The 57,671-nt window shown below is 68.0% G+C and carries 42 protein-coding genes and 1 riboswitch (1 of these 43 running past the window's edge); of the genes, 24 read left to right on the top strand and 18 right to left on the bottom strand.

Annotation, left to right across the window (positions count from 1 at the left end):
* Window positions 1-352, top strand: partial view of a DMT family transporter gene (locus LJE69_RS12875; RefSeq protein ID WP_296925643.1) — the final stretch only. Its footprint begins 527 nt before the window's first position; the window shows 352 of its 879 coding nt (coding positions 528-879); its start codon lies off the left edge, out of view; the stop codon is at window positions 350-352.
* Between the two features lie 228 nt (window positions 353-580).
* Complete coding sequence (locus LJE69_RS12870) at window positions 581-1,426, top strand: class I SAM-dependent methyltransferase (protein WP_296925640.1); 846 nt, start codon at window positions 581-583, stop codon at window positions 1,424-1,426.
* A gap of 659 nt (window positions 1,427-2,085) precedes the next feature.
* On the opposite strand, the gene dnaJ is transcribed toward LJE69_RS12870, so the two are convergent.
* From dnaJ to hrcA, 4 genes are all read right to left on the bottom strand, one after another.
* Entirely contained in the window at window positions 2,086-3,216 is a 1,131-nt protein-coding gene (gene dnaJ, locus LJE69_RS12865; RefSeq protein ID WP_296925638.1) for a molecular chaperone DnaJ, read from the bottom strand.
* Between the two features lie 357 nt (window positions 3,217-3,573).
* Window positions 3,574-5,556 carry a molecular chaperone DnaK gene (gene dnaK / locus LJE69_RS12860; RefSeq protein ID WP_296925670.1) on the bottom strand — a complete coding sequence of 661 codons (1,983 nt, stop codon included), beginning with the start codon at window positions 5,554-5,556 and terminating at the stop codon, window positions 3,574-3,576.
* A 210-nt stretch (window positions 5,557-5,766) separates the two neighbouring features.
* Complete coding sequence (grpE, locus tag LJE69_RS12855; RefSeq protein WP_296925637.1) at window positions 5,767-6,426, bottom strand: nucleotide exchange factor GrpE; 660 nt, start codon at window positions 6,424-6,426, stop codon at window positions 5,767-5,769.
* Between the two features lie 384 nt (window positions 6,427-6,810).
* Window positions 6,811-7,896: a heat-inducible transcriptional repressor HrcA gene (hrcA, locus tag LJE69_RS12850; protein ID WP_296925635.1), complete on the bottom strand. Its 1,086-nt coding sequence runs from the start codon at window positions 7,894-7,896 to the stop codon at window positions 6,811-6,813.
* A gap of 401 nt (window positions 7,897-8,297) precedes the next feature.
* On the opposite strand from hrcA, the gene LJE69_RS12845 reads away from it, so the two are divergent.
* From LJE69_RS12845 to LJE69_RS12835, 3 genes are all read left to right on the top strand, one after another.
* On the top strand, window positions 8,298-9,227 hold the full coding sequence (locus tag LJE69_RS12845) for an NAD(+) kinase (RefSeq protein WP_296925633.1): 930 nt from the start codon (window positions 8,298-8,300) through the stop codon (window positions 9,225-9,227).
* A 15-nt stretch (window positions 9,228-9,242) separates the two neighbouring features.
* Window positions 9,243-10,910, top strand: coding sequence for a DNA repair protein RecN (gene recN / locus LJE69_RS12840; protein WP_296925631.1), 1,668 nt, complete (start codon window positions 9,243-9,245; stop codon window positions 10,908-10,910).
* A gap of 148 nt (window positions 10,911-11,058) precedes the next feature.
* Window positions 11,059-11,793, top strand: coding sequence for an SIMPL domain-containing protein (locus tag LJE69_RS12835; RefSeq protein ID WP_296925630.1), 735 nt, complete (start codon window positions 11,059-11,061; stop codon window positions 11,791-11,793).
* Here LJE69_RS12835 and LJE69_RS12830 read toward each other — a convergent pair.
* Window positions 11,790-12,671 carry a LysR family transcriptional regulator gene (locus LJE69_RS12830; RefSeq protein WP_296925628.1) on the bottom strand — a complete coding sequence of 294 codons (882 nt, stop codon included), beginning with the start codon at window positions 12,669-12,671 and terminating at the stop codon, window positions 11,790-11,792. The genes LJE69_RS12835 and LJE69_RS12830 overlap by 4 nt on opposite strands.
* A gap of 284 nt (window positions 12,672-12,955) precedes the next feature.
* On the opposite strand from LJE69_RS12830, the gene LJE69_RS12825 reads away from it, so the two are divergent.
* Window positions 12,956-13,318, top strand: a complete 363-nt coding sequence (locus LJE69_RS12825) for a TusE/DsrC/DsvC family sulfur relay protein (protein WP_296925626.1) — start codon at window positions 12,956-12,958, stop codon at window positions 13,316-13,318.
* Between the two features lie 115 nt (window positions 13,319-13,433).
* On the opposite strand, the gene LJE69_RS12820 is transcribed toward LJE69_RS12825, so the two are convergent.
* The 4 genes from LJE69_RS12820 to LJE69_RS12805 form a co-directional block, all read right to left on the bottom strand.
* On the bottom strand, window positions 13,434-13,748 hold the full coding sequence (locus LJE69_RS12820) for an antibiotic biosynthesis monooxygenase (protein WP_296925624.1): 315 nt from the start codon (window positions 13,746-13,748) through the stop codon (window positions 13,434-13,436).
* A 611-nt stretch (window positions 13,749-14,359) separates the two neighbouring features.
* The gene (locus LJE69_RS12815) at window positions 14,360-16,531 is read right to left on the bottom strand and encodes a malate synthase G (RefSeq protein WP_296925621.1); all 2,172 of its coding nucleotides are present in this window, start codon (window positions 16,529-16,531) and stop codon (window positions 14,360-14,362) included.
* Between the two features lie 333 nt (window positions 16,532-16,864).
* Window positions 16,865-17,791 carry a TIGR00730 family Rossman fold protein gene (locus tag LJE69_RS12810; protein ID WP_296925620.1) on the bottom strand — a complete coding sequence of 309 codons (927 nt, stop codon included), beginning with the start codon at window positions 17,789-17,791 and terminating at the stop codon, window positions 16,865-16,867.
* A 181-nt stretch (window positions 17,792-17,972) separates the two neighbouring features.
* Window positions 17,973-18,680 carry a hypothetical protein gene (locus tag LJE69_RS12805; RefSeq protein ID WP_296925617.1) on the bottom strand — a complete coding sequence of 236 codons (708 nt, stop codon included), beginning with the start codon at window positions 18,678-18,680 and terminating at the stop codon, window positions 17,973-17,975.
* Window positions 18,681-19,068: 388 nt separating this feature from the next.
* Window positions 19,069-19,164, top strand: a riboswitch (TPP riboswitch).
* Between the two features lie 137 nt (window positions 19,165-19,301).
* Between LJE69_RS12805 and thiC the strand changes: the two genes are divergently transcribed.
* The 4 genes from thiC to LJE69_RS12785 all read left to right on the top strand — a co-directional run bounded on the left by thiC (window position 19,302) and on the right by LJE69_RS12785 (window position 23,801).
* A complete protein-coding gene (thiC, locus tag LJE69_RS12800; protein ID WP_296925615.1) occupies window positions 19,302-21,218 on the top strand; it encodes a phosphomethylpyrimidine synthase ThiC in 1,917 nt (638 codons plus the stop codon).
* Between the two features lie 252 nt (window positions 21,219-21,470).
* Window positions 21,471-21,617: a hypothetical protein gene (locus LJE69_RS12795; protein WP_296925613.1), complete on the top strand. Its 147-nt coding sequence runs from the start codon at window positions 21,471-21,473 to the stop codon at window positions 21,615-21,617.
* 926 nt (window positions 21,618-22,543) lie between these two features.
* Window positions 22,544-22,915, top strand: coding sequence for an Mth938-like domain-containing protein (locus tag LJE69_RS12790; RefSeq protein ID WP_296925611.1), 372 nt, complete (start codon window positions 22,544-22,546; stop codon window positions 22,913-22,915).
* A gap of 175 nt (window positions 22,916-23,090) precedes the next feature.
* Window positions 23,091-23,801, top strand: coding sequence for a hypothetical protein (locus tag LJE69_RS12785; RefSeq protein ID WP_296925609.1), 711 nt, complete (start codon window positions 23,091-23,093; stop codon window positions 23,799-23,801).
* Between the two features lie 340 nt (window positions 23,802-24,141).
* On the opposite strand, the gene LJE69_RS12780 is transcribed toward LJE69_RS12785, so the two are convergent.
* A complete protein-coding gene (locus LJE69_RS12780; RefSeq protein WP_296925607.1) occupies window positions 24,142-25,956 on the bottom strand; it encodes an RNB domain-containing ribonuclease in 1,815 nt (604 codons plus the stop codon).
* A 336-nt stretch (window positions 25,957-26,292) separates the two neighbouring features.
* On the opposite strand from LJE69_RS12780, the gene LJE69_RS12775 reads away from it, so the two are divergent.
* From LJE69_RS12775 to LJE69_RS12760, 4 genes are all read left to right on the top strand, one after another.
* Window positions 26,293-27,354 carry a folate-binding protein gene (locus LJE69_RS12775; RefSeq protein WP_296925605.1) on the top strand — a complete coding sequence of 354 codons (1,062 nt, stop codon included), beginning with the start codon at window positions 26,293-26,295 and terminating at the stop codon, window positions 27,352-27,354.
* Window positions 27,355-27,377: 23 nt separating this feature from the next.
* On the top strand, window positions 27,378-28,244 hold the full coding sequence (murI, locus tag LJE69_RS12770; RefSeq protein WP_296925602.1) for a glutamate racemase: 867 nt from the start codon (window positions 27,378-27,380) through the stop codon (window positions 28,242-28,244).
* 167 nt (window positions 28,245-28,411) lie between these two features.
* Window positions 28,412-28,999, top strand: coding sequence for a Uma2 family endonuclease (locus LJE69_RS12765; RefSeq protein WP_296925600.1), 588 nt, complete (start codon window positions 28,412-28,414; stop codon window positions 28,997-28,999).
* 343 nt (window positions 29,000-29,342) lie between these two features.
* Window positions 29,343-29,786, top strand: a complete 444-nt coding sequence (locus LJE69_RS12760; protein WP_296925598.1) for a DUF29 domain-containing protein — start codon at window positions 29,343-29,345, stop codon at window positions 29,784-29,786.
* 152 nt (window positions 29,787-29,938) lie between these two features.
* On the opposite strand, the gene lysS is transcribed toward LJE69_RS12760, so the two are convergent.
* A complete protein-coding gene (lysS, locus tag LJE69_RS12755; protein ID WP_296925596.1) occupies window positions 29,939-31,477 on the bottom strand; it encodes a lysine--tRNA ligase in 1,539 nt (512 codons plus the stop codon).
* 229 nt (window positions 31,478-31,706) lie between these two features.
* Window positions 31,707-32,805, bottom strand: a protein-coding gene (prfB, locus tag LJE69_RS12750) for a peptide chain release factor 2 (protein ID WP_296925594.1) whose coding sequence is annotated in 2 segments (ribosomal slippage) — window positions 31,707-32,729 and window positions 32,731-32,805 — 1,098 coding nt in all. Because the reading frame shifts where the segments join, the coding sequence is not laid out codon by codon here.
* Window positions 32,806-32,987: 182 nt separating this feature from the next.
* Between prfB and LJE69_RS12745 the strand changes: the two genes are divergently transcribed.
* The 9 genes from LJE69_RS12745 to LJE69_RS12705 all read left to right on the top strand — a co-directional run bounded on the left by LJE69_RS12745 (window position 32,988) and on the right by LJE69_RS12705 (window position 43,392).
* Window positions 32,988-33,674, top strand: coding sequence for a transposase (locus LJE69_RS12745; RefSeq protein WP_367114676.1), 687 nt, complete (start codon window positions 32,988-32,990; stop codon window positions 33,672-33,674).
* Window positions 33,675-33,877: 203 nt separating this feature from the next.
* The gene (locus tag LJE69_RS12740) at window positions 33,878-34,189 is read left to right on the top strand and encodes a polyhydroxyalkanoic acid system family protein (protein WP_296925590.1); all 312 of its coding nucleotides are present in this window, start codon (window positions 33,878-33,880) and stop codon (window positions 34,187-34,189) included.
* 437 nt (window positions 34,190-34,626) lie between these two features.
* A complete protein-coding gene (locus LJE69_RS12735) occupies window positions 34,627-36,441 on the top strand; it encodes a hypothetical protein (protein ID WP_296925588.1) in 1,815 nt (604 codons plus the stop codon).
* Between the two features lie 307 nt (window positions 36,442-36,748).
* The gene (locus LJE69_RS12730) at window positions 36,749-37,723 is read left to right on the top strand and encodes a serine hydrolase (protein ID WP_296925586.1); all 975 of its coding nucleotides are present in this window, start codon (window positions 36,749-36,751) and stop codon (window positions 37,721-37,723) included.
* A gap of 321 nt (window positions 37,724-38,044) precedes the next feature.
* Complete coding sequence (locus LJE69_RS12725) at window positions 38,045-39,847, top strand: radical SAM protein (protein WP_296925571.1); 1,803 nt, start codon at window positions 38,045-38,047, stop codon at window positions 39,845-39,847.
* Window positions 39,848-40,381: 534 nt separating this feature from the next.
* On the top strand, window positions 40,382-41,713 hold the full coding sequence (locus LJE69_RS12720) for an arylsulfotransferase family protein (protein ID WP_296925569.1): 1,332 nt from the start codon (window positions 40,382-40,384) through the stop codon (window positions 41,711-41,713).
* Window positions 41,695-41,967, top strand: coding sequence for a hypothetical protein (locus tag LJE69_RS12715; protein ID WP_296925567.1), 273 nt, complete (start codon window positions 41,695-41,697; stop codon window positions 41,965-41,967). Before LJE69_RS12720 ends, LJE69_RS12715 begins: the two co-directional genes overlap by 19 nt.
* On the top strand, window positions 41,964-42,341 hold the full coding sequence (locus LJE69_RS12710) for a hypothetical protein (protein ID WP_296925565.1): 378 nt from the start codon (window positions 41,964-41,966) through the stop codon (window positions 42,339-42,341). The genes LJE69_RS12715 and LJE69_RS12710 overlap by 4 nt, the downstream gene beginning before the upstream one ends.
* Window positions 42,328-43,392, top strand: coding sequence for a sulfotransferase (locus tag LJE69_RS12705; protein ID WP_296925563.1), 1,065 nt, complete (start codon window positions 42,328-42,330; stop codon window positions 43,390-43,392). Before LJE69_RS12710 ends, LJE69_RS12705 begins: the two co-directional genes overlap by 14 nt.
* Before the next feature lie 220 nt (window positions 43,393-43,612).
* On the opposite strand, the gene LJE69_RS12700 is transcribed toward LJE69_RS12705, so the two are convergent.
* The 4 genes from LJE69_RS12700 to LJE69_RS12685 all read right to left on the bottom strand — a co-directional run bounded on the left by LJE69_RS12700 (window position 43,613) and on the right by LJE69_RS12685 (window position 50,913).
* On the bottom strand, window positions 43,613-44,893 hold the full coding sequence (locus LJE69_RS12700; protein ID WP_296925561.1) for a hypothetical protein: 1,281 nt from the start codon (window positions 44,891-44,893) through the stop codon (window positions 43,613-43,615).
* A 241-nt stretch (window positions 44,894-45,134) separates the two neighbouring features.
* Window positions 45,135-46,322 carry a methionine adenosyltransferase gene (gene metK, locus LJE69_RS12695; protein ID WP_296925558.1) on the bottom strand — a complete coding sequence of 396 codons (1,188 nt, stop codon included), beginning with the start codon at window positions 46,320-46,322 and terminating at the stop codon, window positions 45,135-45,137.
* Between the two features lie 317 nt (window positions 46,323-46,639).
* A complete protein-coding gene (locus tag LJE69_RS12690; protein ID WP_296925556.1) occupies window positions 46,640-49,795 on the bottom strand; it encodes an HAD-IC family P-type ATPase in 3,156 nt (1,051 codons plus the stop codon).
* Window positions 49,796-49,953: 158 nt separating this feature from the next.
* Window positions 49,954-50,913, bottom strand: coding sequence for a zinc metallopeptidase (locus tag LJE69_RS12685; protein WP_296925554.1), 960 nt, complete (start codon window positions 50,911-50,913; stop codon window positions 49,954-49,956).
* 136 nt (window positions 50,914-51,049) lie between these two features.
* Here LJE69_RS12685 and LJE69_RS12680 point away from each other — a divergent pair, with 136 nt between their 5' ends.
* Complete coding sequence (locus LJE69_RS12680; RefSeq protein WP_296925552.1) at window positions 51,050-51,403, top strand: pentapeptide repeat-containing protein; 354 nt, start codon at window positions 51,050-51,052, stop codon at window positions 51,401-51,403.
* 80 nt (window positions 51,404-51,483) lie between these two features.
* On the opposite strand, the gene LJE69_RS12675 is transcribed toward LJE69_RS12680, so the two are convergent.
* Both LJE69_RS12675 and LJE69_RS12670 read right to left on the bottom strand, forming a co-directional pair.
* Complete coding sequence (locus tag LJE69_RS12675; protein WP_296925550.1) at window positions 51,484-54,540, bottom strand: CHAT domain-containing protein; 3,057 nt, start codon at window positions 54,538-54,540, stop codon at window positions 51,484-51,486.
* Between the two features lie 16 nt (window positions 54,541-54,556).
* The coding region (locus LJE69_RS12670) for a hypothetical protein (RefSeq protein WP_296925548.1) at window positions 54,557-57,671 on the bottom strand (3,115 nt) is incomplete at its 5' end.

The raw sequence follows: 57,671 nt of genomic DNA, 5'->3' as shown, positions 1-57,671 counted from the left end.
GCTCAAGAACCTCGCGACCTGCGCGCTGGTGCCACCGCTGGCGGGTGCCGCGGCGCTGGGGCTCGGGTCGACCTTTGCCGCGCCCTGGTGGGCCATGGTCGCCGCGGTCGGCATCGGCATGATTTGGATGAGCGCGATGACGGCGGCCACCCAGTTCGGCATCAGCAGGCTGCCGCTGCAACGCTCATCGGTGCTGCTGCTGTTCGAGCTGATCGTCGGCGCCGTCTCCGCGGCGCTGCTGGCGGGCGAGGCGCTGAGCCTGGCAGAGCTTGCCGGCGGCGCTTGCATCGTATTGGCGGGATTGGCGGTGGTGTGGTTGCGGTCTTCAACCGAACCGCACCGTGCGCGCTGATCCATGCCGATGCCACGGCCGCGCTGAGTCCACGCGGCTCGAAATCTCCACCGTCACGACCCCCACAAGCCTCACTCCCAGATCAACCCAGCCGAAGGCTCAATCCACCACAAGACCCGGACAAGCCCCGAAGACCACCGACGAACCGGCCACCCCGGGGACGCCGAGTTTCACTGGGCACCACGGACCCCGGATAATGCCCCGAGACCGGCAGCCAGGCGAAGAGCGATGTCCGAACACTACATCCACGGCTTCAGCGATGCGGAACGCCTGCGCCTGATCGAGCAAGCGGAAATGCTCGCGAACCCCGTCTTTGGCGGGCTCGATTTTTCGGACGATCACAACCTCCTGGAGGTCGGCTGCGCCGTCGGCGCCGAGCTCCACCTGATCGCGCGGCGCGCCCCACACCTGGCGCTGACGGGCCTCGACCTCAGCGCCGTCCACCTGCGAGCCGGCCGGGCGTGGCTCGCCGAGCGCGAGTGCATCCGCCTGGTGCAGGGCGACGCCCGCGCCCTGCCCTTTCCCGACGACAGCTTCGACGTCGGCATGACCATCTGGCTGTTGGAGCATGTGGGCGACGCCGCGGCCGTGGTGCGGGAGCTGCTGCGCGTGGTCAAGCCGACGGGCCGGGTCATCCTGACCGAAGTGGACAACAGCACCTTCGGCTTCGATCCGCCGCAACCGGCCATCACTGCCTGGTGGGATGCCTTCAACCGCTGCCAGGCCGAGGTCGGCGGCGGCGATCCCTTCGTCGGGCATACGCTCAGGGGCATTGCAGCATCCCTGGGCGCCGAGGTGCTGGCGGAAGAGCCCCGACTCGTCATCACTAGCAGCGATGCCACGCGCAACCGGGCGGACCAGCTTCGGTACCTGCGCGAGCTGCTGGCGTCCGGCGCCGAGCGCATGTTGGCGCACGGCTATGCGACCGCGCACATGGCGCAGGCGATGGCGGCAGCCTTCGACGCCGTGCAGGCAGAACCCGGCGTGGCCTTCCGGTACGGCGCGGTCAGGTTGCTTTGCCGGAGGCCGCGGCAGCGGCCGGAGAGCGATGCGGCCCCGCGATCAGCGGGTTGAGCTGCCTGGTGTCGGAGTTATCACGCGGCATCCAGGCTTGATGGCTCTGTCGTCTGCCAGGCACGCGGCCAGCTATCGCACCGACGCGGGCGGCAGAACCGCCAACGCCGAACGCTGAGGCGGAGAGATTGGGCAGGAATCCGTCATTGGTCGGGCTAAGGCGCGAAGCCCGGCGCGGCGCTCGACCTCACGGCCTGATGGTCGGGTCCCCTTTGGCGGCCCGACCTACGCAGGCTTGCTAGAGATCGGGAGAGGCGCCGTGATCGGCTTGTGGGCCCACGATGCGGAGCGGCGGAGTTGCCCGCGCCGGTACGGATGGTGACGGCCGCGGCGAGGGTGGAGTGGTCGGTGTCTGTTGGTATTGGTTGCTGGTTCTGAGCTGCGGTGTCGGGGTGGTGTTGTTGTGTTGGAGATGGGGGCGAGACGGCTCTTAGTCCCGGTGGGCCGGCAAGATGCCGGCGTTCCCAGTGGCCGGCAAGATGCCGGCGTTCCCAGTGGCCGGCAAGATGCCGGCGTTCCCAGCGGGCCGGCAGGATGCCGGCGTTCCCAGCGGGCCGGCAGGATGCCGGCGCTCCCAGCGGGCCGGCAGGATGCCGGCGGTCCGTTTCGGGCATAAGGCGCAGATGGAGCTGCGCCTTGGCAGATGGAGCTGCGCCTTGTCAGAGGCCCATTTTCTCGAAGAAGCTCTTGACGCCGTCGAGCCAGCCGGTGGCGTTGGGGCTGTGGTGCTTGCCGTCGGAGCTGAGGCTTGCGTCCAGCTCGCGTACCAGTTCCTTCTGGCGGTCGGTGAGGTTGACCGGGGTCTCGACGATGACGCGGCAGATGAGGTCGCCGACGGGGCCGCCGCGCACGGGCTTCACACCCTTGCCGCGCATGCGGAACATCTTGCCGGTCTGTGTGCCGGGCGGGACCTTGAGCATGACCTTGCCGGTGAGCGTGGGCACTTCCAGCTCGCCGCCCAAGGCCGCGGTGCCGAAGCTGATGGGCACCTCGCAGAAGAGGTGACTCTCCTCGCGGGTGAAGATGGGGTGCTCCTGCACCGTCACCTGCACGTAGAGGTCGCCGGGCGGGCCGCCGTGCTCGCCGACCTCGCCCTCACCGGCGAGGCGAATGCGATCGCCGGTGTCCACGCCGGCCGGCACCTTGACGTTGAGGGTCTTCTCCTCGCGCAGCCGGCCGCTGCCCCGGCAGTGCTTGCAGGGCTCCTCGATGACCGTGCCGGTGCCGCGGCAGGCCGGGCAGGTCTGCTGGATGGAGAAGAAGCCCTGCTGCATGCGCACCTGGCCGTGGCCGTGGCAGGTGGGGCATTCCTTGGGCTTGGTGCCGGGCTTGGCACCGCTGCCGCCGCAGTGGTGGCACTCGACGGTGGTGGGGATCTTGATGCTGACGTCCTTGCCGGCGACGGCCTCTTCCAAGGTCAGAGACAGCTCATAGCGCAGGTCGGTGCCGCGGTGAGTGCGCCGACCGCCGGCCCGGGCGCCGAAGATGTCGCCGAAGACGTCGCCGAAAATATCGGAGAAGGCGCCGGCACCGAAGCCTTCGGGACCGCCACCGAAGCCGCCCTGCCCGCTGACGCCGGCGTGGCCGAACTGGTCGTAGGCGGAGCGCTTGCGCGCGTCGGTGAGTACATCGTGGGCCTCTTTGGCCTCCTTGAACTTGGCGAGTGCGTCGGCGTCATCCGGGTTGCGGTCCGGATGGTATTTCATCGCCAACCGGCGGAAGGCCTTCTTGATGTCCTGCTCGCTGGCGTTGCGGCTCAGGCCAAGGACTTCGTAGTAATCGCGGGGCATCGGCGTGGTCTGGGGACTGGGTGATCTTGCGGGGGTGGGCGGCGTTCAGTAACGGCTCGGATGGGCGTGCAATCGGTCGAAATCGCGTCGAGCGCAATGGCTTCGCAGGCGCCGGACGGTGGATGCGCTTCGAGGCTGTGAAAATATTCGCTGCAGGTCGGGTTACGCTGCGCTAACCCGACCTGCGATCCGCTCGATTTCGGCATGGCGAGCAACACTTTCACGGTCTCTTCGCTTAGCCACCCTACAGCCCTGCGGCCACTAATCCAACCGCACACTTCCGGCGGGGCCTAAACGAAGCGGCGCGTGGATCGAAACCCACGCGCCTTTCATTACATCATGCGACGGCCGGGACGATTACTTCTTGTCGTCCTTCACCTCTTCGAACTCGGCGTCCACCACGTCGTCTGCCGCACCGGCGCCGCTGCCGGACTCGGCACCGGCACCCGCGCCGGCGCTGCCGGCAGCACCGGCACCGGCGCCCGCCTGGCCCTGCGCGTAGAGCCGCTCGGCCATCTTGCCGGAGGCGTCACCGAGCTCTTTGGTGAGGGACTCGATGCGGCCCTTGTCCTCGCCCTTCATGGCCTCTTCGAGGTCCTTGATGGTGGACTCGATGCGGTCCTTCTCGCCGGGCTCGAGCTTGTCGTCGCCGAGTTGCTCGATGGACTTGCGGGTGGCGTGGATCATGGTGTCCGCCTGATTGCGGGCCGCCACCAGCTCGTGGAACTTGCGGTCCTCCTCGGCGTGCGCCTCGGCATCCTTCACCATGCGATCGATCTCGTCGTCGGAGAGACCGGAGCTGGCCTTGATGACGATGGACTGCTCCTTGCCGGTGGCCTTGTCCTTGGCGGACACGTTGAGGATGCCGTTGGCATCGATGTCGAACTTGACCTCGATCTGCGGCACGCCGCGCGGTGCCGGCGGGATATCGGCGAGGTCGAAGCGCCCGAGGGACTTGTTGTCCATGGCGCGCTCACGCTCGCCCTGGAGGACGTGCACCGTCACCGCGGTCTGGTTGTCGTCGGCGGTGGAGAACACCTGCTGTGCGCTGGTGGGGATGGTGGTGTTCTTGTCGATGAGCTTGGTCATGACGCCGCCCAGGGTCTCGATGCCCAGCGACAGCGGGGTCACGTCCAGCAGCAACACGTCCTTGACCTCGCCGCCGAGCACGCCACCCTGGATGGCCGCGCCGATGGCCACGGCCTCGTCCGGGTTCACGTCCTTGCGCGGCGCCTTGCCGAAGAACTCCTCGACCTTCTGCTGCACCTTGGGCATGCGCGTCTGGCCGCCCACCAGGATGACCTCGTTGATCTCGCCGGCGCCGACGCCCGCGTCCTTGAGCGCGGTGCGGCAGGGCGCGATGGTGCGCTCGATGAGGTCTTCCACCAGCGACTCCAGCTTCGCCCGGGTGAGCTTTACGTTGAGGTGCTTGGGCCCGGTCTGGTCCGCGGTGATGTACGGCAGATTGATGTCGGTCTGCTGGCTCGCGGAGAGCTCGATCTTGGCCTTCTCGGCGGCCTCTTTCAGGCGCTGCAGCGCGAGCGGGTCGTTGCGCAGGTCGAAGCCCTGCTCCTTTTTGAAGATCTCTACCAGGTAGTCGATGATGCGCAGATCGAAGTCCTCACCACCGAGGAAGGTGTCGCCGTTGGTGGACAGCACCTCGAACTGGTGCTCGCCCTCGATCTCGGCGATCTCGATGATGGAGATGTCGAAGGTGCCGCCACCGAGGTCGTAGACGGCGATCTTCTGGTCGCCGCGCCTCTTGTCCATGCCATAGGCGAGCGCCGCGGCGGTCGGCTCGTTGATGATGCGCTTGACCTCTAGTCCGGCGATGCGGCCGGCGTCCTTGGTGGCCTGGCGCTGGGAGTCGTTGAAGTAGGCCGGCACGGTGATGACCGCCTCGGAGACGGTCTCGCCGAGGTAGTCCTCGGCGGTCTTCTTCATCTTCTGAAGCACCTTCGCCGAGACCTCCGGCGGGGCCATCTTCTTGCCGTTGACCTCCACCCAGGCGTCGCCGTTGTCGGCCTTGACGATGGTGTAGGGCACCATGTCCTTGTCCTTGGCCACGACGTGGTCTTCGTAGCGGCGGCCGATCAGGCGCTTGATGGCGAAGAGCGTGTTCTTCGGGTTGGTGACCGCCTGCCGCTTGGCTGACTGGCCCACGAGGACCTCGCCGTCGCCGGTATAGGCGACGATGCTGGGCGTGGTGCGATCACCCTCGGCGTTCTCGATGACCTTCGGCTTGTCACCCTCCATGACGGCGACGCAGGAGTTGGTGGTGCCGAGGTCGATGCCGATGATCTTTCCCATGGTCTTTCTCCGATCTGATTCGTTGTCAATCTGCGTTTGCCCCGGCGAAAGTCCAAGGGGCGACAGAAACTGCCGGGGAGGTTGGGCAAAACCTTGAAGTTCTCAAGCCTACTGCGGGCCGCGAGCCGGGCCGGTGCCGAGCGCCGCGAGCCGCATCAGCGCCGGCGTGCGTGTCGGTCTCCCGAGTGCGCCGGCGGCCCGCAAATGTCTCGAGAGGGTGCCTCCTCACCGAGGTCGGCCTCAGGCCTGTGCCGAGACCATCACTAGTGCCGGGCGCACCAAGCGGCCGTTCAACAGGTAGCCGCTCTGGATCACGTTGGTGACCGTGTTGGGCGGCAGGTCCGCGCACGGCTGCATGGACATGGCCTGGTGAAATTCCGGGTTGAAGGGCTGGCCCTCCGGATCGATGCGCTCGACGCCGAACTTGCCCATCACGTCGCCGAGCAGCTTGAGGGTCAGCTCGGTGCCCTCGCGCAGCTTCGCCACGTCGGCGTCCGGCTCCTGCGCCGCCGCATGGCCCAGCTCCAGGCTGTCGCGCACCTGCAACAGCTCTTTGATGAAACCCTCCAGCGCGAACTTGTGCGCGTTCTCCAACTCCTTCGCCTGGCGGCGGCTCATGTTCTCCATTTCCGCGCGAGTACGCAGAAGCTGATCATGCGCCTTGTCGGCCTTGGAGCGGGCGTCTTCCAGCAGCATGGTGAGATGGGTCGGGTCCGGCTCCAGCGTAGCGGCGGCCTCGCCCGGCGTGCCCTCGACGTCGCCCGCCTCGCTGGCGCCCGCCTGTTTGGCCGCCGGTGCAGCGGATGACTGCTGCCCCGGCTGGGCGTCCGCGCCCCGCTGTTCTGCGGCTGCGGCGGTCTCGATGTCGGTGTCTTGTCGGTGATCTGGCTCCTGATTCATGGTCGCGTCTCCAGGGACTGCCTCAGTGGGGACTCTCTCAGTAGGGACTAAATCAGTGAGGACTGACTCAGTTGGCCTAGCGCTCCACGGTAAACGCCGCGCATTCGGCGTTGGCCGTGCGGGGCGGGATGACCGCCGCTTTCACGCGCACAAGGGCTTGACAGCTCGGCATAGCGGGGGCGGCAAAGTAGCCCTCGCCCAAGCGTTCGTTCAAGGGCGCCTCTCGCCCCGATGCCGGCCGGGATGGCCTAGCGTCGGCGTCTTCCCCGGAGCGTTGGCTGATGTCCATGTTGGCCGGGCACTGCGCGAGCGCCCGGCGCCGGAACGAGGCGCACCACCCGTCACCGGTGCGCCGAGAAACCTTCTGTGTCAACGCTGGCCGCGCTAATGCTGGCGCAGCGCCGCGGCCAACAGCCTGGCGGTGACATCCACCACCGGGATGACCCGCCGGTAGTCCATCCGCGTCGGCCCGATGACGCCGAGCACGCCAAGAATCTGGTCCTCGACGCGGTAGGTGGTGGTCACCAGGCTGCAATCGTCCAGGAGCTCGAAGCCGGACTCCTGGCCGATGAAGATCTGCACGCCGTCGGCCTCGATGCAGCGGTCCAGCAGATCCAGAATCTGTCGCTTTTCGGTGAAGGCATGGAACAGCGACTTCAAGCGTTCCATGTTCGCCAACTCCTCGAATTCCATGAGGTTGGTCTGGCCGGCGATGAGCAGGTCGTCCTGGTGCTCGGCCCCCTCCACCACCCGCTGCGCCATCTGCATGGCGCGCATCATGATTTCGTCCATGCGCCGGTGCGTCTGCTTGAGGTCGTCCAGCAGGCGCCGGCGCACCTCGCGCATGTCGAGACCGGAAAACAGCCCGGTCAGGTAGTTGGACGCCTGTTGCAGGTGCGCCGCCGAGCACTCCTGATCGGTATGGATGATACGGTTGTGCACCTCGCCGTCGGCGGTCACCAGGATGGCCAGCACGCGGGTGTCGGAGAGCTTCAGGAACTCGATCTGATGGAACACCTCGCGCTCGTGGCGCGGCACCATCACGACGCCAGCCAGGTGCGTGACGCCGGAGAGCAGGCGCGAGGCGGACTCGATGAGCACCTTCGACTCGGCCCCCGGCGCGAAGCCCGAGCGCATCTCCTCCAGCAGCGAGTTGTCCATGGGCGACACGGTGAGCAGGCTGTCCACGAACAACCGGTAGCCGGACGCCGTCGGCACCCGCCCCGCGGAGGTGTGCGGCGAGGCCACCAGGCCCAGCTCTTCCAGGTCCGACATCACGTTGCGCACCGTCGCCGGACTCAGGTCGAGCCCCGCATCCCGGGCCAGGGTGCGCGAGCCCACGGGCTGGCCGTCGCGGATGTAGCGCTCGATGAGCGCCTTCAGGAAATGCAGCGCGCGCTCGCTGATCTGCCCGCCGCCGGGCAGCGAGACCTGGGTGTCGCCGGAGCGCGTGTGACTGCTGTTGGCCATCGGACTGCGTACATCATGCGTACATCAGAGGTTAGGTCTCGCGCCGGCCGGGCCGCGGCCTGGGTCATGGCCTAGGTTCATGGCCTGAGGCCATGGCTTGGGCGATAACCGGCCGGCATTGGGATTCGCGAGCGTGGGCGCAAGATTAGCACTCAGATGCGGCGAGTGCTAAGCAGCGCCAATCTAGGGCGCGGCACCGCCGCTGTCAACCGCCGGCGCAACTCCCGGCCGATACGGGCACTTCCCGCCGCCAGGTCGCGAGCCACCGGCCGACGGCCTGGCCCGGCCCGGCCTCGCTCAGCGGTTGTTGGCGCGGCTGCGGGCGCATGCTACCGTCGCGCAGCGTGGCGCCACAGACGTGATGATCAGTCTCTCATTCGGACGCCAGAGCGACAGCGCACATGAGTGAGTTCCGAGTCGCCGGCATCGTCGGCAAGCAGCACCAGGATCCGCAACTGGCCGGCACCGTCGCCCGGCTGACGGCGCACCTGCGCCAATGCGGCGTGGCGATCCGCTTCGACCCGCAGGCGGCCATGGCTATCACCGCCGGCGCCAGCGCCAGCGCCGGCGCCCACGCTGCGCCGGCCGCCGACGAGGTGGCCGCGGCGACCCTGGACCTCGCCGGGCTGGGCGCTGCCTGCGACCTGATCATCGTCGTCGGTGGCGACGGTACGCTGTTGCATACCGCCCGCGAGCTGGCGCCGGCGGACGTGCCACTGCTCGGCATCAACCTGGGCCGGCTCGGCTTCCTGGTGGACATCTCGCCGGACCACCTGGAGCAGCGGCTGGATCAGATCCTCGCCGGTGAGTACCGCGCCGATGCGCGGGCCATGCTGGAGGTGAGCAGCGACGGCGTCGAGGGCCGCGCCGTCAACGATGTCGTCGTGCACAAGTGGAACAGCGTCAGGATGATCGAGCTGGAGACCTACATCGACGGGCAGTTCGTCAACGCCCAGCGCTCGGACGGCGTCATCGTCTCCACGCCCACCGGCTCCACGGCCTACGCGCTGTCCGGCGGCGGGCCGCTCGTGCACCCGGCGCTGGACGCGCTGCTGATGGTGCCCATCTGCCCGCACACGCTCAGCAACCGCCCGCTGGTGGTCGGCGGCGACAGCCACGTCGAGCTTCGCATCCGCGACTACGAGCACGAGCTGGTGCGCCTCACCTGCGATGGCCAGACCAACCTGCCGCTGGCGGAGGGCCGCGCCATCCACATCCGCCGCAGCAAGCACCGGTTGAAGCTGCTGCACCCGCGCGGCTACGACCACTACAGCATCCTGCGCGCCAAGCTCGGCTGGGGCAGCCACGGGCGCCCGGGCCGGGTCTGCTGAGGCCGTATCAGCGCCATGCTCACCCACATCGCGATCCGCGACCTCGTCATCGTAAGCCATCTGGAGCTGGAGCTGACCGCCGGCATGACCGCACTCACGGGCGAGACCGGCGCCGGCAAGTCCATCCTGATCGACGCCCTTGGCCTCACCCTCGGCGAGAAGGCCGACCCGAGCATGATCCGCGGCGGCTGCGAGCGTGCCGAGGTGACCGCCGGCTTCGACCTCGGCCGATGCCCGGAGGCGCGGGACTGGCTCGCCGAGCAGGTGCTGGACGACGGCGACGAGTGCGTGATCCGCCGCGTGCTGGCGCGCGAGGGCCGCGCGCGGGCCTTTATCAACGGCCGCCCGGCGAGTGGCGCGCAGCTCAAGGCGCTGGGCGACCTGCTGGTGGACATCCACGGCCAGCACGCGCACCAGTCGCTGCTGCGCCCGGCGGCGCAGCGGGCGCTGCTCGATGCCTATGGCGGCCAGCAGCCGCAGGCCGCGCGGGTCGCCGAGCTGCACCGGCGCTGGCGGGAGCTGGATACCCGCTTCCGCGAGCTCACCGCCGCCCGCGAGCAGCGCGCCGAGCGTATGGACATGCTGCGCTTCCAGGTGCAGGAGCTCACCGAGCTGAACCTCGCCGACGGCGAGCTCGACGAACTGGACGTCGAGCAGCGCCGGCTCGCCAACCTCGGCAACCTCCAGGGCACCACCGCGGCCCTGCTGGAGCTGCTCTACGACGGCGAAGGCGCGCTGCGCGACCAGCTCGGCCACGCCGGCTCGGAGCTCGCCGGCCTCGCCGGCATCGATCCCCGGCTCACCGAGACCCGCGAGCTCGTCGACGGCGCCACGGTGCAGGTGGAAGAGGCCGCCAGCAACCTGCGGCAGTACCTCGATGACCTCGACATGGACCCGGGCCGGCTCGCCGAGGTCGAAGAGCGCCTCGCCCGCATCCACGACCTGGGGCGCAAGTATCGCATCCTGCCCGAGCAGCTCATGGACACGCTGGCCGAGCGCGCCGCGGAGCTGGCCGCGCTGGAGCAGGACGACCAGACCCTCGGCACCCTGGAGGCAGACCGCGCCGCGGCCTTCATGGCCCTGCTCGAGGCCGCGCGAGCGCTGAGCGAGGCCCGCCACGCCGCCGCGGCGCGCCTTGGCGACACCGTCACGGCCGCAATGCAGGAGCTGGGCATGGGCGGCGGGCACTTCGCCGTCGCCGTCGAGACCGGCGCCGACGAGCAGGTGGGTGCGAGCGGGCTCGACGCCATGGCCTTCCAGGTGAGCGCGAACCCGGGCCAGCCCTTGCAGCCGCTGGCCAAGATCGCCTCCGGCGGCGAGCTCTCGCGCATCAGCCTGGCCATCCAGGTGGCGACGGCGGAGCTCGGGCGCATCCCGACCCTGGTGTTCGACGAAGTGGACGTGGGCATCGGCGGCGGCGTCGCCGAGATCGTCGGCCGGCTGCTTCGCCGCCTGGGCGACGCGCGCCAGGTGCTCTGCGTCACCCACCTGCCGCAAGTCGCGGCGCAGGCCCACCAGCAGCTCAAGGTGCAGAAGCAGGCCATCGACGGCCAGACCTACACCGAGATCGCACCGCTGGCCAATGACGCCCGTGTCGATGAGATCGCCCGCATGCTCGGCGGCACCGAGATCACCGCCACCACCCGCGCCCATGCGGCGGAAATGCTGCGCGGGGCCGGCTAGATGCCGATCGCGGCGGGGACGCCGCTCGCATGGGCAAATGCAGATTCAGTCCGCGGCTCCCGCCATGCTGCTCGCTTACCGCAAGGCCTGCGGCGAGGGCCATAACCGCGCCCGACATCGCAACACTCGAGATCGAGGTGACATCGCCATGAGCCAATCCCGCGGCATCGCCGCCGCCTTCCTGCCCGCTTTCGTCTTGGGCGCCTTCGTCTGCGCCGGCCTGATCGGCCTCGGCTACTGGGCCACGCGCGGTGCGCTGGAGGTCAAGGGCCTGGAGCGCAGCGTCACCGTCAAGGGCCTCGCCGAGCGCGAGGTGCCGGCTGACATCGCCATCTGGCCCATCCGCTTCACCGACGCCGACAACGACCTGGTGCCGCTCTACGACACCGTGCAGCGGCACAATGCCCTGGTGCTGAAGTTCCTCGCCAAGCAGGGCTTCTCGGAGCAGGAGATCAGCGTCGCGCCGCCGTCGATGGTGGACCGCCAGGCACAGGGCTACGGCAACCCCTCGCAGATCCCGTTCCGCTACGCGGCCACCTCCACCATCACCGTCTACACCCAGAACGTCGAGCAGGTGCGCAAGGCGATGACTCACCTGGTGGACCTGGGCAAGGAAGGGATCGCCATCAGCGGCGAGGACATGGGGGCTGGGGCGCAGTTCCTGTTCACGCACCTCAACGATCTGAAGCCCGGCATGATCGAGGCGGCGACCCGCAACGCCCGCGAGGTGGCGGACAAGTTCGCCGCGGACTCCGACAGCCACCTGGGCAAGATTCGCCGCGCCAGCCAGGGCCAGTTCTCCATCGAAGACCGCGACAGCAACACGCCCTACATCAAGAAGGTGCGGGTCGTGTCGACGGTCGATTACTACCTGTCGGACTAGGCGCCATCGGCCGCATTTCCCGCGCCGGGGCTGCGGACCAATTGGCGCAGCCCCTCCAGCGCCCGCGGCAGGATGTCGTCGTCGATCCGGCGCGGGAACAACATATAGGCGGGGTGGGCGCGCTCCGGGGCGTCGGCCACGCGGAACAGCCGGCCCGCCGCAACCAGGGGCTCCGCCATGCGCCGTGGCAGGAAGCAGGCGCCGCCGCCCGCCCCGCCCGGCTCCAGCATCAGTTGCACCGCGAGCCAGCCGATGTTGACCGTCCGCGGCGGGCGCCCCAAGTCCGGCCAGTTCTCCTGCTGCCAGGCATAGAAGCCGGGCCCCCAGTCCACAAAGATGTAGTCGTCGCCGGGCCAGCGGGTGTCCGGACTGGTGCTCACCATCACCAGGGTCTCGTCGAACAGGTGCTCGACGACCAGCTCCGGCGCGTGGGTCGGCGTGTACATCAGCGCGACGTCCAGCGTGCCCTGCTGCATGCGCCGCATCAGATCCTCCTCGAAGCCGATCTCGCTCTGCACCGCCACGTCCGGCTCGGTGCGCCGCAGCCAGCCTACCCAGCGCGGCAGAAAGCCGTCCCAGAGCGCAATGCGCGCCCCGATACGAATCGTCGCCTGGTAGCGCCCCGAAAGCCCCAGGTCGTGGTGCGCCTGCTCGACGGTGAGCACCAGCGTCTTGGCGTGCCGCAGGAAGCGCCGCCCGGACTGGGTGAGGCTCGCACCAGCGCGGTTGCGCACGAACAGCCGCGCGCCCAGGTCCGCCTCCAGTTGGCGGATGCGCGCGCTGACCGTGGACTGGGTGACGTGCAGCCGCTCGGCGGCGGCAACGAAGCTGCCGTGGGCGGCAATGGCGAGAAAGGTGCGAGCCTGCTCGATGTCCATCGGGACCTCCACTGTGGGAGCGGCGTCCCCGCCGCGATGGACCCGCACAGACGCGCGGGTCGCGCCGAGGACGGCGCTCCCACACAGGCGTCGCCGTGCGTGGGAGCAGCGTTCCCGCCACCGTCCCCGCCGCGACGAACGGAGCTCAAAACGCGGCACCGACTAAGGTGCCGCCGAACCACCTTAATATCGCATTTCTCGATATTTACCGCGAATAAATATCGTTTGTGTGCATCTTAAGTGCCACCTATTCTCGATCCATCAGAATCGAGGAGGTCATACAGATGCAAAGCGTGCCCGCACAAACCACCCTGCCGCCCCGTCTCGACGCCCTCGCCCGCGACGAGGAGGGCTTCCTGCTCGACGCGCGCGTATGGACGCCGGAGCTGATCCCGCTGCTCGCCGACGAGAGCGACCTCGAGCTCACCCCCGAGCGCGAGGAAGTGATCCATTGGGTTCGCGACTATTACGAGCGCAACTACAGCGTGCCCGAGGCGCGCGTCCTGCTCGCCCACCTGCGCGAGCACTGGGGTCCCGAGCGCGCCACCCGCCGCTACCTGTATCGGCTGTTCCCGCGCGGCTACGGCCAGCAGGCCTGCAAGATCGCCGGCATGCGCAAGCCGCGGAAGCTGATGCTGGACGTGTGAGGGGGATTCGGCGGCCGCCGGCGATGAGCGGGCGGCCGCCGGTGCGCCGCCCGCGCGTGGTTTCCGATTCCGCCGTCCAACGCGCCTTCCGGTCGGATGCCGTCCCCGTGCACGCTCAGGCGCCCGCCGCCCGGGCGTCGATGATGACCTCGAACATCTCGATGCGCCCCTCACCGGCGAAGGCCTCGCGCGGCAGCGGATTGGCGTGCGCGGTCTTGAAGTCGTCGGACTTGAGCCACGCATCGAAGGCGGCGCGGTCGCGCCAGGCGGTCTGTACCAAGTAGGGCGTGTCAGCGCTGTCCGGGCGCATCACTTCCATACGGACGAAGCCCGGCTGTAGCTCCACTTGCCCCGCGCGCTTGCGGAAGCGTTCCTCGAACTGCTCGCGCCAGTCCGGCGCAACGGGCACACGATTGATGACGACGTACATGCGGGACGCTCCTCTTGCGATGCGGTTCTCTGCGGAGCAGCCGATTGTCTTGCCATCCGGCCGATAAAGATAGGGATCGGGAAACACGGTTTGCCGGCACCCGAGACGGCCAATGGGCGGGCGCCGCAACCGCGCAAGCATCGCCACCGCGCAGGTGTTGGCGCGAGCGCCGAGGCTCAGGCGTCGAGCCGGCGAGGCCAAGGACCGCAGCCCAACAGCAGCGCTGGCGTTAGCCACTGATGGTCTGGCCTCCGGCGTCGGCCTGACCTCCCATACGAGTTGCCCCGGCGCGCCGGCACCGTGGGAGCGCCACTGCCTTTTGTGGCGCGATCGGGGCCGCGCGACTGCCTGCCGCTTAGCGGTTAATCGGGGCGTGATGGGTTGCCTTGCCGCCGGTCGCGGCACCGAGAGTACCGCTCCCACAAGCACTGCTACGCCGCCGATCGCGGCACCGAGAGTGCCGCTCCCACAAGCACTGCTACGCCGCCGGTCGCGGCACCGAGAGTGCCGCTCCCACAAGCGCTGCTACGCCGCCGGTCGCGGCACCGAGAGTGCCGCTCCCACAAGCGCTGCTATACCGCTCCCACGCACGACGGCGACATGCCCCGGCCTCAGTCCTGCGCCTTGCGCTCCCGCCGGCGACGGTGCAGCGCGGGCTCGGTATAGCCGTTCGGCGCCTCGCGGCCCTGGAAGATGAGGTCGCAGGCGGCCTGGAAGGCGATGCCGTCGAAGCTCGGGGCCATGGGACGGTAGAGGGGGTCTGACGCGTTCTGGCGGTCGACCACCTCGGCCATGCGCTTCAGCGTCGCCACGACCTGCGCCTCATCCACCACGCCGTGGTGCAGCCAGTTCGCCAGCAGCTGGCTTGCGATGCGCAGGGTGGCGCGGTCTTCCATCAGGCCGGTGTCGGTGATGTCCGGCACCTTGGAGCAGCCAATGCCCTGGTCGATCCAGCGCACCACGTAGCCGAGGATGCCCTGGCAGTTGTTGTCCAGCTCCTGCTGGATGTCGTCCGTGCTCCAGTCCGCCGGGTCGGCAAGCGGGATGGTCAGGATGGTCTCCAGATCCGCGCGGCGACCACCGGCGGCGAGCTCCTTCTGGCGGGCGGTCACGTCCACCTGGTGGTAGTGCAGCGCGTGCAGCGTGGCACCGGTGGGCGATGGCACCCAGGCGCAGTTGGCGCCCGCCAGCGGGTGGCCCTGCTTGGTGTCCAGCATGGCGCGCATCTCGTCCGGCATGGTCCACATGCCCTTGCCGATCTGGCCGTGGCCCGGCAGGCCGCAAGCGAGGCCCAGGTCCACGTTCCAGTCCTCGTAGGCGACGAGCCAGGGGGCGGCCTTCATGGCACCCTTGCGCAGCATGGGGCCGGCTTCCATGCTGGTGTGGATCTCATCCCCGGTGCGGTCCAGGAAGCCCGTGTTGATGAAGATGACGCGCTCGGCGGCACGGCGGATGCACGCCTTCAGGTTCACGGTGGTGCGCCGCTCCTCGTCCATGATGCCGATCTTGAGCGTGTTGCGGGCGAGGCCCAATGCGTCCTCGATGCGTGCGAACAGGTCCACGGCGAGCTGCACCTCGTCCGGCCCGTGCATCTTGGGCTTGACGATGTAGACGCTGCCGGCGCGGCTGTTGCGGAGGCTGCCGAGGCCGTTCAGGTCGTGCAGCGCGGCGAATGCGGTCACCATGCCGTCCAGGATGCCCTCCGGGATCTCCTCGCCGGCGGCGGTGAGCACGGCATCGGTGGTCATCAGGTGGCCCACGTTGCGCACCAGCATCAGCGCGCGGCCGGGCAGGGTCAATTCGCCGCCGTCGGGGGTGCTGTAGACGCGATCGCGGTTGAGGCGACGCTCCTGCATCTTGCCGCCCTTGCTGAAGCTGGCGGTGAGGTCGCCGCGCATCAGGCCGAGCCAGTTGCGGTACACCAGCGCCTTGTCCGCCGCGTCCACGGCGGCGACGGAGTCCTCGCAGTCCTGGATGGCGGTGACGGCGGCCTCCAGCACCAGGTCCTTGACGCCGGCGGGGCTGCGCGCGCCGATCGGGTGGGCGCGGTCGATCTGGAGCTCGACGTGCAGCCCGTGGTGGCGCAGCAGGATGGCGGTGGGCGTTTCAGCCGGCCCCTGCCAGCCCACGAACTGCGCCAGCGCCACCAGCGGCACCCAATCCCCCGCATCGCGGGCGACCAGTTGCCCCTGCTTGACGCGGTAGGCGTCGACATCGCCGTGGGAGGTGCTGCCCCGGAGCGGGAAATGCTGGTCCAGGCACTGCACCGCGACGGCCACCACGCGCTCGCCGCGCACCGGGTTGAAGGCGCCGCCGCGCTCGGCACCACCTTCCTCGGGAATGGCATCGGTGCCGTAGAAGGCGTCGTAGAGGCTGCCCCAACGGGCATTGGCGGCGTTCAGCGCATAGCGGGCGTTGTTCACCGGCACCACCAGCTGCGGGCCGGCGATGCTGGCGATCTCCGGGTCGACGTTGGCGGTGGTCACAGCGAAGTCCGATCCCTCCGCCTCCAGGTAGCCGATGTCGGTGAGGAAAGCGCGGTAGGCGGCGGGATCGAAGGGCTCGCCGCGGCGGTTGCGATGCCAGTCGTCGATGGCAGCCTGCAGCTCGTCGCGCCGTGCCAGCAGCGCCCGGGTGCGCGGGGCCAGCGCGGCAACGATGTCGGCCAGCGCCGACCAGAAGGCGACCGGCGCAATACCGGTGCCGGGGGCGATCTCGTCGCGGATCAGGTCATGCAGGGGCACGGCGACCTGAAGGCCGCCGACGGTGATGCGTTCGGTCATGATTATCGTGCTCCATCCAGCGGTGTCGGCGACGGTAATCGCCGAGCATTCCACTAGGAGACGACAGGAGCCAACCCGCGCGCAATGGCGCAGAGATGATTTATCTCAAGTTAAGCAATGCGATCGGTCAATACTGTGGCGACGAAGGCCATCCGCCGACTCGCCGCCTACCGGTGCCGTGCTCATGAAGCAGACCCGTGGAGGTCGGCCTGGGCGACAGCGAAGCCCGACGCGCCCTTTGATCTAACCGCCTGATCGTCGGGCCTCCTGGCGTCGGCCCGACCTACAGCAGCCGCCTGACGCGAAGCCGCGACAGGCTTTCTTGACGCTATCTCAGCCGGCGGCAACGTCCGCGTCGCCCCAGAAGTCGCGGATCAGCGCCCAGGCGTCCTCCGCGGTCTCGACGAACTGGATCAGGTCGCGGTCCGGCGGGTCGATGGTGCCCTCCTCCACCAGGGCGTCGAAGTCGACGATACGCTCCCAGTAGTCGCGGCCGAACAGCAGCACCGGCACCCGACCCACCTTGCGGGTCTGGATGAGGGTCAAGGTCTCGAACAGCTCGTCCAGCGTGCCGTAGCCACCGGGGAAAACCACGAGCGCGCGGGCGCGGAGCACGAAGTGCATCTTGCGCACTGCGAAGTAATGGAACTGGAAGGACAGCTCCGGCGTGACATAGCGGTTCGGGCGCTCCTCGCGCGGCAGCACGATATTGAGCCCCAAGCTCTTGCCGCCGGCCTCGAGGGCGCCACGGTTGGCCGCCTCCATCACGCCGGGACCGCCACCGGTGACCACCACGTAGTGGCGGTGACCGTTCTTCTGCGAGACCTCGGTGATCATCGCCGCCAGCCGCCTGGCCTCGTCGTAGTACCTGGCCTTGGCGACGATGCGCCGGGCAACCGCCGCGCGGCGGGCCAGCTCCGGGTCGTCCGGCGCCGCGGCGGCGGCGTCCGCGGCGGCCCGCAGCCTGGCGCGGGCGATGTCGGGCTCGGGGATGCGGGTGCTGCCGAAGATGACCACGGTGGACTCGATCCCTTGCTCCTGCTGCACCAGCTCGGCCTTCAGCAATTCCAGCTGGAGGCGCACCGGACGCAGTTCCGGGCGCCGCAGGAAGTCTAGATCCGCGTAGGCGAGCCGGTACGAGGCCGAGGCCATCTGCGGGCTCTCGCCAGTCTCCTCTCCGGCGAGCGACGGTGTGTGCTCCTCCGCGGCGCTGGGCCAGGGGCTTTGCTGGAGATGGTCTGGCGCGTGGGAATCGGGCATCGACCGGGCCTGCATCGGGTCACCAGCGCACGACGAATGCGCCGGTTGGGCTAAGACTAAAGTCTAATGGGGGGGCTTCACGTGGACGCAAGGCGCCGCTGGACGGTGGCGCTTGGCCGCGCGTGCAAGAGCCGCGGTCGCCGCCCGCGCAGCGCGGGGGCGGCGCGGGTAGGGCGACTGCTCAGCCGGCGGGCTCGCTGCCCGACTTCTCGGCGATCTGCTGGTGCAGCTTGTCGATCTGATCCTTCAGGTGCTGCGGCAACTGATCCTTGAGCTCGTCGAGTTTCTGCATGACGCCCTTGGCGGAGTCGAGATCGTTCTCCTCCAGGTACACCCGCGCCTTGGCGATCAGCTCGTCGGCCTCGGCGCCGACACTCTGGGTCATCTGGCTGCTCTTCTGCGCCATGGCGCCGGCAAGCTCGCTGGTCTTCTCCGCCGCGGCTGACGCGGCTGCTGCTGCGGCGGCGCTGGCCTCGGCACCGGCCTGCTTCAGACTGGCGGTGGTCTCGTTCGCCCGTTCCCTGACCGCTTCCAGGGCCTCACTGGCGGCTTTCGCGGCCGCAGCCCCGAACTGCTCGCCGGCTGCCTTGAGGTTCGCCGCCGCCTCTTGGGCCTTTTCCCGGGCCGTGGCAAGCTCTCGGTTGACCATGTCGGTGGCCGTGCCCTTCGATTCGGACGGGGTGGGGCTGGCCGGCACTTCCGGCGCAGTGCTCGCCGGCGTTTCCGGCGCGATGCTCGCCGGCATTTCGGGCGCGGTGCTCGCCGGAGCCTCGGCTGAGCCGGTCTGCGGCGGCGGCGCGGTGTTCTGCTCTTTCCCGGACTGATTGCCCTGGTCGCAGCCGGCCAGCACGAGCGTCAGGGCCAACGTTGATGCGGTGGTGAGGGTCATCAGTGATGTGATTTTCATACAGCTATCCTCCAGCACGTGGTGTCTGTCTGCCTGTTCGGCCCAGGGAAGAGCTGACTTAGTGGCCATCCAGGCCAAGAATCGGAGGGAACCACAAAGAACCCCGGTCTTGCGATTCCTTCCATTGCAGCGGCTCAGGCCGTCGAAAATGACGAGGCATCCTGCCCCACACGGAATGTGCGGATAAATCGCCGTTTCCCGAGGGCGGCCGACAATGCAGGCTAGCGCAAGTCAGTGAACAAGAGATGACCGGCCGGGTCGCATTCGCCGCCGTCCGGGCGCTTTTCCATAACCGACGCACGGGAATGGCAGGCTTCCGGCCGCTGACGCTTGTTGTTGCAATCGGCCAGGCGTTTGGCTAGCGTGCGATCAGTCCTGCTAGGGGTGCCCGTCGCAGGCGGGCTGAGACAGTCCCTTGGAACCTGATCCGGTTGATACCGGCGGAGGGAAGCGAGGACGAGCCGAAGCCGCACCCAGCCGTTCGCCTTCCCGCTCGCGACGCCTCCGCCCGCGCGGCCCGCCCCCGCGATCCGCCCCCCCGCCATCCGCTCCCTGGACCCACCCAAGGGGCACGATGGGCCGACCATGCTGTGAGGAGCCGCCATGAGCGCCATTCCCGAAGACTTCGTCGCCACCACCGCCCGGCTGTCGGACGAGGTCACCCGCCCGTTCCCTGCCTCCGCCAAGCGCTACGCGACGGGCTCGCGACCCGACATCCGGGTACCCATGCGCGAGATCGCGCAGACACCAACGCCCAAGGGAAGCGTCACCGCGGCCACGGACACGACGGGCGCCGAGCAGAACCCGCCCATCTGGGTCTATGACACCTCCGGCCCCTACACGGACCCGGACGTGACCATCGACCTGCTCCGCGGCCTGCCGGACGTGCGCAGCGGCTGGATCGTGGAGCGCGGCGACACGGAGCCACTTGCCGGCCCGACCTCCGAGTTCGGCCGCCGCCGCCAGCAGGACCCGCAGCTCGCGCATCTGCGCTTCGAGCACCTGCGCTCGCCGCGCCGCGCCAAGCCGGGCCGCAACGTCACCCAGATGCACTACGCTCGCCGCGGCGAGATCACGCCGGAGATGGAGTACGTCGCCATCCGCGAGAACATGCGCCTCGACGAGCTCAAGCGCGACCCGCGCTACGAGAAGCTCCTGCGCCAGCAGCGAGGCCACGCCTTCGGCGCCGCGCTGCCGGACAGCATCACGCCCGCGTTCGTCCGCGACGAGGTCGCACGCGGGCGCGCCATCATCCCGGCCAACATCAACCACCCGGAGCTGGAGCCGATGATCATCGGCCGGAATTTCCGGGTGAAGATCAACACCAACATCGGCAACTCGGCCACCACCTCCAGCATCGAGGAGGAGGTCGAGAAGATGGTCTGGTCCGCCCGCTGGGGCGGCGACACCCTGATGGACCTCTCCACGGGCAAGAACATCCACGAGACCCGCGAGTGGATCCTGCGCAACGCGCCCATGCCCATCGGCACCGTGCCCATCTACCAGGCGCTGGAGAAGGTCGATGGCAAGGCGGAAGAGCTCACCTGGGAGATGTTCCGCGACACCCTCGTCGAGCAGGCCGAGCAGGGCGTGGATTACTTCACCATTCATGCCGGCGTAATGCTGCGCTACATCCCGCTCACCGCCGACCGCGTCACGGGCATCGTCTCCCGCGGCGGCTCCATCATGGCCAAGTGGTGCCTCGCCCATCACCGGGAGAACTTCCTCTACACCCACTTCGGCGAGATCTGCGAGATCATGGCGGCCTACGACGTCGCTTTCAGCCTCGGCGATGGCCTGCGCCCCGGCAGCATCGCCGACGCCAATGATCGCGCCCAGTTCGCGGAATTGGAGACCTTGGGCGAGCTGACCAAGCTCGCCTGGGAGCACGATGTCCAGGTCATGATCGAGGGGCCGGGGCACGTGCCGCTGCAAATGATCGAAGAGAACGTCACCAAGGAGCTGAAGGACTGCTTCGAGGCGCCCTTCTACACCCTGGGCCCGCTCATCACCGACATCGCGCCGGCCTACGACCACATCACCTCCGGCATCGGCGCCGCCAACATCGGCTGGTACGGCACCGCCATGCTCTGCTACGTAACGCCCAAGGAGCACTTGGGCCTGCCCAACAAGCAGGATGTGCGCGACGGCATCGTCACCTACAAGATCGCCGCCCACGGCGCCGACCTCGCCAAGGGCCTGCCCGGCGCTCAGGTGCGCGACAACGCGCTCAGCAAGGCGCGCTTCGAGTTCCGGTGGGAAGACCAGTTCAACCTGTCGCTCGACCCGGACCGCGCCCGCGAATTCCACGACCAAACCCTGCCCCACGACTCCCACAAGGTCGCCCACTTCTGCTCCATGTGCGGCCCGCACTTCTGCTCCATGAAGATCACGCAAGACGTGCGCGACTATGCCGAGGCGCACAAGCTCGACGACGCCGAGCAGGCCATCGCGGTTGGGATGCACGAGAAGGCGGAGGAGTTCGTGCGGGAGGGGGGGCGGATCTACCGGGAGGTCTGAGGAAACCTCTTGAGATCGTCATCGAAAACGCGGCGATGGCGGTCGCACGCTCCGGACGAGTGAGCTGCGCTACCGCCGCCTAGAAACTGCTTGCCACGTTGCGCACGGTCTCGGCCTCGCGCGGAGCGTGGAAAGTGTGGCGCCGGTACGTGGGCCACACTGATGCGCGACGGCTGACCACTGTGCGCGACAGCCGCGCCGCCCACGTGACGCGTGCGAGCGACAACCACGGCCACCACCGCTCAAGACTTGATGCTGAGCCATCGCCACCGCTACACGGTGGAAGATGACTACCACATGGCGGGCGCCGATATCCTGGCGCCGGGCTCGCGCGTGGAGCTGATCATCGCAATCCCGGGGCTGCCGGGCTGCATGCTCGACCTGCGGCGACTTGGCTGAGCCGGGGCGCCCGCTTCTCTCGTCGCGAAGCTCCGCCCTTGCTCGCCGGACTCGATGTGCTCCAGTTGGGGCAAGGCGGGCTCACTGGCGCTGCAGCAAAGGGGACCAGGGATTCGTGCACAGCGCGATGGTGAGCGAAGCGCGACCCTGGTGACCGGCGGCCGCGGGCAGAACGGGCGTTGGCGGCGGCTTACGCCCGCAGCTGGCGCAATGCCGCCGGCTCCAAGTCCAAGAGCGCCGCGATCTCCGCCACCGTTGTTTCGCGATGGCGGGCAGGTCCTGTTCCGCCCGCACCATGACGGCTGCACTGACCGAAGGCGCCGGCAACCGGGAGCGCCGGCATCTTGCCGGCTCCTGGGAGCGCCGGCGTCTCGCCGGCTACTGGGAACCGGGGCGTCTCGCCCCGGAAACAAGACGCTGCCGAAAGACCGGGGCAACCACTCGCCGCCTTGCGAAGCGTCCCGCGCCGGCGGCTGGAAGCCGCCGTTCCCAGTTGCCGGCAAGATGCCGGCGCTCCCGGCAGGCCGGCGGCGTGCAGCTGCCGGCGCGCTCTGCGCCGGAACGCCCCCGCACTCCGCACTTCGCACTTCGCACTTCGCACTTCGCACTCAGAGCATCCAACATCGCACACCGCACCCCGTACTCCACACCCCGTACTCCGTACTGAGACTTCCGATGCCCATCCGCCAAGTCCTCACCGACCAGCGCAGGCCGGTGAAGAGGCATACAGGGACGGCATCAGCCCTTCGGCTCCACTGGCATACAGTCGCACGTAAAGCGCGTCGTCACGGGTTGCCCTGTAGCAGCGGGGGAGAGCACCACACATTGGCAACCAGGCTGCCAGTTGCAAGCGGCTTGAGATCGGGCATCATGACCCGATGCCGTGTGACACAACGAGCAAGAGATTCTCAGTCCGTAGGCAGACTATGAAATTCGCCGAAATCGAAGACACCGGCGCGAACCTCATCGAGTCCTATGGCGAGGGACGCGTGCGCATCAACGGCCGCGACTATGCCCGCAGCGTCGCGGTGTCCGCGCGGCACGTGGCGCTGGATTGGGGACCGGACGAGATGGCCGGGCTCACCGCGGAGCACCTGGAAGCTGTGCTCGGTGAGTCCACGCAGGTGCTGATCCTCGGCACTGGCACCCGGCAGCACTTCCCGGCGCCCAAGGTGCAGTTCGCGCTGCTGGAACGCGGCATCGGGCTGGAGGTGATGGACACCGGCGCGGCCTGCCGTACCTACAACATCCTGGTGAGCGAGGGCCGCGACGTGGTGGCGGCGCTGTTGCTCGACTAGTGCTTCGCTGCGGAAATTCCGAGACCGAGCTCCCTCGTTGTCGTGGTCGTGGTCGTGGTCGTGGTCGAATATCCGGACGGTTGAGATCACGATAACAACAACGACAACGATCCGAGACGATCTCGAGACCCGCGCGCTGTTACAAGAGTTCGCCCGCACTCCGCACTGCCCGCCCATGGACCGCAAAATCATCCTTTACACCCTCGCCGCCGCGCTGATGGCCTTCATCGGCATCATGCTGATCCTGTCCGTCCTGCCGGACAAGCGGCCCGGATTCGGGCTCTATCCCTGGCACGTGAGCCGGGATGCGGCGGGCCGCGTCCGCGTCTTCGATCTCACCGTGGGCGAGAGCAGGCTCGCGGACGTGCGCGCGCTGCTGGGGGATGAGGGCAAGATCAATCTGTTCGAGAACCCGGACGGCAGCCACAGCGTCGAGGTCTATTTCGACAACATCCTGCTGAGCAACCTGCAAGCGGACTGGCTCGTGACGCTGGATGTGTCGGAGGATCAGCTCGGCGTCATGTACGACCGCGGGCTTCGCATCAGCAAGACCGGCAGCGGCAGCCACAAGGTGAAGCTGGACCCGGCGGACGTCGAGCAGCTCGCGGACACGCCCATCCGCGTCCTCACCTACCTGCCCTGGAAGCGGCTGGAGCCGCGGGACATCGTCGGCAACTTCGGCGACCCCGCCGAGCGGCGCACGGAGGAGAGCGGCGTCGTGCACTGGCTCTATCCGGACAAGGGCATGGACGTCGCGCGCGATGCCAAGGGCGGCGTGGTGATTCAGTACCTTAATCCAGCGGACTTCGAGCGGGCCGTGGCGCTGCTGCCGGCGCCGGCGAACCCACGGCTGACGCCGAAGCCCGTCGAGCGCAGGCTACACTGACGAACAAACACCACGAGCACGCCATGGAGGCGCTGTACGACCGCGTGGCCGGACACCGCGCCATGCTTCACACCTGCCGCAGCGCGAAGGCTACGCCGACCTCGACGCTGTCTGCAGCGAGGGTGCCGAGCAGGGTATCGCGCAGGGTATCGCCCGCTCCATTCTGGCACTGCTGGAGGATCGCGATCTCCCCGTCGATGCGGCGACACGGGCTCGCATAGAAGGCTGCCGTGACCAGGCTCAGCTGCAGCGCTGGCCGCTGGCCGCCATAGAGGCCAGCGACACGGAAGAGCTGTTTATCTGACGCACCGGCGCGCTCCGGCAGCCGGCATCCGAGCCCTCATCCCAGCACCCGAAACCGCGCATCCAGGTCGTACAGGTCCACCTCGGCGATGCCGAGGCGCAGATGCTGATCCAGGCTCAGCTCCTGCTTGGCGCGCAGCTTGGTCTCGAACGCGAGCTCGGGAATCAGCAGCGTGTCCTTGCGCTCGCCGAGCTCCACGACAACGCCTTCCCCCCGCCAGTCCTTGTGCCGCATGAGATACACCAGCTTCCAGTGCTGGTTGGACTGCCGCTCGGTGCGGCGCACGGCGATACCGCCCTGGTCCGCCTCGCCGGCGCGGGTGCTCACCTGCTCCGCCGTCAGCGGCTCGCGGCCGGCCAGGGTGGCGCGGATCTGCTGGTGCACCAAGAGATCCGCGTAGCGGCGCAGAGGGCTGGTGGCGCGGGCATAGGCGTCGAGGCCGAGGCCGAAGTGCGGCGCGGGCTCGATGGTGGTGCGGCTCGGCTTGAACTGCCGCCGATAGGCATACATGGCCGCCATGCCCTCCGGGTGCTTGATGCTGTCCGGCGACGGCTGCGTGGCGTGCGGGATCACGAGCCCGCGCTCCCCGCACCAGCGCGCCGCGGCCTCGCCGGCCATCAGCATCAGGTCCGTCACCATGGCGCGGGAGCCGTGGCGATCGATGGGACGGATGACGATCTCGCCGTCCTGGATGCGGATGCTCACCTCGGGCAGGTCGATGCCGGCGGCGCCCTGGGCCTCGCGGCGGGCACGGAAGCGTTGTGCCGCGGCGTCGAGCGCCGCGAAGGGCGCATCCACGAGCCGGGTCTCGGCCTCGGCGTAGGTGAGCCGCTCGGCGCGGATCAGGGTCGGGCGGATGTCGATGTCCGCGAGGCTGCCGTCCTCGTCGCAGCGGAAGCCGAAGGACAGCGCCGGCGAGGTCGCCTGCAAGCCCAGGCCCAGTTGCTCCGTCACCGCCGCCGGCAGCATGTTGACGACGCCCTCGGGCAGGTAGAGGTTGGCGCCGCGGGCGCGGGCCTCGCGGTCGAGCTCGCCGTCGGGGGCCACCAGCACGGCCACGTCCGCCACGTGCACCCAGATGCGTTCGCCGTCGAGGCTGACGGCATCGTCCGGGTCCTGGTTGCCCTCGTCGTCGATGGCGAAGGCCGGCAGATGGGTCAGGTCCAGCCGGTCCTCGTCCGGCAGCGGCGGCACCGCCAGGTCCGGGTCGCCAACGGCCACGTTGCTGCGCGCCGGATAGGGGTTGTGCTCGGCAGTCCAGTAGCCGACCCGGGTCAGCAACCGGTGCGCGGCTTGCGGCGTCTCGGGCAGATCCAGGGCCTTGAGGATGCGGCTGTGCTCGCTCTGCTGGTTGGCGAGCCGCTCCACCTCGGCGAGCCTGGGGCGGTCTTCGTCGATCATGCGGCCCTGCCCGAGCCGCTCCATGAAGCCGGCCCATTCCTGCTCGGCGCGGGCCTTGGCCTCGCGCTCGGCGCGGTCCTGCTCGATGGCTTCGCGCGGGCGCGGCAAAATGGCCTCGGCCGTGCCCTGGAAATACAGCCCCTCTGCAAGCAGCTGCCAGACGGCCCAGGCGCTGGTGGGGGTGAAGTCGTCGTAGATGAGCTCGGCGAGCTCCTTGAGATTGGTCTCGGCTCCCTCGAGCAGCTCCCAGGCGTCCTCCAGGTTCCCGGTGCCGGGCTCGCCGAGGTCGGCCAGGCGCCGGAGCGGCCCCGGATGCAGCGGTGTGATGTCCTTGGGCCGTACGCGCTTGGTCTGGCCGCCGGGCACCTCGATCTCGATCTTCTCGCCGACGCTGACGACGCGGGCGGGGTGAATCTTGTAGAGCACGAGACTGTCGGCGGCGAGCGGCATGGGCGGGTTCTTCCGGAATGGGGCTGCCGCGGACACGGCAGCCCAATGCGTCGATAGCGGCAAATGGTGGGCGCCTGCCGGGGGCATCGGGGTCACCGCCGTGAGGACATCAGCGACAGGACAACCGCCGCAGCGGCCCCATATGGGCTGCGCGAATGTCTGTCCCGGGAGACCGACAGCGGTGGACGACAATGTCACCAGGCCGAGCGATGCGCCGGCGCCGCTCCCGGCGCCGTCTTGCATAGACGCCTTCTTGGGCAGACGTTACGGGCAGGCACCCGTTATGCTTCTCAGCCTGCCCGTTCCCGTCACCATAAGCAAGGGAGACCCGACACCATGAATCCGGATTGGCAAGCCTTCCTCGGCGCACGCGGCGCGCGCGTCATCGGCGACGGCGGCGCCAACGACGGCGCGGCAGCCTTTGCCAGCGCCCCCGCCGACACGCCCTGCGCGCTGACGGATCTCTCGCATCTCGGCCTGATTTCAGTCGGCGGCACGGAGGCGGCGGACTTCCTGCAAGGCCAGCTCAGCAACGACGTCCGCGAGCTGTCGGAGACGCATACCCAGTTCAGCAGCCATTGCAGCCCGAAGGGCCGGATGCTGGCCAACTTCCGGCTGCTGCGCTTCGAGGACAGCCTGTTCCTGGTGCTGCCGCGCCGCCAGATGGACGCACTGCTGAAGCGACTTCGCATGTTCGTGCTGCGCGCCAAGGTGAGCATCGACGACGCGAGCGATGCGCTGGTGTGCTTAGGCGTCATCGGCACCTGCGCGGACGATGTCCTGGCCGCCCGCTTCGGCGTCCTGCCGCAGGGCGACAACGACATGATCCGCGCCGGCGAGGCAGCGCTGATCCGCGTCGCCGGCACGCTGCCACGATATCTGTTCATCGGCTCCGCGCGCGAGGCCCAGGCCGTCTGGACCGACGCCGCCGGGCACGGCGCCGTCGAGGCCCATCCGGATCTTTGGGCACTGCACGACATCCGCGCCGGCATCCCGACGGTGCTGCCGGAGACGGCGGACGCCTTCGTGCCACAGATGACCAACATGCAACTCATCGACGGCGTGAGCTTCCACAAGGGCTGCTACACGGGCCAGGAAGTAGTCGCGCGCATGCAGTATCTCGGCAAGCTCAAGCGGCGCATGTACATCGCCCAAACCGAGATCGATCTCGAGACCGGCACGGCACCCAAACCGGGCGACCCGCTCAGCGCCGCCGGCAGCAGCTCCGAGCAGGGTCCGGGCCGTGTGGTGGATGCACGTGCATCGGCGCCCGGCCGCTGGGAGCTGCTGGTGGTGGCCGAGATCGCCGCCGCCGAGGGCAGCGAGCTGCGACTCGGCGACGACGGCCCTGTGCTGAAGCTCCGCGAGCCGGCCTACGGCTTCGGCGAGGCGGCCTGAGCGCGGCGGGCAGCGCGGACACCGTGGTCGGGACGGACACCGAAGCATCGTCGCCGGGCGCCGGGGATGAGGTCCGCGCCGCCGCCGCGGCCGGACCCATCGGCGTCTTCGACTCCGGCGTTGGCGGCCTCACCGTGCTCGCCGAGATCCGCCGCGCCCTGCCCGCCGAGCACCTGCTGTACGTGGCCGACTCCGGCCATGCACCCTACGGTGACCGCCCGAACGCCGCCGTCCGCGCGCGGGCCGAGGCCATCACCGGGTTCCTCATCGAACGGGGCGCCAAGGCCATCGTCATCGCCTGCAACACCGCCACCGGCGTCGCCGCGGCGCACCTGCGGGCGCTGCACGACCTGCCCATCATCGCCATGGAGCCGGCGCTGAAGCCGGCGGCGGCCTGCACCAGGAGCGGCGTCGTCGGCGTGCTGGCCACCAGCGGCACGCTGAAGAGCGAGAAGTTCGAGGCCCTGCGCGGTCGCTTCCACGGCGCCGTGGAGGTGCTGACCCAGCCCTGCCCGGGGCTGGTGGAGCTGATCGAGGCCGGCGACTTCGCGGACGAGGCGTTGCGCTGCCTGCTAGCGGATCTGGTGCTGCCGCTGACGCAGCGCGGCGCCGATACGCTGGTGCTTGGCTGCACCCACTATCCGCTGGTGCGCGCGCTCATCGCCGACATCGCAGGGCCGGACGTGACCATCACCGACACCGGTGTCGCCGTGGCGCGGCAGGTGCAGAACCGGCTCGCGGCGGCGGGCTTGCTGCGCGATGCCCCGCTGCCCCGCGGGCGGCCCGGGTCGCTGGGCTTCTGGACCAGCGCGCCCTCACCCAACGCCGCAGCAGTGCTGATCCAGCGGATTTGGGGCGAGGGCGTGCCCGTGGAGCCCTTGCCCTGTTGAGCGCATATACTGACCGAAGCTGACGCAATCCGGTCGTGGCTTCGATGAAGGCGGCCATGGTCGGTCGGGCCGACGCTGGAGGCCCGACGATCGGGCGGTTACATCGAGGGCCACGACCGGATCTTCTCTGCACGCTCTTGGCCAAGACAACCGATTGGAGCCCCAGCATGTCTGTCCAGCCCGTCCCGCACCTGAGCTTCGACGATTGGCTCGCCGCCGAGCGCGCGGCCACGGATGCCCGCAGCGAGTTCGTCGATGGCGAGATCTTCGCCATGACGGGCGGGACTGAGGAGCACAACCTCATCTCCGTCAACGTCAGCGCCGAACTGCGCGCCCAGTTCAAGCGCCGCCCCTGCTACGTCTACGCCGGCGACATGAAGGTGCGTGTCGACACCGATAACGTCGGCGCCTATCCCGACATCATGGCCGTCTGCGGCGAGCGTACCTTCCACGACCAGCGCCGGGACATCATCACCAACCCGACACTGATCATCGAGATCCTGTCCGACTCCACCGAGGCCTACGACCGCGGCGACAAGTTCGCCCACTATCGCCAGTTGCCGAGCCTGAAGACCTACGTGCTGATCTCCCAGCACCGCGTCGCCGCCGAGCTCTACGTCCGCCAGGACGACGGCCGCTGGCTGCTCAGCACCTACGACAGCCTGGCGGACACGGTGCCGCTGGAGTCCGTGGACGCGAGCCTGGCGCTGGCGGAGGTCTATGACAAGTTGGAGCTGCCCGACACGGGCGAATAGCACCGGGCCGCAGCCACGGTTGCTCCGCGCGGCGGCCCCTGCGAACGACGCATTGATGCTCGCGAAGCGGTGCTTGCAGACGCGATCTCGGAGCAGAGAGCGTGTGCAAGGATACGGTGTAGGTCGGCGCAGCGTAACCCGACGTTCAGCGTCGGTAACCGGTTAATTGTCGGGTTACGCTATCGCTAACCCGACCTACGCTCCGCTCGATTTCGGAGTCGCGAGCAATACTTTCACGGTCTCAGAGCATCGCAACCAGATCACCAGACGAGCGGGCGCGAAGTCCCTGCACCGGCGCTATGCCGCCCCCAGCACCGAGCACCCGGACGAGGCCAGCCATCCGATGACACTCTACGACACCGACTTCTACGCCTGGGCGGAACAGCAGACCAAGCTGCTCCGTTCCGGCCAGCTCGCGCAAGCGGACATCGAGCACATCGCCGAGGAGATCGAGAGCATGGGCCGCCGCGAAAAGCGCGAGCTGCTGAGCAGGCTGGCGATATTGCTGATGCACCTGCTCAAGTGGCAAGTCCAGCCGATGCTACGGGGCAACTCCTGGCGCGCCACCATCAAGGTGCAGCGGCGCGACATCGAGCGCCATCTTGCGGACAACCCCAGCCTGAAGGCCAAGCTGCCGGAGATCCTGGCCGCCGCCTACGGCGATGCGACCCTGCTCGCCTCAAGAGAGACGGGCCTGCCGGAAGCGAGCTTTCCGCCGTCGCTGCCCTGGTCCTTCGAGCAGATCATGGATGGCGGGTTCTGGCCCGAGGATGGTGATGCCGCCTAAGGGAACCAGCGCCGCGCGACGCAGCTGGCCGGTGGTCCAAACAGAGCAATGGGCTTCGGGCCACATCCACACCAGCGCGCGCAATCAAGCGTTGCGTCGCTGCGTCATTGCGCGAGCCCTCTGCGGATGCTTGCCTTGGAGCACCGAGATCGTCAGCCGGCCTCTCCCGGTCGCATGTGCGGAAACAGCAGCACATCCCGAATGGACGGCGAGTCGGTGAACAGCATCACCAGCCGGTCGATGCCGATGCCCTCGCCGGCCGTCGGCGGCATGCCGTGCTCCAGGGCGCGGATGTAGTCGGCGTCGAAGTGCATGGCCTCCAGGTCCCCCGCGTCCTTCTCGGCGACTTGCTTCCTGAAGCGCTCGGCCTGGTCTTCGGCGTCGTTCAGCTCCGAGAAGCCGTTGGCGATCTCGCGGCCGCCGACGAAGAACTCGAAGCGGTCCGTCACGAACGAATCATCGTCGTTGAGCCGGGCCAGGGGTGACACCTCGGTCGGGTAGGCGGTAATGAAGGTGGGCTGCATGAGCCGGCTCTCCACCGTCTTCTCGAAGATCTCCACCTGCACCTTGCCGAGGCCGTAGCCGGGCTTGAGGTGGATCTCCAGCCGCTCGGCGATGGCGCGGGCGCGCGCCGGGTCGTCCAGGTCTTCGGGCGCGATGTCCGGGTTGAAGTGCAGGATGGACTCGCGCACGGTCAGGCGCCCAAACGGCTGGGAGAGATCGTAGTCGTCGCCCTGGTAATGGATGGTCGTGGTGCCGAGCACCTGCTCCGCCAGGGCGCGGATCATCTGCTCGGTGAGGTCCATCAGGTCCTGATAATCCGCGTAGGCCTGATAGAGCTCCAGCATCGTGAACTCGGGGTTGTGGCGGGTCGAGAGCCCCTCGTTGCGGAAGTTGCGGTTGATCTCGTAGACCCGCTCGAAGCCGCCGACCACGAGGCGCTTCAGGTACAGCTCCGGCGCGATGCGCAGGAAGAGCTGCATGTCCAGCGCATTGTGATGGGTGATGAAGGGCCGCGCCACGGCACCGCCCGGGATCGCCTGCATCATCGGCGTCTCGACTTCCAGGTAGTCCCGGGTGTTCAGAAACTCGCGGATGAACTGCACGATGCGGGTGCGGGTTTGGAAAGTCGCCCGCGCCGACTCGTTCATGATGAGGTCCAGGTAGCGCTGGCGATAGCGACTCTCTTGGTCCGACAGGCCGTGCCACTTCTCCGGCAGCGGCCGCAGCGACTTGGTGAGCAGCCGCAGCTGATCCACCTTGATGGAGAGCTCCCCAGTCTTGGTCTTGAAGAGCTGCCCGGAGGCGCCGACGATGTCGCCGATGTCCAGCTCTTTCTTGAAGCGGGCGTAGTCGTCGGCACCGAGCACGTCCCGCTGCACGAACAGCTGGATGCGCCCGGACATGTCCTGCAGGTGCGCGAAGCTCGCCTTGCCCATGACCCGTCGGCTCATGAGCCGGCCAGCCACCTTGGCGCGCACGTTGCGCGTTTCCAGCTCCGCGCCGTCCATGTCGCCGTACTCGGCGTGCAGTTCGCCGGCGACGACGTTGCGGCGGAAGTCGTTCGGGAAGGCGACGCCCTGCTCGCGCAGGGCGGTGAGCTTCTCGCGCCGCTGGGCGATGAGCTTGTTCTCGTCCTGCTCCGGCTGCGCCGGCGTGTTGTTGCCGTCGTTCGGCTGCTTATCGTTCATGGTTCCAGTTACATCATCTTGAACGTGCGGTCGCTGCGGCCCGGTGTTTTCGTGCGGCGGATGCGCCTCGCCTCTCCGCCCTGCACACAGGGCGAGCATTCTTGTTCCGCGCGGAAACACGGCCAGTGTAGGTCGGGTTAGCGCAGCGTAACCCGACGTTGCGGCAGGGCAAGCCATTGATTATCGCGTTACGCCATCGCTAGGCCGCCCTATGCCTAGCCCCTGATCTTTAGAGTCCGCTCTTCAGACTCGCCTCGATGAACTGATCCAGCCCGCCGTCGAGCACCGCCTGGGTATTGCCGGTCTCGATGTTGGTGCGCAGATCCTTGATGCGGGACTGATCCAACACGTACGAGCGGATCTGGCTGCCCCAGCCGATGTCAGCCTTGCTGTCCTCCACCGCCTGGGCGGTCTCGCGGCGCTTCTGCATCTCAAGCTCATAGAGCTTGGCCTTGAGCTGCTTCATGGCCTGGTCCTTGTTCTTGTGCTGGGAGCGGTCGTTCTGGCACTGGGTCACGATGCCGGTCGGCATGTGGGTGATGCGCACGGCGGACTCGGTGCGATTCACGTGCTGGCCGCCAGCGCCGGAGGCGCGGTAGACGTCGATGCGCAGGTCCGCCGGGTTGATCTCGATGGCCACCGAATCGTCGATCTCCGGCGACACGAACACGGCCGCGAAGGACGTGTGACGGCGGTTACCCGAGTCGAACGGCGACTTGCGCACCAGCCGGTGCACACCGGTCTCGGTGCGCAGCCAGCCGAAGGCATGGTCGCCCTGCACGGCGACGGTAGCGGACTTGATGCCGGCCACGTCGCCGGGCGAGGCCTCCATTAGCTCCGCCTTGAAGCCGTGCTGCTCCGCCCAGCGCAGGTACATGCGCAGCAGCATCTCGGCCCAGTCCTGGGCCTCGGTGCCGCCGGAGCCGGCCTGGATGTCCAGGAAGGCGTTGGCGGCATCCATCTTGCCGGAGAACATGCGGCGGAACTCCAGCTCGCCGACGCGCTGCTCGTAGCCCGCTAGGTCCGCGGCGACGGCATCGATGGTGTCGGCGTCGTTCTCTTCCGCGGCCATGTCGAGCAGGTCGGACGCATCGCCGAGTCCGGCATCCAGCTCCTCGACGGTGATGACGACCTGCTCCAGCGCCACCCGCTCACGGCCCAGGGCCTGAGCACGCTCGGGGTCGGACCAGATGTTGGGATCTTCGAGCTCCCGCAGGACCTCGGTCAGCCGTTCCTTCTTGCCGGCATAGTCAAAGATACCCCCTCAGGGACTGCACGCGTCCCTGGAGGTCGGCGATCTGCGCACGGATCGGATTGATGTCTTGCATGGTGCGATGTCCGTCGGGAAAACCGCCAATTTTAGCTTATTCGGCAACGCGACAGGGTACGCGTGCAGGTCTCCGCGGACGTACGCTGGCGCTCGGCTATACTCGAATCAGGTTCTGTAGCAACAGGGACCGACGCCATGGCAAGGCTACCGCGATTCATCCTTCCAGGTTATCCCCAACACGTGATTCAACGTGGCAACAACGGGCTGACTATCCTCCACGACGAGGACGACTTCTGGGTGCTGTGGTCCACGCTGCGCGACGCCGCAGAGCGCTTCCAATGCGCGATCCACGCCTATGTGCTGATGCCAACCCACTTCCATCTGCTGCTGACCCCAGAGAGCGGCGAGGGCATCGGCAAGCTGATGCAATACACGGGTCGTTACTACGTCCAGCACGCCAACCAGCGTTACGGGCGCACCGGCACACTGTGGGACGGCCGCTACCGCGCCACCCTCGTCTCTCCGCACCAGTTCCTGCTGCCCGTCTGCCGGTACATCGAGTTGAACCCCGTGCGCGCCGGCGTGGTGGACAGCCCAAGCGGCTACGAGTGGTCCAGCCACGCCGCCAACGCCCTCGGCGCCGAGGACGAGCTGGTCCGGCCGCATGCCGTCTACCTCGCGCTCGGCGACAACGATTCGGCGCGGCGGGCCGCCTATGCGGACGCCTTCTCGACGCCTATGGAGCCGGCCTTCGTGCAGCGCCTGCGCGACGCCACCAACAAGGCCTGGGTACTTGGCGACGACGCCTTCTGCCGCGAGGTGGAAAGCAAGCTGAACCGCCGCACGCGCCCGCAGCCCCGCGGCGGCGACCGGCGCTCCGCGGCCTTTCGGCGCGCCTTGGCCGAGCGCCGCGCAGCCGACGCCTGAGACCGCCCGTCGCGCAATCCGGACACCATCTGTAATACCCTCTTTGCGCCGGCCCACCGGGCCGGCCGGGGCTACGGCCGGCCGCAAACGCCGAGCGGGCCCGCGCCCGCCCCAACACCACAGAACCGGGCCCGCCACCGTGCCCATAGCAGATGACGACGTCGCGGCGCGTCCCACCGGCGCCGCCTAGGAGACCGAGAAGCATGTCGATAATCCATATCGTGCGTACCCACACCCTGTCGCTCGCCGACGCCAAGACCGAGGTGGAGCGCATCGCGCAACGCATCGAGAGCGACTATGGCGCCGAGTACGAGTGGGAGGGAGATACCCTGTGCTTCGCGCGCACGGGCGTGTCGGGCCAAATCACGGTGAGCGACAACTCGCTCGACCTCACCATCCAACTCGGTCTGCTGCTGTCGGCGATCGCCGGCCAGATCGAGCAGCAAATCGCCGCAAAGGTGGACGAGACGCTCGCCGCCCGCGGGGCGGCGCCACTGCCGGAAGACGGAATCTGAGCACACCGCAACCGCCACGCCGCCAATGGCTCCGGTCGGCGTCTGAAGGGAAACGCCGACGCATCGGCGCCTCCGTAGCACCATCCGCACCGATGGATCTGTGACCGCGTGCACGCGCGCTCGACCTCGCGTGGCGTATCCTTAAAGGACGCGGGCAGAGAGACTCCCGGCTGGAGAACGGCACCGCGACACAACGAGCCGTACGCACCGCCAGTGGACAGGCCACAAGGTGACGACAGGCGACTACGCACAGCAAAACGAGGCGCGGCTGGCGCTGCCGAACAGACCCGAGAACCGGGCGCCCGGATCGGCACGCTCCATCCCGAACACAGGCGGCGGTCCCGCAGCTGCCTGCGTCGCATGCAGCAGCACGGATCCTGCGCCTTACGGACGTGCAACAGCTTCTCCCGGGCGAGCCTTGGCGTGCAGGCGTGAGGATGTTCTTCCGCAATCGGTCCGCGCATACAGATCGGCTCGAGCTCAAGTTCTCGGTTGCCTCGCCGGCGCAGTGGTCAAGCGGTGGGCTCGCCTCACCCGGTAAGCTGCTGCGCAATCTGGACGACGATTTCGAATCGCCTCAGCAGTTACTGAAGGAAGCGCTGTTCCAGGCGCGCGGCCTGAACCGCTCCAACCTGGCCGCCGCGAAGCGCCTGAAGATCACCACGGGTCTCCAGCAGCGGCTTTGGCCGACGCTGGCCGCGGCCCGCGATGCCCTGCGCAAGAACGAAGACGGCGTTCCCGAGCCGCAGCCCCAGCGCGAGTTGCTGGACATGGCCGACCAGGCCATCCACGCCCTGAGCGCGAGCTATCAGCTGGTGGTGGAGGCGGACTACCGCATCGATGAGCGCCATGGCCGCGCCGAGCAGGCGCGGATACTCGAGGCATCCGTGCGCGTACTCGAGCTCGCTCACCTGCAGCAGCGCTTGCGGGCGCTGCGCTACCAGCCACTGCCGCGGGGCGCCTGGCAGACGGTCAACACCCTGTTCTGCCTGCTCAGCCGGGCGGGGGCTGAAGACACGCCAGTGCCGGCGCTTTGCGACGATCGGCTGCTGCTGGACAGCGACGGCACCACGCGGGCGCTGCGCATCTACACGCTGATTCAGGCCTTCGGCCTGTTCGACTGCTTCGCCTGGAGCAAGCGCCGCCAGCGTTTCCTCGACAGCTACTGCACGGCAATGCCGGACGCGCTCGTCATCACCTACCTGCCGAAGACGGCCGTCGGCGGTGTCGTGCGCTTCACCCATGCGCACCAGGACGCGCCCCCGCGGCGCTCCGCCGAGCAGGGCAGCACCCACCGCATCCTCATCGACTGCAACGTACTGGCTGACGCGGTCCGCCGCGACAAGGAAACCGGGCGTCAGCATCTGACGCAGGTCGCCAGCACCACGGCCAATTGTCTCGCCGGTCTGCCACCGCTGGCGCGCCGACCGATCCTGCGCGCCATGCTACGCAACCTGGAACACGGCGTGCCGCCGCATCGACCCAGCGAGACGGACCGTCACCGCTGCGACTTCCGCCTGGAGACCGGCTTCGACCGGGTGAGCCAGCACCTGCAGACGGTCTTCACCAGCGACCAGGCGAAGCGCGACCAACTGCTGCGCAATGCCGCCTTCGCCGGTCGCTCAGCGACCCAAGGCGACGATGTGGCAGCCACGGCCGGCACGGAATGGCTGGTGCTGCAGCAGTCGGACCAACACATCGTGGTGAGCACCAAAGAGACGCGCTACACCAAGCCCATCGCGCTGGGTGCGCTCGCCATCTACGGCATCGGCGACGAGGGCTTTCTGCGGCCCATGATCGGCGAAGTCGCACGTGTCGTGCGCCTCGACGACGGACAGATCCTGATCGGCATCACCCGCCGCGCACGCTTCGGGACGCTGGTGAACGTGTTCGCCACCGTCGGCGACGACAGCACCGACAGTAGCGCCGCACAGGTGCCCTGCCTGTTGGCCTACGACGATGATCTCGGCTGGTGCGTCATCTCCTCGCCACGCAGCTCGTTGCCGGTGGGCTGCCCCATCCAGATCCGCACGCGGCAACTGCGGGTCACCACCCGGCTGCGCCGGCTGCGGGCCATCACGCCGCACTTCATGCTCTTCGAGCTCGATGCGATGCGCCCGCGTCTGGGCACGCCCAGCTACCCCAGTGCTCGCCGCCGCTACCGCCACAGCCGCATCATCGTCACCAGCCACCTGCGCGGCGTCAACGAGCCCAGCGAGGAAGTGCGCCGCCCACGCCGCAAGCTCGGCTGAGTCCGGGCGCAGACACGGCCACCTGCACAGCATCAACGCCGGATGCCGGCGCTGGCGCCGGCGCCGGCGCCGCTCTGGACCCGGACAAACCTGGCACCTTGGTTTAAGAACACCTCAGACCCTACTGAGTTATTGATGTTTTTTCCGTGCGGGCGGCCTTGTATTTCTAACTACTCCCGCCTATGCTCTGCTCAAACATAACGGCTCGTGGGGGCCCGTCCTGACTCCGGGGGGAGCGATGCCCGTTCGCGGGCATCGCGGGCGGGTTTTATCCATTCGGAAAAAGCCGGTATTGGGGGTACTCATCATGCAAGGATTCCTGCAGGACCATTGTCTCCGTCCGCAAGACGAAGTCGCACGCGTCGACAACGGCGAGACACCGCTGTTTGATCGGCGTTCCTTCCTTGGGCTTTCCGCACTCGCCGGCGGCGCGCTGCTCTCCGGCCTGCCGCTGGTTGCCGGCGCCGCCACGCGCGGCCCCACGCTGCAAGCCCGCGTGGTGGATTTGGTGAAGCAACTGCGAGCGGAAGGCAAGATTCGCTGGGACGAGAAGACGTCATGGTCCGTGTACGACTTCACCGGCCGCAAGAAGCTCGTCTCCATCAACGAGGAGGAGCCGCGCCAGACGGCCAGCATGATCAAGCCGTTCGTTGCGCAGGCATTCTTCTACACCCTGCGCGACAACTCGGGCCGGCTCCACTACACGTCCGCCACCCGTGACACCATGGAGCACATGATCCGCAAGAGCAGCAACAGCGCCACCAACGAGATCATGCAGATCATCAGCCGCTACAACGGCAACATGGGGCCACAGGCCACCGAATACGTGCTGAAGCGCAATGCGCCACAGGTGTTCCGGCAGACCAGCGTCGTCGAGTACATCCCATCCGATGGTCGCACCTATCGGAACAGGGCCTCGGCGCGGGACTACAGTCGCTTCCTCTTCGCTCAGTGGCACCGCCAGATGCCCTATTCGTCGGAGGTGCTCGATCTGATGGCGCTGCCCAACCACGATCGCATCACCCAAGGCGTCAGAAACATCCCGTCGGACGTCCGCGTCTACGACAAGACGGGCTCCACGGCGATGCTGTGCGGCGACATGGGCATCATCGAGAGCCGCGACAGCCGCGGCCGGCCGCGGCCCTACACCTTCGTCGGCATCATCGAGAAGTCCAGCCGCAGCGGCGCCTACGGCAGGTGGATCACCAACCGCAGCAATGCCATTCGGGAAGTGTCCAACCTGGTCTACCTGTACATGCAGAGCCAGCACCGTTTGGCGTAAGCGCGCGCGTCGGCGGCGCTGGCGGCGCAGTGCCGCCCCCGGCAGAGCCCACCACTTCCCTTCCGTTTGAGCAGGCAAGCTTGGCCCCGCCGAGGCGGGGCCTTTTTGTGTTGCGCACCGTTGTTACGCATCCCTGCGTTGCCGTGGAGACGCCGATCATCCTAGTGCAGCGAGTCACCTGACTTTGCTTTCGTTGTCGTTGTCGTTGTCGTGGTCGTGGTCGTGAGCGAATAGACGCAAATTGCGGCCAGGCGATTTTTCACCAACACCAAGGGATTACCTGATAATGTGTGAGCGCCCTCACGCGCAAAGGCCCGCTCGGTGAAAAGCTTTCATCTCGTCCTGCTCAAGCCGTCCCACTACGACGACGACGGTTACGTCATCCGCTGGTGGCGCTCCGGCATTCCGTCCAACACCCTGGCGACGCTCTACGCCTTGGCCCGCGACGCCGGGGAGCGAAGCGTCCTCGGCGATGGCGTTGCGCTTCGCATCACGACAATCGACGAGACGAACACGCGCGTGCGCATCGACCGGCTCACGGCCATGATCGAGCGTAGCGGCGGCCATGGCCTGATTGCCCTGGTGGGCGTGCAAACGAACCAATTCCCCCGCGCCATGGACATCGCCCGGCGCTTTCGTGCCCACGGCATCCAAGTCGCCATAGGCGGCTTCCACGTCAGCGGCGTCCTGTCGATGCTCCAGGAGGTCACGCCGGAGATCCAGGAGGCCATGGATCTCGGCGTTTCCATCTTCGCCGGCGAGATCGAGCACCGCTTCGACGACTTTCTCAGAGACGCCCGCGAGCGCAGGCTCAAGCCCATCTACAACTTCCTCGCGGACCTGCCGGGCATCGAGGGCGTCGCACCGCCGTACATGCCCCGGGAATACGTGCAGCGCACCTTGGGCCAGCTCACCAGCTTCGACGCCGGCCGGGGCTGCCCCTTCGTCTGCAGCTTCTGCACCATCATCAACGTGCATGGCCGCAAGTCGCGCTTCCGCACGCCCGACGACATCGAGCGCATCGTCCGCGAGAATGCAACCCAGCAGATCAAGAGCTTTTTTATCACCGACGACAACTTCGCCCGCAACAAGAATTGGGAACCCATCTTCGACCGCTTGATCGCACTCAAGCGCCAGGGCCTCGGCGTTCACCTGACCCTGCAGGTGGACACCCAGTGCCATAAAATCCCTCGCTTCATCGACAAGGCGGCGGCGGCAGGCACCAAGCGCATCTTCATCGGGCTGGAGAATATCAACCCGGACAACCTCGTCGCCGCCAACAAGAAGCAGAATAAAATCACCGACTACCGCGCGATGCTGCTTGCCTGGCGCCAGCACCGCGTGTTCATCGACGGCGGCTATATCATCGGCTTTCCCGGTGATACGCCGGAGACCATTCGCCGCGATGTCGAGATCCTCAAGCGCGAATTGCCCATGGATCGGGTGCAGTTCTATTGCCTGACCCCGCTCCCCGGCTCCGCCGACCACAAGGCGCTCTACGCACGCGGCGCGCGCATGGACCCTGACCTCAACAACTACGATCTCAACCACATCACCACCGATCACCCGGTCATGTCGCGGGATGAGTGGCATGGCGCCTTTCGGGACGCTTGGCGCAGCTTCTACAGCGTGGAGCACATCAAGACACTGATGCGGCGAGGCCGCACCAACCGGGTCAGCACCGGCAACATCATGGGGTCGTCCATCGCGGTCTACGTCTACGCCTGTATCGAGGGCGTGCAGCCGCTGGAGAGCGGCTTCATCCGCCGCCGCGTGCGCCGCGAGCGCCGCCCGGGGCTGCCCATCGAGCACCCGTTTCTTTTCTACCCGAAGTACCTGGGCCGCTCCCTGATCGGCTACAGCAAGGCGCTCGCCATGCTGATCCCGCTCGCCCTCGAGCGCCAACGCCTCAAGCGCGACCCCCGCGCCAAGGACTACATGGACCAGGCGCTCACCCCCGTCGACGACCAGGCGTCAGCCACGCTGGAGATGTACACCGTCACCGACGCCGCCATGGCCGCGGTGCGGCTCCACAAGGAAAAGCAGCGTCGGCGTGCGGATGTTAGCGGCCGCGCCAACGCCTCGGCCGAGGTTTACCAAGGGACGGAGAATGCGCGCCGCTAACCCCGAGCCTGCCGATGCCTCCAAGCTCGTCGGCGCCACGCCGGCACGCTGCTGGCCGGCCTTGCCTGATTGACCTTCCGCGCTTCGCGCCCGTCCGCCTCCATGAGGCCGGCAGGGTCCGAAAGTATCCGCATCTCGTGTAGCCGACCGAGAACCAGCGGGCTTGGCCTCGGACCGACGAGTCGTCATCGTCGCCTCCCCAAGCTGGGCACCGCCCATCGTTGTCGTTGTCGTTGTCGTTGTCGTTGTCGTTGTCGTCGCCGACGATTCGACTACGATTACGACGACGACAACGAGCACGAAAATCGCAACGGCAAACCTGACTCATCTGCAAGCATTCGGCCCCCTCAAGCAGTCTAGGGCATCCACTGACGGTTTTCATAATCAAAACCCTTATGGCAGCGACTGCCGATGCCGGTTATTGTGTTTGGTTCGCGAAAGTCGTGGCTTTCTCCACGCCTGCCTTGAAGCTCGAACGTCCCCGTCGCCCCGAGAATGGAACGTACTATTCCAATCTGGTTGGTTCTTCTTTTCATGTTGCTTTGGGCGCTCGCGACGGTCGCCTTCGGCTGGGCGGTTAAGTCGAAGGTCGCCGGCGAAGATCGTAGCGGCCATTTCGGAAATCTCGCCGTCGAAGTCGCGTCCTTCCCCGACCTCGTGACGGATGTCCTCGGGCAAGTTGCCGGCTATGCAACGGGGGACTACAAAGACGCCGAATTGCGCGTAGAGCGCGAGGCGAATGCAGACTACTCCGATTTCGAGACCCTGCCGGAATCGGCCGGTATCGATGTGCAAGGGCCTCTGCTCAAGGTACATCAGGGGCATGTGGTGCCCGGCTGGCGAATGCTCGCCGGCACCTTCACGGTCGATGGACACTTGGAGAACGCGATCCTGCTGCTGTCACCCGAGCTGAAGATCGTCAAGCGCTGGATTCTCGAAGAGACACCGGTGGACGGCGTCGAGCCGAGACCGAAGTACCGCAAATTCGTTCACGGCGTTCAGATGCTCGCGGATGGCTCGGTCATCTTCACCTATGACGGCAGCATCTCGCTGCAGCGCATCGACTCGTGCGGCAAGCGACTCTGGTCGACTGGCGGTGAATTCAACCACGCCGTCACGCTGAATGAAGCCCGAGATGCGGTTTGGACCTTCAGGGGGTTCACGACCATCGCCGAAGTCTCCGTCGACGACGGCAGGGTGATTCGCACTATTCCGGTTGAGGACATCATCGCTGCGAACCCGACGACGGACATTCTCGAGGTCCGTCGCCTGCACGACAACGACCTCAACGTGAACAGCCGCAACACGCAAGGGAAATGGCTGTATGACCCGTTCCACTTGAACGACGTGGAGCCATTGCCGTCAGCCATCGCCGACCGCTTCAAGGATTTCGCCGCCGGAGATCTGCTGATCAGCGCCAGGTCACTGAACCTGCTGTTCGTGATCGATCCGGACACGCTGCGGATCAAGTGGTGGCGCGCCGGGATGACCGAGCGGCAACACGACCCGGACTGGCTACCCACCGGTGAAATCCTGATCTTGAACAACCGCATGAGCCGCGATTACAGCGAGCTCGTCGCCATCGACCCGGCAAACTACAAGCGCCGCGTGCTGTTCGACGGGAGAAAGAACGGTTTCTATACCCGGATTCGCGGCAAGCACGAGCTGTACCCCGACGGCCATCAGGCCATATCCAGCCCGCAGCAGGGCCGCGCCTTCGAGGTCGACCGCGACGGCAACGTAGCGCTGGAAGTGGTCAACCCGAAGCCCGGTAGCGACACTCAAAACTACGTGATCTCTGAAATGCAATGGTTTCCTCTCAACGCCCTAGACGTGGAGAATTGGCAATGTCCGCCCGCAACTTGATCCTCGCCCTGCTCCCGCTCGGGCTGCTGACGACAGCCCCGGCACAAGCATACATCGGGCCAGGCGCAGGCGCCGGCACCATCGCCGTGGTGCTCGGCATCCTCGCATCCGTGGTGATGGCGTTCTTCGCGGTCCTCTGGTATCCGGTCAAGCGCGTGTTCAAGAAGCGCAGGTCCGCCCGCGCGGCGGCGGTCGCCCAAACCGATGCGCAGAGTCGCGACAACGGCGTAGGCGGCGGGTCCAAAGCGTCGTGAACTGGCTGCTGGGCAGCGTGCTCTGTGTCTGCCTGGTGGAGTTGATCGCGCGACTGCCATTCCAGGGCGCAATCCATGGACTCCTTGCCGCCAGCGACAAGGCGCTGCATACCGTGAGGGCGCGCGCGATCTCGGACCATTGGAAAGAGAAGGCCATGGCCGCTTATGCGCGCAGCGCCTTCCTGTCGACGCTCAAGCTCGCCCTGCTGTTGCTGGCGGTGGCGGCCGTCGTCGCGGTGCTGACCGTGCTGTTCGAGCTCGGCTTCAGCGGGTTTCAAAGCTTCCTGCTTAGCTGGCAGGGCATCGCGTTCACCTTGGTGTTCGCGAGTCTGTACGTCGCCGCCAGAAGGGCATTGATTCGTGGCCGACTATAGTGCGCTCGATCGGCTGCTGCATCGGCTGGCACTGCAAGTGCGGCCGATCGCCGAGGCCAGCTTCGATCTGGATCAGCAGGGGCTGAAGAGCGTCCCCGAGCAGACCGCACATCAAGGCCACGTCTTCATCTCGGGTCTCGCGCGTGCCGGCACCACTATTCTGATGCGACGCTTCCACGCGACCGGCGACTTTTGCTCCCTGACCTACCGGCACATGCCGTTCGTGCTCGCGCCACGCTTGTGGGGCAAGCTCTCGGCGGGCATGAAGCGTGACGTCACGGCACATGAGCGCGCGCACGGCGACGGTATTCGCGTCGATGCAGACAGCCCGGAGAGCCTCGACGAGGTGTTCTGGCGCGTGCTGGACGGCGAGGGCTACATCGCCAAGACCCATCTGGCACCGCACACGCCAGACGATGAGACGGCGCAGAAGTTTATCGCCTACGTCGCGGCAATCCTGAGCACGACAGATCGACCTGACGCACGTTATCTGTCGAAGAACAACAACAACATTTTGCGACTCACGACCATACGGCGCCTGTTCCCGCGGGCGCTGATCCTGCTGCCGTTCCGGGAGCCGTTGACCCACGCGACCTCGCTGTGGCGCCAGCACGCGCACTTCAGCGAGGTGCAACGGCAGGACGCCTTCGTCCGCGCCTACATGACTTGGCTCGCGCACCACGAGTTCGGCGGGGACCACCGGCCATTCCGCTTCGATGCCGCCGGTGCGGCGCGACTCGCGCGCTTCGACCCCCGCAAGATGGACTACTGGCTGGAGCTTTGGCGACAGAGCTACCTTTGGCTGGAGCGCACGGCGCCGCCGGACGCCGTATTCGTCTGCTACGAGGATCTGTGCGGCCGGGCAGAGACGCTGGACCGGCTGCTGGACATGGCCGACGTCACGGACGCCAGCGCCAACGCCGAGCCGTTACGCTTGAGTCGCGTCACCGCGGAGCAGCCGACGGACCCGGCGCTGGCCGAGGAGACGTCCCAACTCTACGACCGGTTGCGCCAAAGGTCGCGCGCCGCATTGGAGAGCCAACCCGCTTGAGCGACCTTGTCACGGGGCTCTGTCCCGGCAGCGGCCCCCGCGGGCTGACCCAAGCCGAGCCTATGGGAATCGACGCTCGGCATCAGCAAGCGCCGCTTCAACCTGGAAAGAACAGTTGACCGCTTCCAATGGCATCGAAATGCCCGCGGTTAGTTGGATGTCCGCTCGAAGATGCACGTCACCTGCCGGGTGAGCGCCGCCACGGCCGCCCTTTCTAGGTTCAAGGCTGGGTAAACAACCCCCGCACGGCCGCCGGGATGCGCCCCTTGGGCGTCAGACGCTTGTCCGTACCGATCTCGTAGAGCCCGAACCATTCCTCCGGGTCATTCTCCTCATGGCGGGTGCTGTCGTCGGGGGTCTCGCCGCTCTTCCACCACTCGTCGTGCAACTCGAAGAACACGAGCCCGGCGATCTTCTCCTTGTCCTTCGCCGTGCGCACATCCCGCCACACCGACCGAAATACCGCTGGTACGCCGGAAACCCCGTGGCCGCCCCAGCCCGGCACCCAGGGCTTCGGTGTGATGGGCGACGTGGACAGGCCCACCTGGGTGATGAGCACCGGCTTCGTGGCCCGCGCGAGGAGCTCGTCCAGATAGCCCTGATAGGTCGTTCCGGTGACCGAACCGGGCGGTGACGTAACCACCCCGCGGGCATAGGTGTAGATGTTCAGGCAGAACAGGTCACCCATGTCAGGCAACAGGACGTCGTCCGCGGCCACCTCCAGGTCGGGGCGGTCGGCGACCGGACCGATGTGCGTCCAGCTGGTGTGGCAATAGAGATGGCGCTGGCCGTATCGCGTCAGCTCGTAGTCCATGGCCGCATCGATCAGCCGGGCCAGGGCGACCTCCGTCGGGGTGCGGCCCTTCACCTGGACGTGCTTGCCCAGATAGTCGTGCACATCCGAATGCCGAGCGTTCGTAGCGGTCACTGATTGGGCCGACAGCTCATCGCCCACCGAGAACAGCACCAGGCGGTCGGGGCGCCCGACGGCATAGGTGTGATCGATCACCGCCTTGATCTGTGCCAGCGTGCTCGCCTGGAAGCCCTGGTCCAGAAAGTCCTCCGCATTGCCTTTGACCCAGATGTCCTGGCCGTAGGCGAGATCCGTCTTGTCCAGCGCCGCGAAGAAGCCGGCCGGCATAAGCAGCGGAAACACGTGCAGATAATTGACGCCCAACTCCGCAATGTGTGCGAAGTGCTCCGAATAGCGGTCATCGTCGCCTGGAGATGCACCGTTCAGCGGCGTCTCTCCGGGGACGTAGGGCGAGTAGCCGACCCCACGGAAGAAGACCTTCGTACCGCTAGACTGGTCCACGACAGACGTGCCGCGAACGACGAAGCGCTTGGGCTCAGGGGTCGATGCCGAGATTTGCGTGCTCTTGCCGCTGCTTTCCGCGGCGCTGTCGGCCATGGCGCCGCCGGCTGCCGCGACGAAGACAGCGGCAAGGGAAAGCCGCCGAATCAAACGAGTCGGATGCGAGAGCGCGCAAGCGTTGATCATCGATTGACCTGTTTCGTGTGCCGAGCCGTTCGCTCTTTGGACGAGCCGCCCCGCTGGCTGAGGGAGCGCGGTTCCTTATGCGATGAATCCCGCCGCGAGGCGCGGCGCAACATCCGCACAGAGCAAACAACAGGCTCACACGAACAGGCGTGGCCGCGAGATCGGGCGGCTCACTCGCGACCGGATCAGGGATTGACCTCAATCCTTCGTCCCGAGACCGGCAACACGCCTTGCGTCGGCGCTAGGCGAGGTGGTCTGCCCGGTCGATCCGCTCCCAGGGCACGTCGAGGTCGGTGCGGCCCATGTGGCCGTAGGTGGCGAGACGGCGGTAGAAGCCCAGCGGCTGCTCGGCGGGAAGATTTCTGAGGCGCAGGTCACGGACGATGGCGCCGATGCGAAAGTCGAAGGTCTGGCGCAGCCGGTCGGCGATCCCGGCGTCATCGATGGTGCCGGTGCCGAAGGTGCGCACCCGCAGACTCACTGGCCCGGCAGAGCCGATACTGTAGCTGAGCTGCACCTCGCACTCGGCGGCAAGGCCGGCGGCGACGGCGTTCTTGGCGGCGTAGCGGGCGGCGTAGGCACCGACCCGGTCGATGCGCATCGGGTCCTTGCCGCTCAGTGCGGCGCCACTGTGGCGGGCGTACTCGCCGTAGGTGTCGATGCCGGTCTTGCGGCCGGTGAGACCGGAATGCACCGCCGGGCCGCCGCCGATGACAGGGCCTGCCGGGTTGATGAAGTAGTGGGTGTCGCCGTCCGGGGCCACCGGCTGCTCGGCCAGCACCGGCGTGATGACGCCGTGGATCAGGTCCGACTGGAGCCGGTCCGCGCCCGGGCCGCCCCGCTCGTGCTGACTGGTCTCCAGGGCGACGCTATGGATGCGCAGCGGCCGGCCGCCGCGGTACTCGACGCCCACCTGCACCTTGGCGTCCGGCAGCAGATAGGGCAGTTCCGTATGCAGATCGGGCTCATCGAGTCGCCGCACCAGGGTGTGGGCGATGCTGATGGGCAGCGGCATCAGCGCCTCGGTCTGGTCGCAGGCATAGCCGAATACGGTGACCTGGTCCCGGGCGGTGATGCGCGCGAGGCCAGCGTCGTCCAGCGCGTCGAGGTCCAGCTCACGATAGTGCCGCTCGGTATGGTCCATGAAGCTGGTCATGATGGTGCAGGCGTCGGCGTCGAACACCTCCCGCGGATAGCCGATGCCGCGGATCACCGCGCGCGCTACGTCCGGGATGGCCAGCCCACCCTTGTAGGCATAGTGCGCCGAGATGAAGAGCACGCCGCTCGCCACCGCGCACTCGGCGATGATGCCGGCGTTCGGGTCCTGACTCAGAAAGTGATCGACGATGGCATCGCTCACCTGATCACAGAGCTTATCGGGATGGCCGGTGGTGACGGACTCGGATGTGAAGATGAAGTCGTCGCTCATGGCCGCGCTCCGGGCGTGAATTGTCTGAAAATCTGCCGATACTGCTTTCCGCGGGCCATTGGCCTGCGAGGATGTGAACAAAAGCCCGTTCCCACTGCCTGTCCCGCAACTGTCGCAGGTCGGGCCGACGCAGGAGCCCCGAAAACCAGCAGGTTACATCGAGCACCGTGTCGGGCTTCGTTCCTCAGCCCAACCTGCCCGCCGCACTCCGCACTCCGCACTCCGCACTCCGCACTCCGCACTCCGCACTCCGCACTCCGCACTCCGCACTCCGCACTCCGCACTCCGCACTCCGCACTCCGCACTCCGAGACATCATCATCCTCCCTCCGGCTCCACCTCCAATGCCAGCGCATGCTCCGGCCCCCGGTACGCAGGCTTGGTCGCCTCGTTGACGAGCAACGGCAGCAGCACGCCGGCGCCGATGGCGGCGAGGTCCATCCAGCCCAGCGCCACGGTGCCGAGCAGCCGCCGCGCGCCCGGGACGACGCTCACCACCACTTGCAGCGCCGCCATACCGAGCACGGCGCGGGTCAGGTGCTTGTTGGGCGTGAGCTTCTCGCCGCCGAAGACGTTGCGGAACCGGCTGCGGGAGCTGAGCGCATGGGCCAGCTCGTTCAGCACCAGGGTGTTGAAGGCGAGCGTGCTGGGGCCGGTTCCCAGGCCATACTTGCGCAGGCCGTAGAGGAAGGCGCCCATGGTGCCGAGGCCGATGGCGCCGGACTCGAAGGCCATGCGCTTGAAGTCCGCGCGGGTGATGATGGGCTCCTCCGGGTCCCGCGGCGGGCGATCGAGGATGTCCGGCTCCGCGGGCTCCATGGACAGCGCCAGACCCGGGAAGATGTCCGTCACCAGATTGATCCACAGGAGCTGCATCGGGTTCATGGTCTCGCCCCAGCCGAGCACGACGCCGGCCAGCATCACCTCGATCTCGGTGAGATTGGTGGACACCATGAAGTGGATCATCTTGCGGATGTTGTTGTAGATGGTCCGTCCCTGCGCCACGGCGATGGTCATGGTGTGCAGGTTGTCGTCCTCCAGCACGACGTCCGAGACCTCGCGGGCGACGTTGGTGCCGCTCTCGCCCATGGCCACACCGATGTCGGCAGCCTTGAGCGCCGGACCGTCGTTGATGCCGTCGCCGGTCATGGCCACCACCATGCCCGCCTCCTGCAGGGCACGGACGATCTTGAGCTTGTGCGCCGGGCTCACCCGCGCGAACACGTGCACGTTGCGCACCAGGCCCGCCAGAAGGTCGGCGTCCATGTCCTCCAGCTTGGCGGACTCCAGCACCTGCAGCGGCTTGTCGCCGGACAGGCCCAGCTCCTTGCCGATGGCGTAGGCCGTCGCGCTCTGGTCACCGGTGATCATGATGGTCTCGATGCCGGCAGCGTGATACTCGGCGATGAGCTGGTCCATGCCGGGGCGCATCGGGTCCGCCATGCCGGCGAGGCCCAGCCAGCAGAGCCCGGCGGTCCTGGCGGGCATCGTGCCGTCGTCCAACTCCCGGTAGGCGGCGCCGAGCACGCGCAGGGCCTGGCCCGCCATGCGCTGGTTCTCGTTGACGATCTCGGCGCGCAGGGTGTCGTCGAGCGGCACCTCGCGGCCGTCGCGCAGCATGCTGTCGCACAGGCCCAGCACCTCCTCCGGGCTGCCCTTCACCGCCAGCAGGTGCTTGCCATCCTTGTACGGGTGCAGGCTCGACATGTAGGGCCGGCCCTCGGCGCGGTAGCGGGTCTTGAGCCGCGGGCGCTCGGCACGCAGCGCCGGCACGTCGATGCCCGCCTCCACCGCCAACTCCACCAGCGCATTCTCCGTGGGCGAGCCGTCGAACTGCCACTTGCCGGGCACGCCCTTGACCTCGGCTTCGCTGCAGAGCGAGACCACTTGCATAAGCCGCACCAGCTCGTCGCGTGTCAGCGGGTCCACGAAGCGGCCGTCGGCGTCGGTGACCTTGTGGGCGGCCACCTTGAGCCGTATGCCGCCGCTGTAGAGTGCCACCACGGCCATGCGGTTCATGGTGAGCGTGCCGGTTTTGTCCATGCAGAACACCTGCACCGAGCCCAGCGTCTCCACCGCGTCGAGATGCCGCACCGCGACGTTGCGCCGGCGCATGTCGTTGATGCCCATGGCGAGCGTCGTCGTCGCCACCGCCGGCAGGCCTTCCGGCACCGCGGCGACGGCCAGCGACACGGACGCCTTCAGCATCTCCAGCCAGGCGAGGCCGCGGAGCACGCCGACGCCGAAGACGCCCGCGCAGACCCCGCCGGAGAGCAGCGCCAACTGCGTGCCCATGCGCCCGAGCTGCTTCTGCATGGGCGTCTCCGGCGACTCGGCCTCGCCCACCATGGTCTGGATCTGGCCGAGCTCCGTCGCCGCCGCCGTGGCCACCACCAGCCCGCGGCCATTCCCACCGGTCACATGCGTGCCCATGTAGGCCATGTTGCGGCGGTCGCCCAGCGGCGTGTCGGGCTTGGCCTGGTACTCATGATTCTTGCTCACCGGCATGCTCTCGCCGGTGAGCGCGGACTCGTCCACGCTGAGGCGATGGCAGCGCAACAGGCGCACGTCGGCGGCGACGTAATCCCCCGGCGCCAGCAGCAGCACGTCCCCGGGCACGATCTGCTCCACCGGCACGGCCACCGCCTCGCCGGCGCGCAGCGCCTTCACGGCGCGCACGCCGGTCTGGGTCAGGGACTCGATGGTGCGCTCCGCCTGGCGCTCGGTGACGAAGCCGATGGCGCCGTTGATCATCACCACGCCCAGGATCACCGCCGCATCCAGCAACCCGCCGGTGGCCACCGCGACCCCGGCGGACACGCCCAACAGCGCCACCGGCAGGCTGTTGAACTGGCCGAGGAAGATGGCGATGTCGGAGCGCTTCTCGGCGGCCGTCAGCGCGTTCTCGCCAAAGCGGCGCAGGCGCTCGCCGACCGCCTCTGGCGTGAGTCCGGTCTCCGCCGAGCTGGCCAGCACCCGCTCCACGTCGGCGAATGCCATCGCGAACCAGGCACGAATGGGCTGCGGCTCCACCTGGCGCGTCTGCACCGCCGGCGCCCCGCCGGGCAGCACGCCTGATAGCACGCAGGCCGCCCGTCGCGGGAAGGTCGGCGCCAGCAATCGGCCGAGGCCGCGCAACAGCGCCGCAACGGATGCCAGCGCGCGGCTGCGGGGGTAACCGCGCAGCGCCGGCCGCCGTCGACGCATCGGCCGATCGCCCAGCACGTCCTCCACCAGCGCCAGCAACCGCGGCAGCGTCATGGGCGCAGAGAAGCACACCAGGAGCCGCCCCGTCGCGGTGCTGGCCGAGACCCGGTCGATCTCGCCGATCGCCGCCAGGGACCCTTCCAGCCGCCGCTTCAGCGCCGGCATCCGGTACAGCCCGCGCACTTCCAGCCGCACGCGATCGCGGCAGCGCGTGTGCACCGGCAGCACGCGGGCGGTGGCGGTCAGCGGCTGGGCTGAGTCGGCCATGAGCTCCTCGTCGATGGTGCAGCGCCCCGTGCGCCAGACTCGGCAGCGACGGGAGACTGGTAGGCATCTCCAGCGCAGACGACGTCAACTGCGCCGTTCTTGTGGAGAAATCGTGACGACGACGGCGCGGCTGTCATGAAATGTGCCGCCCGGCTCGGTCAGTAGTCGCCGGTCGCGCGCAGCCAGCCGCACACCAGCGGACGGGCCACGGCGCGCAGCAGGCCGTAGCGGCGCGCGAGGGAGCCCTGGACCGCCCGGGTCTCGGCTCCGGCGCGGAGCGTTGCCGCCGGCGCGCTCGGCGCGGCCCGCCACACACCCGATCGCGGCCGCTCTCGCTGCGGTGGAGCCGGACGAGCCGGGGCACGACGCTTCCTCCCGCGCGCGGTGCGGGAAGCCGCGAGCATGGCCGGCCCCGGCGCCATCAGCCCGGGCATCACGGCGGACCGCAGTGGGGCGCCGAGAATCGGCCAGAGCGCCAGCGCCGGCACTGCCGCGGAGGCGAGGTAGGTGAGCGAGCAGGCGAGCAGGATGCGCCGCGCGTCGCGCAGCTGCGTATCGGACAAGCAACTGTCCCGCAGCAACGGCAGCGCGCGGGTGAGGCTCGCATCCAGCTCTGACGGCAGCGCAGCGAGCTGCGCCACGAGGCCGGTGCCGAGCATGGCCACGGCCGCCAGACTCAGCACCCGCGGCGGCGCCGGCGTCTGCGACGCGATGGCCGCCGCCGGCACCGCCACCAGCAGCACGGTGCCGACGCCGGTGGTCACCTGCGCCACCCGCGCCAGCCAGTGATGCACACGGAAGGTCCAGTCGCCGGAGGCATCCTGCAACGCGTGGCCCACCTCGTGGGCGGCGGCGGTGGCCGCGCTCAGGCTGCTGCGGTGGAAGTGCGCCCGGTTCAGGCGCACCGCCTTGGCGCGCGGGTCGTAGTGGTCACCCAAGTCCGTGACCTCGACCGGCACCAGGGTCAGGCCGTGGCGGTCCAGCAGGCGCCGGGCCAGCTCGTCGGCGGGCAGAAAGGCGTCGTCTTCCACGTCGAACCGGCGCAGTTGCGCCTTCGCCCACCAGCGCGGGGCGACCACGGCCCCCAGCACCGGCACGACGATCACGAGCGGATGCATGCGTCTGCTCCCGGGATGCTCGGCATGGGCGCAAGCATAGAGGCCGGCTGCGGCCTTGACCACTGGCACCCTCCCGGGCGGCAGCGTCTGTTACGCTTGCCCCACCACTCCGTGGAAGGCTGCCCGAGGCGCGCAAGTGGCAACGAAAAAGGCCGTTGAGCTATTGAAAGCAGGCGACATCGACGCCTTCAACCAGTGGGTCAAGGAGCGCCGCAAGAAGGGCAAGGGCGGCGTCGACCTCGACGACAAGGACCTGAGCGGCCTCGCACTGAGCGGCGCGGACCTGCACGATGCGCACCTCAACGGCGCCAACCTGCGCAATTCCGACCTGCGCGGCGCCAACCTCCACGGCGCCCGGCTGCGGCAGGCCGACCTGCGCGGCAGCGACCTGCGCGACGCGGACCTCAGCGATGCCGACCTGCGCAAGGCCAAGCTCAAGGGCGCGGACCTGACCAATGCCAAACTCAAGGGCGCGCGAGGGCTGAACTAGCGCGGGCTACCCGACGTCCGCGTCGGGCTTCGCGACCGCTCAGCCCGATCTACCGCGGTGCCTCTTCGACCGCCGGCGCCTCAGCCGCCGTGCCCCACCAGCGTGAAGCCGGCCCAGGCCTTCGGGTGTGAAAGCACGCCCTCTTGGATGAGCTCCATCTGACTCTCGCGCAGCGCCTCGGCCGCCGTCACGCCCGGCGTCGAGAGCTTGCGGAATGAGCGCACCAGGAGCTGGGTTGTGGCGACCGACGGCACCTCCCAATGGCTCACCAGCAGGTTGCGTGCGCCGGCAAAGAAGAAGGTACGCGCCAGGCCGGACAAGGCCTCGCCGCTGGCGCCACCGCCGCCCGTATCGCAGGCGGACAGCACCACCAGGTTCGCATCCATCTTCAGGTCCGCCGCCACCTCACTCGCCTGCAGCAGGCCGTCGGCGGCCGGCCCCTTGCCCCGCACCGGCGTGGTAACCAGCGCGGCGTCCGACAGGCAGTCGAGCTTGCTGGGCAGCAGGCCGTGCGTCGCGAAGGAGACGATGCGATAGCGGTCGAGCGGGGCCCGTTTCACCGCGGGCTCGGTGAAGGCGCGCCCCAGCACCACGCTGCCGCGCCCCGCCCCCAACGCCTTGGCGCTCTCCTCGATCTCGTAGGCGGTGTCGGGCAAGGGGGCGAAGTGGGCGATGAGCCCGGCCTCCTGCCGGCACTCCGCCGAGCGCGGCATGTCCGCGCCCTGCAGCACCGCCGCGGCGTTGCCGCCCGGAATCGGATCGCCGAATCCGAGGAAGGGATAGGGCGCCCGGGACGGCTTGGTCTCGCGCAGGCTCACGAACGACTGCACCGCCGGCGCCAGCGTGAGTGCGTGGCGGGCGACCATGAAGGTCACGCCGGAGTAGTCGAATTCAGACACCGGTCCCGGCTCGACGACGAGCATGCCGAACGGCAGGCTCAGCAGGTCGCCGGAGGGGATGGTCACCAAGTCCCGCATGTTGCCCGAGTCGAGCTGCTTCAGCACCGGGCCATACAGCTCGAGATAGAGCTTGTGCGCCTTGTCCACCGGGTACGGCGGAATCTCCGGGTCTTCCACCGCGAAGCGCAGGGCGCTGACCGCGTCGTGCACATCGGCGCGACTGAGCTCGACCGGGTAGACCTGAATGTCGTCCGGACCGAGCAGAAAGCCAACGCTGCCCTCGTTGCCGATCAGGAACTGCGACAGCCCTTCGCCGGCATGCAGGCTGCGCTGCACCTGCTCCGCCGGCACCGGCTCGAACAACACCAACTGGTTGTACTGCGGCGAGGCGGTCTGGACCTGGAGCTCCAGGTCGCGCAGGTCCGCGTTGACCTGCTCCCAACGCTGCCGCAGCGCCTCCGCGCCGGGGGCATTGGCGGCGCCGGCCACGTCGAGCTGCTCGCTGATGCGCTCGCGCTCGCGCTGTGCGTCCTGGATCTGTCGAATGAGCTTGCTCACGTCCTGATCGCCGGACTCCAGCCGGGCAGTCACCTGCGCGATCTGCTGGTTCACGGTGGCGCTGCTGACGAGCTGCGCGGCCTCGAACAGCTCCTTCGCCAACGCCTTGCCGCCACGCTTGGCGCCGATGCGGAAGTACGGCATCGCTTCATCCAGATCGACGCTGCCGCCCTGCTCGGCGAAGATGGCGAAGCCCTCGCGGAATGCCTTCAGCGCCTGGCTGTCCTTGCCCTGGCGGGCATCGATGCGCCCGAGCGCGAGCCAGGCGAGCCCGCCGCTGCGGGTGCGGCTCACCAGGCTCCGGTCGGTATTGACGGCGGCGCGCAAGAGCCGCTCCGCCTTGCCCAATTGGCCGCGCTGCTCGGCGATCTCCGCGCCCAGCACATCCAACTGCACCGCCCAGCTCCGCGGTGCCTGGGGGTTGACGGCGTAGAGCTGGCGGGCCGAGCGGAGCTTGGTCTCGGCGGCATCGACGCGCCCCTGGTTGAGCAGGGTCCGGGTCTCCACCATGCTGCTCTTGACCGAGTTGGCCCAGGCGTTGGCATCGTCGCTGCGCACCAGGTCGGCGCCGGTGGTGGCCATCAGCAGCCCCGAGGCCGCGGTGAACTCGTGCCCAGCGGTGAGATCGTATTCGCCGGTGCCGCCGCCGTAGCCCTGCACCTGGAACAGCTCGGTGGCCTGCTCGGCGAGCGCCGCCGCCTCGCGGTTGTGCCGCTGATTGGCCAGGTGCATGGAGCGGTAGCCGAGCAGGCGCGCCTGGTCGAGCCCCACGTTGTCGGAGTTGGACAGCGCCGCCTCGGCCTGGTCGAACATCGCGTCCGCGGCGGCGAACTTGCGCTGGTTACTGAGCTCCAGCGCGATGTGCATGGACAGAAAGGCCACCTGCCCCGGGCGATCGCGCTCGGCAACCTCCAGCGCGCGCCGGTACTGCTGTTCGGCCAGCGCGTACTCGCCGCGGCGGTTGTGGTAGCGGGCGAGGCGGCGCAGGTCGTTGTACTGGGTGAGGTCGCCGATGTCGAAGTCCGCCCCGGCCAGCCGGCTCTGCAGCCGGCGCAGCTCCTCGGACTCGCTGCCGCCGAGCTCGTTCGCCGAACGGCGCCCGCTCAGTGCCCCGATGGCCTGCTCCATGGGGCCGAAGGCACCGGGGATGCTGTCAGCGAGATACACGCTATCGCCGATCTGCACCGCCAGCGTCTGAAAAGCCCACCCGCCTTTGATCAGGTTGCAGTCCATCGCGAGTGCGGAGACGCCGCCCAGCACCGAGGTGTCGGTGGGCGCATCACAGTTGAGGAACTGCTCCAGACGGGTGCGCCACCAGCCGCCGCGCACCAGGGTCTCGGGCGATCCGGCGCTGGCCTTGGTGACAAACAAAGACCCGCTCGGCTGCTCCCAGCGGCCGCATTGCAGGTTGTAGTACCTGGCCCCCGCCTCGGCGATCTTTTCCGGGGCGACGCGCCCAACCAGGGTGCAGGCATCGCCCGCGTGGTTCTCGCCCACGTCGAGCACCACGTCGGTCACATCCTCGCCCACCGGCGTCGCCGTGCAGGCCACCAGCGCCACCGCGACCACCGCTGCCGCGGCACCGCCCGCCGCCAGCCGCCAGTCGGCACGTGCCACTACTTGCCCAGGCTGAGCTCCGCGACCGCCCGAATGGCGGTTCCAGATCGACCCGTCAGTCATTGTCGCGCTCCGCTCCTCAGTCTGTTGCGTCCACGTCGTTGGTGTTTTGTGCCGGCCCCCAGAGCGACTCGTTCGCGTCGCTCAGGAACAGGATGTCCTCCTCGTCGTCGCCGTAGTCCGGGATGGCATAGGCCTCCGCCATCGAGTCGCTGAAGTAGCGGGACAGGCTCAGGGTGGAGTCCACGGCGGTGGCCAGCTCGTCCACCTGGCTCTGGATCAGGACGTTGCCGAGGTCATAGGTGGACACCACACGGCGTCCGGCATCCAGCGTGATGGTGCCGCTGTCGGTGCTGATGATGGCGTCGACGAAGATGTCGCTGTTCAGGCCTTCGGTCACCAGCAGGATGTCGCCGATGCCGATGACGCGGACCGCCTCGTTGACGTCGAGCCGGCCATAGTCCTCCGGCGAGCCGTCGCCCAGGGTGCGGATCTCGATATCGCCGTCATTGGCGGTGATGCCCGCCAGTAGTGACGGCCCCGTGGTGAGCCCGATTTCCAGGTTGTCCTGCACGCCATCGATCTGGTCGATGTAGACGCCGCCACCGTCGGCCAGGGCGGCGAGGAGGGCGACGTCCGTGAGAATCGGCGCATCCTGCTCGCCGATGGCACCGCCGGCGCGCAGCACCAGGCTGCCGGCATCGTTCACCGACGCGCTGATCACGCCGGGGCCGATGGAGCGGATGTTGCTGCCGGCATCCAGCTCGATGTTGCCATTGTCGGTGCCGATATCGGCCAGGATGAGCAGCTCGCGGCCGGCCGCGAGCAGGATGTCGCTGCCCTCGGCGGTGACCGGCGCGCCAATGGTCATGGTGCCGCCGGCGCTGCCGTAGATGTCGCCGTTGCCGGTGTGCACGCCCCGGTCGAAGCCGAAGGTGACGGCATCGCGCTCGTCGAGGTAGATGTTCCCGCTGCCGGTCACCGCGTCGATGCGGCTCACCGCCGTGTCGATGTCCCCCGAGCCAGGCGCGCCGATGCCGTCGGCGGCGAGCAGCGTCAGGTCATCGCCGATGAAGTTCTCGTTGCCCCAGCCGTCGGCGGCGCTGCTGTCGAAGATGGCGCCGCCCGTGCTGGTGGCGGCGATGTCGGTACCGGCCTGCACCCGTCCCACGACGATGTCACCGGCCGCGGCCAGTTGCACATCCTCGCCGGCGGTATAGCGCGTGCCACCATCCATGCTCAGCGCGCCCCTGCCGGCGTTCGCGGCGATGGCGCCGCCCGCCGTCACGTCGCCGTCGGCACCGTGGGTGATGCCCCTGACGGCCGTCAGGGTGGCGTTGCCGCCGGCGCTGACGACCGCGTTGACGCTCTGCCTGCCACCGCTTGCGAGGCTGACGTCGCCGCCGGCCGTCAGGGCGGCGTTGACGGTCTGGTCCCAGGCGCTCGTCAGGACGGCGTCATTGCCCGCGCTGACGACGGCATCGACGGTCTGCGTGCCGCCGCTGTCGAGAGTGATGTCGCCGGTGCCGGTGGTGATGACCGCGCGGGCGACCGTGAGCACACCGCCGGTCGTGACCTCGATGTCTTGGCCGGCTCGACCGGTGGTAATAGCCGCGGCGTCGCCGAGCTGCAGCGCGTCGGTCTCGGCAATGTAGATGCCCCCCGCACCGGTGGTGCGGGCATCCAGAGTGGTGGCGGCGGTATCGATCTCGCCCGCCCCGATGCCGGTACCGATACCGGTCTTCGCGGCAAGGGAGACGTACTCACCGGCCAGGTTTTCACTGCCGGCGCCTTCGCCGGCCGTGCTGTCGGTGATGGCGCCGGCACTGCTGGTGACATCGATGTCAGTGCCGGCGATGACGCGCCCAAGGGCGATGTTCCCCGTCGCCGTCAGGCTTGCGGCGGTGCCGGCATCGTAGCGGGTGCCGTCGGCCAGGATCAGCGCACCGCTGCCGGCGTCAACGCTGATGGCATTGCCGGCGGTCACGTCGCCGGCCGCGGTGTGGGTAATCCCGGTGCCAGCGGCGAGGGTGGCATTGCGGCCGGCCCGAACGTCGGCGTCGATGCGCTGGCTGAGCCAGCTCGTGAGGTCCGCGTCGCCCCCGGCCGTCACATCGGCGTTGACGATCTGAACGCCGCCACTGCTCAAGATGGCATCGTTGCCCGCGCTGACGGCGAGATTGAAGATCTGCGAACCGCCGCTGTCGAGCACGATGTCACCGGTGCCGATGGTGGTGACCGCCCGGGCGACCGTAAGCGCGCCGCCGGTGGTGACCTCGATGTCCTGATCCCCTTGACCCGTTGCAATGACCGCGCCGTTGCCGAGCTGAAGGTCGTCGGTCTCGGCGATGTAGATGCTTCCCGCGCCGGTGGTGCTCGCGTCGAGGCTGGTGGCGGCCGTGTCGATGTCGCCCGCCGCGGTGCCGGTGCCGATGCCGGTCCTCGCAGTGACGGTGATGTGATCGCCGGCGAGGTTTTCGTTACCGCTGCCCTCGGCGGCGCTCGCGTCGCTGATGGCGCCGCCAGTGCTGGTGACGCTGATATCGCCACCGGCCTGCAAGCGGCCCAGCGCGATGTCGCCGCTCGCGCGGAGGCTCGCATCGGTGCCGGCGTCGTAGACGGTGCCATCGGCCATGGTCAGCGCGCCGCTGCCGGCGTCGGCCCTGATGACACTGCCGGCACTGACATTGCCGTCCACGGTGTGGGTGATGCCGCTGGCCGCAGACAGGACCACATCGGCGCCGGCGCCGATGCCGGCGTTGATGCGCTGGCTGCCACCACTGGTGAGGATGGCTTCCTCACCGGCCGTGACGGCGGCGTTGATGGTCTGATCGCCACCGCTCAGGCTGGCGTTGCCACCGGCGCTGACGGCCGCATTCACGATCTGCGCGCCGACGCTGGTGAGCGTGATGCTGCCGCTGCCGGTGGTGATGACGCTTTTTGCGACGGTCAGCACGCCGCCGGTGGTGACTTGGATGTCTTGGTCGGCGCCGGCGCTGACGGAGGCGCTATTGCCGAGCGTGAGCGCATCGGACTCGGCGATGTAGATGCCACCCGCGCCGCTGGTGCTGGCGTCCAAGCTGGTGGCGGCGGTGTCGATGTCGTCGTCCGCGGTGGCGTCGCTGCCGATGCCGGTCTTCGCGGCCAGGGTGATGTGAGCGCCGGCGAGGTTCTCGTTGCCGCTGCCCTCGCCC

The organism is Thiohalocapsa sp. (assembly GCF_022340605.1).
GTDB lineage: Bacteria > Pseudomonadota > Gammaproteobacteria > Chromatiales > Chromatiaceae > Thiohalocapsa.
Note: the sequence above shows the minus strand (reverse complement) of the source record. Positions and strands in the feature narration are given on the sequence as shown.

Coding starts and splice junctions, on each gene's coding strand:
- LJE69_RS12870 (WP_296925640.1), top strand. CDS start 581: ATGTCCGAACACTACATCCACGGCTTCAGCGATGCGGAACGCCTGCGC.
- dnaJ (WP_296925638.1), bottom strand. CDS start 3,216: ATGCCCCGCGATTACTACGAAGTCCTTGGCCTGAGCCGCAACGCCAGC.
- grpE (WP_296925637.1), bottom strand. CDS start 6,426: ATGAATCAGGAGCCAGATCACCGACAAGACACCGACATCGAGACCGCC.
- hrcA (WP_296925635.1), bottom strand. CDS start 7,896: ATGGCCAACAGCAGTCACACGCGCTCCGGCGACACCCAGGTCTCGCTG.
- LJE69_RS12845 (WP_296925633.1), top strand. CDS start 8,298: ATGAGTGAGTTCCGAGTCGCCGGCATCGTCGGCAAGCAGCACCAGGAT.
- recN (WP_296925631.1), top strand. CDS start 9,243: ATGCTCACCCACATCGCGATCCGCGACCTCGTCATCGTAAGCCATCTG.
- LJE69_RS12835 (WP_296925630.1), top strand. CDS start 11,059: ATGAGCCAATCCCGCGGCATCGCCGCCGCCTTCCTGCCCGCTTTCGTC.
- LJE69_RS12830 (WP_296925628.1), bottom strand. CDS start 12,671: ATGGACATCGAGCAGGCTCGCACCTTTCTCGCCATTGCCGCCCACGGC.
- LJE69_RS12825 (WP_296925626.1), top strand. CDS start 12,956: ATGCAAAGCGTGCCCGCACAAACCACCCTGCCGCCCCGTCTCGACGCC.
- LJE69_RS12820 (WP_296925624.1), bottom strand. CDS start 13,748: ATGTACGTCGTCATCAATCGTGTGCCCGTTGCGCCGGACTGGCGCGAG.
- LJE69_RS12815 (WP_296925621.1), bottom strand. CDS start 16,531: ATGACCGAACGCATCACCGTCGGCGGCCTTCAGGTCGCCGTGCCCCTG.
- LJE69_RS12810 (WP_296925620.1), bottom strand. CDS start 17,791: ATGCCCGATTCCCACGCGCCAGACCATCTCCAGCAAAGCCCCTGGCCC.
- LJE69_RS12805 (WP_296925617.1), bottom strand. CDS start 18,680: ATGACCCTCACCACCGCATCAACGTTGGCCCTGACGCTCGTGCTGGCC.
- thiC (WP_296925615.1), top strand. CDS start 19,302: ATGAGCGCCATTCCCGAAGACTTCGTCGCCACCACCGCCCGGCTGTCG.
- LJE69_RS12795 (WP_296925613.1), top strand. CDS start 21,471: ATGCTGAGCCATCGCCACCGCTACACGGTGGAAGATGACTACCACATG.
- LJE69_RS12790 (WP_296925611.1), top strand. CDS start 22,544: ATGAAATTCGCCGAAATCGAAGACACCGGCGCGAACCTCATCGAGTCC.
- LJE69_RS12785 (WP_296925609.1), top strand. CDS start 23,091: ATGGACCGCAAAATCATCCTTTACACCCTCGCCGCCGCGCTGATGGCC.
- LJE69_RS12780 (WP_296925607.1), bottom strand. CDS start 25,956: ATGCCGCTCGCCGCCGACAGTCTCGTGCTCTACAAGATTCACCCCGCC.
- LJE69_RS12775 (WP_296925605.1), top strand. CDS start 26,293: ATGAATCCGGATTGGCAAGCCTTCCTCGGCGCACGCGGCGCGCGCGTC.
- LJE69_RS12765 (WP_296925600.1), top strand. CDS start 28,412: ATGTCTGTCCAGCCCGTCCCGCACCTGAGCTTCGACGATTGGCTCGCC.
- LJE69_RS12760 (WP_296925598.1), top strand. CDS start 29,343: ATGACACTCTACGACACCGACTTCTACGCCTGGGCGGAACAGCAGACC.
- lysS (WP_296925596.1), bottom strand. CDS start 31,477: ATGAACGATAAGCAGCCGAACGACGGCAACAACACGCCGGCGCAGCCG.
- LJE69_RS12740 (WP_296925590.1), top strand. CDS start 33,878: ATGTCGATAATCCATATCGTGCGTACCCACACCCTGTCGCTCGCCGAC.
- LJE69_RS12735 (WP_296925588.1), top strand. CDS start 34,627: ATGTTCTTCCGCAATCGGTCCGCGCATACAGATCGGCTCGAGCTCAAG.
- LJE69_RS12730 (WP_296925586.1), top strand. CDS start 36,749: ATGCAAGGATTCCTGCAGGACCATTGTCTCCGTCCGCAAGACGAAGTC.
- LJE69_RS12720 (WP_296925569.1), top strand. CDS start 40,382: ATGTTGCTTTGGGCGCTCGCGACGGTCGCCTTCGGCTGGGCGGTTAAG.
- LJE69_RS12715 (WP_296925567.1), top strand. CDS start 41,695: ATGTCCGCCCGCAACTTGATCCTCGCCCTGCTCCCGCTCGGGCTGCTG.
- LJE69_RS12700 (WP_296925561.1), bottom strand. CDS start 44,893: ATGATCAACGCTTGCGCGCTCTCGCATCCGACTCGTTTGATTCGGCGG.
- metK (WP_296925558.1), bottom strand. CDS start 46,322: ATGAGCGACGACTTCATCTTCACATCCGAGTCCGTCACCACCGGCCAT.
- LJE69_RS12690 (WP_296925556.1), bottom strand. CDS start 49,795: ATGGCCGACTCAGCCCAGCCGCTGACCGCCACCGCCCGCGTGCTGCCG.
- LJE69_RS12685 (WP_296925554.1), bottom strand. CDS start 50,913: ATGCATCCGCTCGTGATCGTCGTGCCGGTGCTGGGGGCCGTGGTCGCC.
- LJE69_RS12675 (WP_296925550.1), bottom strand. CDS start 54,540: ATGACTGACGGGTCGATCTGGAACCGCCATTCGGGCGGTCGCGGAGCT.